Source organism: Saccharibacillus sacchari, from assembly GCF_037722395.1.
GTDB classification, from domain to species: domain Bacteria; phylum Bacillota; class Bacilli; order Paenibacillales; family Paenibacillaceae; genus Saccharibacillus; species Saccharibacillus sacchari_A.
Map to the genome: position 1 here is coordinate 1 of NZ_JBBKAR010000008.1, position 57,671 is coordinate 57,671.

Annotated in this window: 53 protein-coding genes, 1 rRNA gene and 1 riboswitch (1 of these 55 running past the window's edge); of the genes, 49 read left to right on the forward strand and 5 right to left on the reverse strand. The window is 53.2% G+C overall.

Translation table 11 applies throughout. From position 1 onward, the window contains the following. Positions 1-152 precede the first annotated feature (152 nt). Together rrf and WKI47_RS03460 are read left to right on the forward strand one after the other, a co-directional pair. Positions 153-269, forward strand: a 5S ribosomal RNA gene (gene rrf / locus WKI47_RS03455). A gap of 876 nt (positions 270-1,145) precedes the next feature. Then, positions 1,146-1,544 carry a hypothetical protein gene (locus tag WKI47_RS03460; RefSeq protein ID WP_340225801.1) on the forward strand — a complete coding sequence of 133 codons (399 nt, stop codon included), beginning with the start codon at positions 1,146-1,148 and terminating at the stop codon, positions 1,542-1,544. A 107-nt stretch (positions 1,545-1,651) separates the two neighbouring features. Here the strand turns inward: WKI47_RS03460 and WKI47_RS03465 are convergent, their stop codons facing one another. Then, positions 1,652-2,182, reverse strand: coding sequence for a hypothetical protein (locus tag WKI47_RS03465; RefSeq protein ID WP_340225802.1), 531 nt, complete (start codon positions 2,180-2,182; stop codon positions 1,652-1,654). Positions 2,183-2,376: 194 nt separating this feature from the next. Between WKI47_RS03465 and WKI47_RS03470 the strand changes: the two genes are divergently transcribed. The 9 genes from WKI47_RS03470 to rsmI all read left to right on the forward strand — a co-directional run bounded on the left by WKI47_RS03470 (position 2,377) and on the right by rsmI (position 10,340). Then, positions 2,377-3,957 (forward strand): aminotransferase class I/II-fold pyridoxal phosphate-dependent enzyme, encoded by a 1,581-nt coding sequence (locus WKI47_RS03470; RefSeq protein WP_340225803.1) that lies wholly within the window; start codon positions 2,377-2,379, stop codon positions 3,955-3,957. Between the two features lie 58 nt (positions 3,958-4,015). Further along, complete coding sequence (gene tmk / locus WKI47_RS03475; protein ID WP_340225804.1) at positions 4,016-4,657, forward strand: dTMP kinase; 642 nt, start codon at positions 4,016-4,018, stop codon at positions 4,655-4,657. A gap of 105 nt (positions 4,658-4,762) precedes the next feature. After that, complete coding sequence (locus tag WKI47_RS03480; protein WP_037286068.1) at positions 4,763-5,092, forward strand: cyclic-di-AMP receptor; 330 nt, start codon at positions 4,763-4,765, stop codon at positions 5,090-5,092. Positions 5,093-5,267: 175 nt separating this feature from the next. After that, a complete protein-coding gene (locus WKI47_RS03485; RefSeq protein ID WP_340225805.1) occupies positions 5,268-5,711 on the forward strand; it encodes a YaaR family protein in 444 nt (147 codons plus the stop codon). Between the two features lie 580 nt (positions 5,712-6,291). After that, the gene (holB, locus tag WKI47_RS03490) at positions 6,292-7,272 is read left to right on the forward strand and encodes a DNA polymerase III subunit delta' (protein ID WP_340225806.1); all 981 of its coding nucleotides are present in this window, start codon (positions 6,292-6,294) and stop codon (positions 7,270-7,272) included. A 123-nt stretch (positions 7,273-7,395) separates the two neighbouring features. Beyond that, positions 7,396-8,196 (forward strand): stage 0 sporulation family protein, encoded by an 801-nt coding sequence (locus WKI47_RS03495; RefSeq protein WP_340225807.1) that lies wholly within the window; start codon positions 7,396-7,398, stop codon positions 8,194-8,196. Positions 8,197-8,228: 32 nt separating this feature from the next. After that, positions 8,229-8,609 (forward strand): DNA replication initiation control protein YabA, encoded by a 381-nt coding sequence (locus WKI47_RS03500; protein WP_340225808.1) that lies wholly within the window; start codon positions 8,229-8,231, stop codon positions 8,607-8,609. A gap of 77 nt (positions 8,610-8,686) precedes the next feature. Further along, positions 8,687-9,457, forward strand: coding sequence for a tRNA1(Val) (adenine(37)-N6)-methyltransferase (locus WKI47_RS03505; RefSeq protein WP_340225809.1), 771 nt, complete (start codon positions 8,687-8,689; stop codon positions 9,455-9,457). 1 nt (position 9,458) lies between these two features. After that, complete coding sequence (gene rsmI / locus WKI47_RS03510; protein WP_340225810.1) at positions 9,459-10,340, forward strand: 16S rRNA (cytidine(1402)-2'-O)-methyltransferase; 882 nt, start codon at positions 9,459-9,461, stop codon at positions 10,338-10,340. Between the two features lie 418 nt (positions 10,341-10,758). Here rsmI and WKI47_RS03515 read toward each other — a convergent pair whose 3' ends face one another. Next, positions 10,759-11,013, reverse strand: coding sequence for an AbrB/MazE/SpoVT family DNA-binding domain-containing protein (locus WKI47_RS03515; protein WP_037286055.1), 255 nt, complete (start codon positions 11,011-11,013; stop codon positions 10,759-10,761). A gap of 464 nt (positions 11,014-11,477) precedes the next feature. Between WKI47_RS03515 and WKI47_RS03520 the strand changes: the two genes are divergently transcribed. The 13 genes from WKI47_RS03520 to WKI47_RS03580 all read left to right on the forward strand — a co-directional run bounded on the left by WKI47_RS03520 (position 11,478) and on the right by WKI47_RS03580 (position 27,320). Continuing rightward, positions 11,478-12,779 carry an HD domain-containing protein gene (locus tag WKI47_RS03520; protein WP_340225812.1) on the forward strand — a complete coding sequence of 434 codons (1,302 nt, stop codon included), beginning with the start codon at positions 11,478-11,480 and terminating at the stop codon, positions 12,777-12,779. 98 nt (positions 12,780-12,877) lie between these two features. Continuing rightward, the gene (locus WKI47_RS03525; RefSeq protein WP_340225813.1) at positions 12,878-13,645 is read left to right on the forward strand and encodes a TatD family hydrolase; all 768 of its coding nucleotides are present in this window, start codon (positions 12,878-12,880) and stop codon (positions 13,643-13,645) included. A 201-nt stretch (positions 13,646-13,846) separates the two neighbouring features. Next, positions 13,847-14,083: riboswitch (cyclic di-AMP (ydaO/yuaA leader) on the forward strand. 341 nt (positions 14,084-14,424) lie between these two features. Beyond that, the gene (locus WKI47_RS03530) at positions 14,425-15,882 is read left to right on the forward strand and encodes a ubiquitin-like domain-containing protein (protein ID WP_340225814.1); all 1,458 of its coding nucleotides are present in this window, start codon (positions 14,425-14,427) and stop codon (positions 15,880-15,882) included. Positions 15,883-16,067: 185 nt separating this feature from the next. Further along, complete coding sequence (gene rnmV, locus WKI47_RS03535; RefSeq protein WP_340225815.1) at positions 16,068-16,613, forward strand: ribonuclease M5; 546 nt, start codon at positions 16,068-16,070, stop codon at positions 16,611-16,613. 4 nt (positions 16,614-16,617) lie between these two features. Next, entirely contained in the window at positions 16,618-17,502 is an 885-nt protein-coding gene (gene rsmA, locus WKI47_RS03540; RefSeq protein ID WP_340225816.1) for a 16S rRNA (adenine(1518)-N(6)/adenine(1519)-N(6))-dimethyltransferase RsmA, read from the forward strand. A 242-nt stretch (positions 17,503-17,744) separates the two neighbouring features. Beyond that, positions 17,745-18,023 carry a Veg family protein gene (locus WKI47_RS03545; protein ID WP_340225817.1) on the forward strand — a complete coding sequence of 93 codons (279 nt, stop codon included), beginning with the start codon at positions 17,745-17,747 and terminating at the stop codon, positions 18,021-18,023. Positions 18,024-18,190: 167 nt separating this feature from the next. Then, entirely contained in the window at positions 18,191-19,045 is an 855-nt protein-coding gene (gene ispE / locus WKI47_RS03550; protein WP_340225818.1) for a 4-(cytidine 5'-diphospho)-2-C-methyl-D-erythritol kinase, read from the forward strand. 173 nt (positions 19,046-19,218) lie between these two features. After that, on the forward strand, positions 19,219-19,908 hold the full coding sequence (locus tag WKI47_RS03555) for a TetR/AcrR family transcriptional regulator (RefSeq protein ID WP_340225819.1): 690 nt from the start codon (positions 19,219-19,221) through the stop codon (positions 19,906-19,908). Continuing rightward, positions 19,905-22,499 carry a PEP/pyruvate-binding domain-containing protein gene (locus WKI47_RS03560; RefSeq protein WP_340225820.1) on the forward strand — a complete coding sequence of 865 codons (2,595 nt, stop codon included), beginning with the start codon at positions 19,905-19,907 and terminating at the stop codon, positions 22,497-22,499. Before WKI47_RS03555 ends, WKI47_RS03560 begins: the two co-directional genes overlap by 4 nt. A 562-nt stretch (positions 22,500-23,061) precedes the next feature. Then, on the forward strand, positions 23,062-23,889 hold the full coding sequence (purR, locus tag WKI47_RS03565) for a pur operon repressor (protein ID WP_340225821.1): 828 nt from the start codon (positions 23,062-23,064) through the stop codon (positions 23,887-23,889). 311 nt (positions 23,890-24,200) lie between these two features. Beyond that, positions 24,201-24,497 (forward strand): septation regulator SpoVG, encoded by a 297-nt coding sequence (gene spoVG / locus WKI47_RS03570; protein WP_037286039.1) that lies wholly within the window; start codon positions 24,201-24,203, stop codon positions 24,495-24,497. 306 nt (positions 24,498-24,803) lie between these two features. Continuing rightward, a complete protein-coding gene (glmU, locus tag WKI47_RS03575; RefSeq protein WP_425355427.1) occupies positions 24,804-26,195 on the forward strand; it encodes a bifunctional UDP-N-acetylglucosamine diphosphorylase/glucosamine-1-phosphate N-acetyltransferase GlmU in 1,392 nt (463 codons plus the stop codon). 174 nt (positions 26,196-26,369) lie between these two features. Next, positions 26,370-27,320: a ribose-phosphate diphosphokinase gene (locus WKI47_RS03580; RefSeq protein ID WP_037286036.1), complete on the forward strand. Its 951-nt coding sequence runs from the start codon at positions 26,370-26,372 to the stop codon at positions 27,318-27,320. A gap of 112 nt (positions 27,321-27,432) precedes the next feature. Here WKI47_RS03580 and WKI47_RS03585 read toward each other — a convergent pair whose 3' ends face one another. After that, the gene (locus WKI47_RS03585) at positions 27,433-27,633 is read right to left on the reverse strand and encodes a hypothetical protein (protein WP_340225823.1); all 201 of its coding nucleotides are present in this window, start codon (positions 27,631-27,633) and stop codon (positions 27,433-27,435) included. Positions 27,634-27,770: 137 nt separating this feature from the next. Between WKI47_RS03585 and pth the strand changes: the two genes are divergently transcribed. From pth to hslO, 15 genes are all read left to right on the forward strand, one after another. Next, the gene (gene pth, locus WKI47_RS03590; protein ID WP_340225824.1) at positions 27,771-28,331 is read left to right on the forward strand and encodes an aminoacyl-tRNA hydrolase; all 561 of its coding nucleotides are present in this window, start codon (positions 27,771-27,773) and stop codon (positions 28,329-28,331) included. A gap of 30 nt (positions 28,332-28,361) precedes the next feature. Then, positions 28,362-31,895, forward strand: coding sequence for a transcription-repair coupling factor (gene mfd, locus WKI47_RS03595; RefSeq protein WP_340225825.1), 3,534 nt, complete (start codon positions 28,362-28,364; stop codon positions 31,893-31,895). Then, positions 31,876-33,027, forward strand: a complete 1,152-nt coding sequence (locus WKI47_RS03600; RefSeq protein WP_340225826.1) for a peptidylprolyl isomerase — start codon at positions 31,876-31,878, stop codon at positions 33,025-33,027. The genes mfd and WKI47_RS03600 overlap by 20 nt, the downstream gene beginning before the upstream one ends. 135 nt (positions 33,028-33,162) lie before the next feature. Continuing rightward, entirely contained in the window at positions 33,163-34,926 is a 1,764-nt protein-coding gene (locus WKI47_RS03605; protein ID WP_340225827.1) for a putative polysaccharide biosynthesis protein, read from the forward strand. Positions 34,927-35,031: 105 nt separating this feature from the next. Beyond that, complete coding sequence (gene mazG / locus WKI47_RS03610) at positions 35,032-36,510, forward strand: nucleoside triphosphate pyrophosphohydrolase (RefSeq protein WP_340225828.1); 1,479 nt, start codon at positions 35,032-35,034, stop codon at positions 36,508-36,510. Positions 36,511-36,774: 264 nt separating this feature from the next. Next, a complete protein-coding gene (locus WKI47_RS03615) occupies positions 36,775-37,047 on the forward strand; it encodes an HU family DNA-binding protein (protein WP_037286019.1) in 273 nt (90 codons plus the stop codon). 2 nt (positions 37,048-37,049) lie between these two features. Continuing rightward, the gene (locus WKI47_RS03620; protein ID WP_037286016.1) at positions 37,050-37,328 is read left to right on the forward strand and encodes an RNA-binding S4 domain-containing protein; all 279 of its coding nucleotides are present in this window, start codon (positions 37,050-37,052) and stop codon (positions 37,326-37,328) included. A 342-nt stretch (positions 37,329-37,670) separates the two neighbouring features. Beyond that, complete coding sequence (locus tag WKI47_RS03625; protein ID WP_340225829.1) at positions 37,671-38,063, forward strand: FtsB family cell division protein; 393 nt, start codon at positions 37,671-37,673, stop codon at positions 38,061-38,063. A gap of 126 nt (positions 38,064-38,189) precedes the next feature. Then, complete coding sequence (locus WKI47_RS03630) at positions 38,190-38,744, forward strand: S1 domain-containing RNA-binding protein (protein ID WP_340225830.1); 555 nt, start codon at positions 38,190-38,192, stop codon at positions 38,742-38,744. Between the two features lie 311 nt (positions 38,745-39,055). Further along, positions 39,056-39,979: a protein kinase domain-containing protein gene (locus WKI47_RS03635; RefSeq protein WP_340225831.1), complete on the forward strand. Its 924-nt coding sequence runs from the start codon at positions 39,056-39,058 to the stop codon at positions 39,977-39,979. 37 nt (positions 39,980-40,016) lie between these two features. Further along, positions 40,017-41,447, forward strand: coding sequence for a tRNA lysidine(34) synthetase TilS (tilS, locus tag WKI47_RS03640; RefSeq protein WP_340225832.1), 1,431 nt, complete (start codon positions 40,017-40,019; stop codon positions 41,445-41,447). A gap of 73 nt (positions 41,448-41,520) precedes the next feature. Next, a complete protein-coding gene (hpt, locus tag WKI47_RS03645; RefSeq protein WP_340225833.1) occupies positions 41,521-42,060 on the forward strand; it encodes a hypoxanthine phosphoribosyltransferase in 540 nt (179 codons plus the stop codon). 169 nt (positions 42,061-42,229) lie between these two features. Continuing rightward, positions 42,230-44,260, forward strand: a complete 2,031-nt coding sequence (gene ftsH / locus WKI47_RS03650; RefSeq protein WP_340225834.1) for an ATP-dependent zinc metalloprotease FtsH — start codon at positions 42,230-42,232, stop codon at positions 44,258-44,260. Between the two features lie 206 nt (positions 44,261-44,466). Then, positions 44,467-45,246, forward strand: coding sequence for a type III pantothenate kinase (locus tag WKI47_RS03655; RefSeq protein WP_340225849.1), 780 nt, complete (start codon positions 44,467-44,469; stop codon positions 45,244-45,246). A 136-nt stretch (positions 45,247-45,382) separates the two neighbouring features. After that, the gene (gene hslO / locus WKI47_RS03660) at positions 45,383-46,306 is read left to right on the forward strand and encodes an Hsp33 family molecular chaperone HslO (protein WP_340225835.1); all 924 of its coding nucleotides are present in this window, start codon (positions 45,383-45,385) and stop codon (positions 46,304-46,306) included. A 341-nt stretch (positions 46,307-46,647) separates the two neighbouring features. On the opposite strand, the gene WKI47_RS03665 is transcribed toward hslO, so the two are convergent. Continuing rightward, positions 46,648-46,800 carry a hypothetical protein gene (locus tag WKI47_RS03665; protein ID WP_340225836.1) on the reverse strand — a complete coding sequence of 51 codons (153 nt, stop codon included), beginning with the start codon at positions 46,798-46,800 and terminating at the stop codon, positions 46,648-46,650. Between the two features lie 281 nt (positions 46,801-47,081). Here WKI47_RS03665 and cysK point away from each other — a divergent pair, with 281 nt between their 5' ends. The 10 genes from cysK (at position 47,082) to lysS (ending at position 57,137) form a co-directional block, all read left to right on the forward strand. Further along, a complete protein-coding gene (gene cysK / locus WKI47_RS03670) occupies positions 47,082-48,020 on the forward strand; it encodes a cysteine synthase A (RefSeq protein WP_340225837.1) in 939 nt (312 codons plus the stop codon). A gap of 383 nt (positions 48,021-48,403) precedes the next feature. After that, on the forward strand, positions 48,404-50,047 hold the full coding sequence (locus WKI47_RS03675; protein WP_340225838.1) for an anthranilate synthase component I family protein: 1,644 nt from the start codon (positions 48,404-48,406) through the stop codon (positions 50,045-50,047). Continuing rightward, positions 50,044-50,631 carry an aminodeoxychorismate/anthranilate synthase component II gene (gene pabA / locus WKI47_RS03680; protein ID WP_340225839.1) on the forward strand — a complete coding sequence of 196 codons (588 nt, stop codon included), beginning with the start codon at positions 50,044-50,046 and terminating at the stop codon, positions 50,629-50,631. The genes WKI47_RS03675 and pabA overlap by 4 nt, the downstream gene beginning before the upstream one ends. Then, positions 50,628-51,533: an aminotransferase class IV gene (locus WKI47_RS03685; RefSeq protein WP_340225840.1), complete on the forward strand. Its 906-nt coding sequence runs from the start codon at positions 50,628-50,630 to the stop codon at positions 51,531-51,533. The genes pabA and WKI47_RS03685 overlap by 4 nt, the downstream gene beginning before the upstream one ends. Before the next feature lie 2 nt (positions 51,534-51,535). Further along, the gene (folP, locus tag WKI47_RS03690; RefSeq protein WP_340225841.1) at positions 51,536-52,402 is read left to right on the forward strand and encodes a dihydropteroate synthase; all 867 of its coding nucleotides are present in this window, start codon (positions 51,536-51,538) and stop codon (positions 52,400-52,402) included. Positions 52,403-52,445: 43 nt separating this feature from the next. Next, a complete protein-coding gene (gene folB / locus WKI47_RS03695) occupies positions 52,446-52,817 on the forward strand; it encodes a dihydroneopterin aldolase (RefSeq protein ID WP_340225842.1) in 372 nt (123 codons plus the stop codon). 3 nt (positions 52,818-52,820) lie between these two features. Further along, positions 52,821-53,354, forward strand: a complete 534-nt coding sequence (folK, locus tag WKI47_RS03700; RefSeq protein ID WP_340225843.1) for a 2-amino-4-hydroxy-6-hydroxymethyldihydropteridine diphosphokinase — start codon at positions 52,821-52,823, stop codon at positions 53,352-53,354. 81 nt (positions 53,355-53,435) lie between these two features. Beyond that, a complete protein-coding gene (gene dusB, locus WKI47_RS03705; protein ID WP_340225844.1) occupies positions 53,436-54,428 on the forward strand; it encodes a tRNA dihydrouridine synthase DusB in 993 nt (330 codons plus the stop codon). Between the two features lie 466 nt (positions 54,429-54,894). After that, positions 54,895-55,371, forward strand: a complete 477-nt coding sequence (gene greA / locus WKI47_RS03710; RefSeq protein ID WP_340225845.1) for a transcription elongation factor GreA — start codon at positions 54,895-54,897, stop codon at positions 55,369-55,371. A gap of 254 nt (positions 55,372-55,625) precedes the next feature. Beyond that, complete coding sequence (gene lysS / locus WKI47_RS03715) at positions 55,626-57,137, forward strand: lysine--tRNA ligase (RefSeq protein ID WP_340225846.1); 1,512 nt, start codon at positions 55,626-55,628, stop codon at positions 57,135-57,137. Positions 57,138-57,258: 121 nt separating this feature from the next. On the opposite strand, the gene WKI47_RS03720 is transcribed toward lysS, so the two are convergent. After that, positions 57,259-57,671, reverse strand: partial view of a TetR/AcrR family transcriptional regulator gene (locus tag WKI47_RS03720; RefSeq protein WP_340225847.1) — the 3' portion only. 187 nt of this gene lie beyond the right edge of the window; only the last 413 of its 600 coding nucleotides appear in the window; its start codon lies off the right edge, out of view; it ends in the stop codon at positions 57,259-57,261.

The following is a 57,671-nucleotide window of genomic DNA, read 5'->3' on the forward strand; positions in this document are numbered from 1 at the left end:
AACGTGTGGAGCTGACCAGTACTAATCGGTCGAGGGCTTATCCAACGTTCTCATCAAGAGAACAACTTCGAACAGACGCGAAGGTATCGTTTCGGATCCGGTTTTCAAGGTGCAAACCTTGTTTCGTGGTTGATTCTTTCAACTACAAATGGTTTGGTGGTGATGGCAGAGGGGTTCCACACGTTCCCATCTCGAACACGACCGTTAAGCCCTCTAACGCCGATGGTACTTGGACCGCAGGGTCCTGGGAGAGTAGGAAGCTGCCAAGCCGATCAAGAAGTCTTCTCTTAACGGAGAAGGCTTTTTTTGTTTGAGGAGAAAGACAGGGATGCACGGGGAGGTCGCTTCGGGAGAAGCCTTGTCGCTGCCCTGGTTTGCCTAACGGCAAGCCCAAAGTCGCGCCAAGGCTTCTTCCTACGCTCGGCGTGCTACCCGTCGTTGTGATGTAAGAAAAGAGCGTTTGGTTTGTTTACCAAACGCTATCCAAAAAGAGAAAAAGCCTATTTTTATAGTATGCCATCCTCATGCAAAACCCTTCATCACCAAAATTTTCAATCTATATAGAAAAATAAAATAATAAAAAACCAGGAACTAAGAATCATATAAAATATCCTTCCATTCTTGTTAAATCAGAACAAGTACATCCAGTTCCATCCTCTTTCTTCGCCCATCAATTCCTGTAGCCGGCAAAGCCGCTACCTCTTTCCAGCGGCTAAAATAGAGCCGTATCTTCAAAGAAACTTCGCCCCAATATCTCAAGCATGGAGGGCTTAAGATGCTTTCCACTACCCCCTTGCCTGAAGCGGGAGTCGGTTTCGAACCGGAGCGCCTTTGTGTTTTCCCCTTACCGCTGTAGCATTTATCTAATAAAAGGGCCAAACACAACGAAGCGCAGATCGAAACCGACTCCCGCTCCCTCGGTAACATTTTTGTAACCGTTCTCCAAACCATCCTCGGTATAATGATGAAATGGATTAATCAGCCTTGGTGGCTGCTTGAACCAGGGAAAAAGTCAAAGTCTGCACAACAATCAACTGGTTTTTCTAGGGGACTTTCGGTTTTAAGCAGGGAATTTAGAACCGGGAGAGAAGAACTATATGGGGATTTTATAGAATTGCGCAGAACGATGTAAGGGGGAATTGAATATGAAGCGGAAGGTGATGTCTTTTGCCTTTTGCCTATTCTGCACTTCACTTCTTCTTCTAACGGGATGCTCATCGGAGGAGCCTTCGTCCTGGGCGGTCTACGATGGTGCAACGATTGAAGAAAGTTTTCCCGTGCCTAAAGAAGCAAGTAAAACAGATGTGACAGCCAATAATACGAAAATGAGCTATATACGCTATTCGGTTCCGGGACTCGATAGCCTGGACCAAATTCCGACAGCTTACTTGGATGCGATCAAAGCATGGGGCTGGACCGAGCAAACGGATCAGGAAAACCTCGAAGAACCGAATCCGATCCTCATTTTTTCAAAGGGCGGAACGACGGTGCATTTATCACTGGAAGGTAATTATTTGACGGTGCTGGTCCCGAAAGAAAACTAAGGACGGCAGAGACGGAAAACTTATAGAATGCGAAGTTTAATAAAAAGACCGGTACACCGACGATGAAGTCGGGTCCGGTCTTTCTTTGGTTGTATGAAAAAAAACGATTACTGTACGTAATAGGAGACGTCTTGCGGATTGAGCTTGATCATGACCTCTTTATTTTGGCCTCTCATGCTGAGCAGGATCGAGATCCGCGGAGCCATAAACCAAAAATGCCAGAACAATAGTGCTAAAGTAAACGGCAGCGGCAACCAAGCGACAAGAACTCCGATAAAGACGAATCCGATCCAAAGGCTTTGCAGCAGGACTTGTTGAAGAACGGAGTACCCCATATGCTGATCAGGAAGGAAGCCGAACCAGATGCCGGAGAAGCGCAAACGCCACTTTTTCCGATACATAGGGCCGCGAATAAGCAAGACGGAGTGAGAGACAACAAAATGAATCCAAAGAACAATAAGAAAAGCAGCGGGCATATAGAGAAGTGCGTGCCAGGAGAACAAAAAGGTTCCGACAAGCAGTACAGGAATGGGGACTAGTAAATAAATCAAAAGCAGAAGCTGCGGGATATGAAACTTGCGAATAAGCTGATATTGATAGATCGTGGCGTTGCCGTTCTCGCGCTGTTGCTCCAGCATGTCCGACCTTCCTTCCTGTTCCAGATCAAGCGTTCCCGAAATTGGGAATCAAGCTACTATTATCATAACGCAAACGGGCAGTAATCGGAAGGTTGAAAAGTCATGCTTGCGCTCCGGATATAAAATGTAGTTCAGCGACGGCACTAAATCAGGTACAATAGATAAGTAAAAATGCACGGTACGGGAGGCGCGGCATGAAGGAATCGAATCATAACGACGCTCCGCTTTATACAGAGCTATTGCGTTACGCCGCACGTAAAGAAGCTTCTTTTCATGTGCCTGGTCACAAAGACGGGAACTTTTATCGGGATACAGAAGGAACAGTGCCGTATGGATTTTCAGAGGTGCTGTCTATGGATGCGACAGAGATCGAAGGAACAGACGATCTCCACGATCCGGAAGGCGTTATTCGAGCCGCACAGGAGAAGGCAGCGACTTTTTTCGGGGCAGAGGAGACGTTCTTTTTGGTCGGAGGAAGCACGGTTGGGAATCTGGCGTTGATTCTGACGGTTTGCTCGGAGCCGGGAGATATTCTGATCGTACAGCGCAACGTGCATAAGTCCGTGTTAAACGGGTTGATGTTGGCGGGAGCGCGTGCAGTATTTGTTTCCTCGGAGCATGAAGCATTAAGCGGACTATCGGTGCTTCCGGGAGAAGCTTCGCTGGAGCAGGCATTGGAACGTTATCCGGAGGCCAGAGGAGTGCTGTTGACCCGGCCTAACTATTACGGGATGGGACGCAGCATTCACGAGACATCTGAGCTGTGCCATCGGTATGGGGTTCCTTTGCTGGTGGATGAAGCGCATGGGGCGCATTACGGGTTGCATTCGGCTTTTCCGGCATCGGCGCTTGCAGAAGGAGCGGACGGCGTGGTGCAGTCTACGCATAAAATGCTGGGCGCAATGACGATGGGGGCGATGCTGCATGTACAGGGAGAGCGATTGGATCGCGACCTGTTGCGCAAGCGTCTAGCCATGGTGCAAAGCTCCAGTCCGTCTTATCCGATCATGGCTTCGCTGGATCTGGCGCGTAGCGTGGCCGAGCAGCGAGGAGAAGAAGGCTGGAAAGATGCGCTGGAGGCAGCGGCTTATATTCGTAATGAGCTGGAGCAACTGTCTCGATTCAGCTATATGCGGCCGAGGCAGTTGGATGAGGGCAACGGCGGAACCATCAGCAGCAATGTTGGTCGTCGTTATACGGAGCAGGACCCGCTTAAGATTTCGATCGAGGATGTTACGGGGCTGTTGAGTGGTTACCGGCTTCAGCAGCGTATTGCGGATGCAGGCTGCGTGGCGGAGATGAGCGATGAGCGGCGAACGGTTTTGGCGCTGGGGCCCGGAACGAGCAGGCACGACGCAGTAAGGTTGATTGCAGCGCTTCGGGAATTACAGAAAGAGACTGAGGAAAAAAAGACAGGTATCGCGCTGGAACAGCAGATCCGAGAGCAGTCGCTTTTTGAACAAAACGAAGCTTTTTCTTCGGCATTGTCGATTGCTCGGAATATGAAGCCTACAATCTCGGAGCCTGTGCTGTTCGATTTGCGTCGATCGGCAACGCATGAGAAGGTGTATACGGAGAGTGCGGCGGGACGGATCGCGGCGGAGATGATCGTTCCTTATCCGCCGGGTATCCCTTTGGTGTATGCGGGAGAACGAATCACCGAAGCTACCGTTAACCAGCTGATTACGTTGCGAGAGGCCGGCGCCCGTTTCCAGGGAGCATCGGATGCTTCATTAAAGACGCTGCGGGTACGAAGCATTCATCCGTCAGAATAAAATAAAGAACGATACGATTGAATCTCGGCAGAAAAAAGATAGAAGGCGGTAAACAAACATGGAGCATTCGGGTAAATTTATAGTACTGGAAGGTCCGGACGGTAGCGGGAAAACGACGCAGATCGGCCGGATCGAAACCTATCTTCGCGAGCGTGGAGCGGATTTCATTTCTACGCGCGAGCCAGGTGGCGTACAAGTGGCGGAAAAAATCCGTAGCGTCATCCTGGACGTCGATAACGCGATGAGCGGTCTGACCGAATGTTTGCTCTATGCGGCAGCACGCCGGGAGCATCTGATACAAAAGGTCATTCCAGCGCTGGAGCAGGGAAAAACCGTGATCTGCGATCGGTACGTGATGTCCTCCCTCAGCTATCAGGGCTATGGCCGCGAATTGGGCGAAGCGGTGCTGGATATCAATAAGCGCGCGATTAATGTGAACGGTATCGAGTATTGGCCAAAAATGAACATTTACCTGGATGTAACGCCGGAGGTTGGCCTTCAGCGCATTCATGCGAAACATGCGGGGCGCGAGATCAACCGTTTGGACCTGGAGGCTGAAGATTTTCACCGCCGGGTGCGCGAAGGTTATTTGCAATTGATGGACGAATACGAAGGACAATTTACAATGATCGACGCTTCGCGCAACGAAGACGCTGTTTTTGCCGATATAAAAGGAGTACTGGAAAAGCTTATTTTCTAAGACCGGTTATGCAAGCAGGAATTTGGCTCATTCGCGTCGAATAAAGGACACACGGCTTTTTTTGTCCGTATGGACAATCAGCCAATCGAAAGGGAGGGACCACGGATGAAACTGATTATCGCGATCGTGCAGGATAAAGACAGCAACCGACTGTCGGGCGAACTGGTAAAATCGAATTTCCGGGCAACGAAGCTGGCAAGTACAGGCGGCTTCCTGCGAGCGGGAAATACGACTTTTCTGATTGGTGTGGATGACAGCCAGGTCGAAGCCGTAATGAGCGTGATTCGCAACAGCTGTAAAGTACGCGAGCAACTCGTGACGCCGGTTACGCCAATGAGCGGGACGACAGATTCCTATCTGCCGCTTCCGGTCGAAGTACAAGTTGGCGGCGCGACGGTATTCGTGCTTCCGGTCGACCGTTTCGAGCATTTCTAAGACGCATGCTTCCTGGTCAGGAAGCGTCCAATATGCGCGCTGCCTTGCCGTCCGTCGAAAAATAAGCGAAGTGCACAGCACGACCCATTTTACCGGCGGACAGCCGGCCTGAAGAAGGGTTCGGTCTCCTTAGGGAGACCTCTCGTCTTCACGGATAAAAAGGCAGGGATCAGTGATGAAAATCAATCCGGGCTTTCGCCCTTTAAACAATACGCCGATTACGCCGGAAGCGGGGGTTCGTCCGGTCGAGCAGCGCAGCTTCGCGGATACGATCCGCAATCAGGAAGCGCAAGCGACCCAGGACGAACTCGGACGCCGCATGCAGGAGATCAACAAACAAGGCGACCGCTTGGCACGCTCCATGACGATCCGCGAGCTAAAAGCTTACCGCACGATGGTCAAGCGTTTCCTTGAAGATACCGTGCGCCGCGGTGTCGGCATGAAAGATACCAAAGGCTGGGACCGCCTCGGCCGTACCAAACGCTACAAGCTGATCGACGAGATCGACGGCAAACTGTTGGCGATGGCCGACGAACTGCTCGCCAGCGAAGAAGGCCGAATCGACCTGCTGGAACAATTGGGCGAAGTTCGCGGCCTGCTGATGAACCTGCTGTTCTGATTTTTGCGGCTTTTGATGGAGTGCCGAAAATTGAAAATGATCATTTTCGCACATAACGCCGCTTTGCGGCGTTATTCTGTTCTGTATAGAGCGATATACGTCGTTGATTTTTCCGATAGAAGGTAGAAGGTAGCTTTACGATACTGTTCGGATTTGCTGTGCAGCTCGGATTTTCTATTGAGTTCGGCTTTGCTAGCCGATTGTTGATCTTTTGCACACATTTCCCGTATTTTGGCTGTCATTCTCAAAAAATGCTGACGAAACATCAACAAATTTTAGGATTCGCGCTTATTTCGGCACAAATCGAATCGAAATATTGACCTATCGTCATGATTTTCCGCAAAAGCAGCAAATCAGTCTTCAAATGTTGACTTTTTGATTAGATTTTCAGTCCCTTTCCCCACATACCCAGCGAGCCGTGTTCGAAAGAGCGACTTTCGGCTTTCCGAAGGAAAACGAGTACTCTGTACCCGATGAAGGTAAGATTACACTCGGGCGAGCGTAAACCTACTATTTGAGGGGGTAGAGAGTACGGGCCCAAGCGATTTCGAACACGGCGAGCGCCTTAAGGAGCACATTCATGTCTTTACAAACGATCAGCGGCCAGGAAACAGCCAAGCGATTGCTCGGCAGTAGCCTGCGCAGCGAACGGATCTCGCACGCCTACCTATTTAGTGGCCCTGGCGGCGGCGCACGTCGCAAAGCGGCAGACGCGTTCGCCAAAGCGCTATTGTGCGAACGTGGCACGGAGCTGGGCGACGCCTGCGGCGAATGCTTGAGCTGCCGCAAGGTCGAACACGGGAACCATCCCGATTTGCAGGCCATCGGACCGGACGGCGCATCGATCAAGATCGAACAGATCCGCGAACTGCAAAAGATGTTCTCTTATCGCTCGGGTTCCAGCGGCCGCAAAGTGTATATCATCGACGAAGCCGATAAAATGACGGTGCAGGCTTCGAATAGTCTGCTCAAATTTTTGGAAGAACCGCCGGCTCCGGCCGTCGCGATCCTTTTGTCGGAGAATGCCCAGACGCTGCTGCCGACTATCCGCTCGCGCGTACAGCTCGTTCCTTTTACCGCAATGGGAGCCGAATACATTCTAAGCGAGTTAGCCGTGGAAGGTCTGGCGACTCCGGCCGCGCGCTGCGCCGCCCAGTTCACGCCCGGACCGGAAGAATGCAAAGCGCTTGCGGCAGAGAATTGGTTTGCAGAAATAAGAAATGTAGTGATACAATTAGGGAAGGAGTCGATCGGCCGAAGCGGGGCAAGCCTCGTCACCGCCCAACAGCAAGTTTTCAAGGCGGGACTCGGCGAGCACCTCGACAGCTTGTTCGATCTTTTCCATTTGTGGTTTAGAGATATGATTTACGTTCTTTCCGAACGGCGCGAGCACATCGTTTTCATAGATCAGTTGGAGTTTATCTCCCAAGTGGCAGGTTCCCGCAGTGCGGAATATTGGATATCGTGCATGTCCATTGCCGCAGAGAGCAAAAAGAAGCTCAAATCCAACATGAACACACAGCTTTGTCTTGAGCAGTTTTTGGTAAGGCTCGGCCCTTGACCGGGCGCGTTCCGGGAAAAGGAACCGTCAACGCGTTCATTTGGCCGGGGCAGCCGGGACGTTAAGCATGAGGTCGGGTGGCAAGGACCTAACGTTTTGAATGCGCGCAAGGGAGGTTTAGCTTTGTACAGTGTAGTCGGAGTCCGTTTCAAAAAAGCGGGCAAAGTATATTATTTCGATCCCTTGGAGTTTCCGATCGAGCAGGAACAGTGCGTGATTGTGGAAACGGCTCGGGGGGTCGAGTACGGCAAGGTCGTTGTAGGCAAAAAGCAAGTGCAGGAGAGCGACGTCGTGCTTCCGCTCAAGCGGGTTATTCGGATCGCTGGCGACACGGATGCGCGCGTGGTCGAGGAGAACAAGGATGCAGCCCGTAAGGCGTTTGCAACCTGTTTGAATAAAATCAAGGATCACGGGTTGAAAATGAAGCTGGTGGACGTGGAATACACGTTTGACCGTAACAAGATCATTTTCTACTTCACGGCTGAAGGCCGGGTCGATTTCCGTGAACTGGTCAAAGATCTGGCCAGCATCTTCCGGACGCGTATCGAGCTTCGGCAGATTGGCGTTCGGGACGAAGCGAAGATGCTGGGAGGAATCGGACCATGCGGACGGGTGCTGTGCTGCTCGTCGTGGCTGGGCGATTTTGAACCGGTATCGATCAAGATGGCAAAGGATCAGAATCTATCGCTCAATCCGACGAAGATTTCCGGACTTTGCGGCAGATTGATGTGTTGCCTGAAGTTCGAGCATGACAATTACGAGAGCTCGAAGGAAGAACTTCCGGCTGTCGGCAAGATGGTCGTTACGTCGCTCGGTGAAGGCAAAGTTGTCGGACTCAGTGCCGGCAAGCGAATGGTGCATGTTCAGTTGTTCGAGATCGGCAAGGTCAAGGAATTAGCCATGGACGACATCGTCGTCAAGTAAGTCAATCGGAACCGCTCTGGGGTGGAGTTTACTTGGAGAAGAAAAATGTTTTCGCGCAAATACACGAGATGGAAACGCAAGTGGAAAGCTTCAAAGATGAACTCGGCACAATCAAGCAGGCGGTCAAAGAGCTGATGGAGGATAACCACCGGCTTATTACGGAAAACGAACGTCTGCGAGAGATTTTGAAAAGGGAAGTCCAGGTAGAATCGGTCTCAGGCGCTCGCAGTGAACCGTTCAACGTCCTCAGCGAACCGAAAAGGAAAGATGAGGAATCGAGCGACACGGTCGGCGAAGGATACGATAATTTGGCCCGTTTGTATCACGAAGGATTCCATATCTGCAACGTGTACTACGGCCATTTGCGCACGGAAGGCGACTGCTTGTTCTGCCTGTCTTTTTTGAATAAATAATTCGGTCAACGAACCAGTCTGAGAGCCGCGGCGTTTTTTGCCTGCGGCTTTTTTTTGAAAGAGGAGCGTTTAGAATAATGGTAGAAAAATCGTTAAACGAAGTCCCGCTGTATGAGGGGGAACGTGTGGACGACCTGCTCACGCAAAATCTGCATATCATCCAAAGCCCGGAAGTATTCAGCTTTTCGATGGATGCCGTTCTGTTGGGACGTTTTGCTTCCGTACCCGCGCGTGGACGCGTACTCGATCTATGTACGGGGAACGGCGTGATTCCGCTACTCTTATCCACCCGGACGAAGGCTACGATCGAAGGCGTGGAAATTCAGGAGCGTCTTGCCGGGATGGCAGAGCGCAGTATTGCGATGAACAATCTGCAAGACCGGATCATGATCCACCATGCCGACTTAAAAGGATTTCACGAAACGGCGGGACACGGCATGTATGATGCGGTCACCGTGAATCCTCCATATGCCGCGCTGACCGGAAGCGATATCAAAGCCAATATGCACGAAGCGATTGCCCGCCACGAGATCCATTGTACGCTGGAAGACGTGGTGCAGGCCTGTGGCAAGCTGGTCAAACAAGGCGGCAAAGTGTCGATGGTGCATCGCCCGCATCGGTTAGCCGATATTTTGACGCTCATGCGCAAATACCGGATCGAACCGAAGCGTGTCCGCTTCGTCCATCCGCGAGCGGGCATGGAAGCGAATATGGTACTGGTCGAAGGGCTGAGAGACGGCAAGCCGGAGATGAGAATCATGCCGCCGCTGATCGTGTACAACGAGCAGGGCGAATATTGTGAAGAAATCATGACGATTTATTACGGGAAACCGGGAGGAGAAGCCTAAGATGCAGGTGCAAAAAAGCTTCGAACCGAACGCGAACGGCGCTGGCACGCTGTATCTGGTAGCGACGCCGATCGGCAATCTGGAAGATATGACGTATCGGGCGATCCGTACGTTGCGGGAATGCGAGCTGATTGCGGCTGAGGATACCCGGCAGACGCGCAAGCTGTTGACGCATTTTGAGATCGTGCCGCAAAAACTGTTCAGTTACCATGAGCATAATAAGGCTGCCAGCGGCCCTGAACTGATACGCTATATAATAGAAGGAAAAAATCTGGCGATCGTCAGCGATGCCGGTTTGCCGGCTGTTTCCGACCCTGGATCGGACCTTGTCAAACTCGCTATAGAAGCCGGAATCGCGGTCGTTCCGGTGCCGGGCGCCAACGCTGCATTGTCTGCTTTGATCGTCTCGGGATTGTCGACGGAACGATTTACGTTTGCCGGATTTCTGCCCCGCGAAAATAAGGACCGTCGGATCGCTTTGGAGTCGCTCGGGCAGCTCGAAGGCACTTTGCTGTTCTACGAATCGCCGCATCGGGTCGCGAAAACGGTCGAAGCGATGCTGGAAGCCTGGGGGCCAAGAAATGCGGTGCTGGCACGGGAACTGACAAAGCGGCATGAAGAGGTGGCACGGGGGACGCTGGAAGAGCTGTTGGCGCTGCTGAACGAACATCCGCCGCTCGGCGAATATTGTATCGCCGTAGAAGGGGAAAGCCGGGAGCAGGCACAAGAACGCAAAGATTCCTGGTGGCAGGAGTTGGAGTTGGCGGAGCATGTGAATCATTATGAAGAGCAGGAAAGCCTGTCGCGTAAGGATGCGATGAAAAAGGTAGCTGCAGATCGCGGACTGTCGAAGCGTGATGTGTACAATGCGCTGTTGGATTAGGAACAAGGCATAAAAAGATAAAGGCATGCAAACATAAAAAGAACCTCCAGACGCCGATGCCGGACGTTTGGAGGTGCAAGGAGATATAAAAAAGGTTAGAATTAACATCGTTAAGACTTCTTCGATCCCCGATTGGACCGATTTTTCTGTCAGTCTTTTCATTATAACGGAAACGACTGATTTTGTGTAACAGAATTGGAACTATTGTGGAAGATGGCGAATAGACGGATTGGGTGAAGGGGTTAAGAGCTTAAGAGCATTAAAGCTTAAGAGTATTAAAGATTGATGGTACAGATCCAAAATAAAATGATTGGAGCGTTCATTTTGTTTTGGATCTGGTGTTGCGAAGTGATCGGAGTAAAATAAACTCCGCTTACTTCGCAACTGGATTGCAAAAGAATACGATATATTTATCGTCTTATTTTGCAATTGGAGCAGGGATTTCCGAGACGCAGTCGTAGCAAACGATCTTGCCTTTGAAATAAGTCACGTTATCTGCATTGCCGCAGAAGATACAAGCAGGCTCGTATTTTTTCAACATAATACGCTCGCCATCGACATAAATTTCCAACGCATCCTTCTCGCCGATACCCAGCGTACGGCGAAGTTCGATCGGGATTACAACGCGGCCCAGTTCATCTACTTTTCTTACAATACCCGTTGATTTCATCATCATATATTGCCTCCCAAAGTATGAATTTAAAAAGGTTAGCAGTTGTACATGTTAATGGCGAAACTGACCATTTATACAACCAGTGTCATTATTCGACATTGTTCTAGCTTTTATGCTCCTCATAATAACAATGTTTCCCAGAACAGTCAACCCAAGAAGGCTGAAGATTTCCTTAAATTTTGATAAAAAATGAAATGTGACCGAAATTTGTCTATAAAATCAACGGGATATATTTCATATCTTCGATGAAAAGAGATAAAAACGTTTGGAAATGGCATGAATACCTGGTGCGACAAAATTCGATATTCTAGTAGCTTGTCTTGCTTTAATCCGGGGTTTGCGCTTGCCTGAAACGTGCAAGGTATCGGTACGTTTCAGGCAAGCGTAACCCTGCATTTATTCAAGACAAGTATTCAAGACAAGCTACAAATAATCTTAATAGTCCAAATCAAAGGAGTGAAAATATGCCGAACTATATCAAGCCATTGCGCGAGGAGAAAGTATTTAAAGACCCCGTACATAATTATGTGCACGTACAGGATCGAACGATCTGGTCTTTGATCAATACGGCCGAATTCCAGCGTTTGCGCCGTATTCGGCAGTTGGGCACGACGTACCTCACTTTCCACGGGGCGGAGCACAGCCGCTTTTCCCATTCACTCGGCGTATATGAGATCACCCGGCGTATCATTTCCCAATTCGAGCGCAACAATTATCCGGACTGGCCGGTCGAAGAAAATATGGTTGCGATGTGCGCAGCGCTGCTGCATGACTTGGGACATGGTCCTTTTTCCCACTCGATCGAAGAAGCTTTCCATATGGACCATGAAGACTGGACCTGCAAAATCATTTTGGGCGATACCGACGTGAACCGCGTACTGCGGGAAGTGTCGGAAGACCTGCCGGAAAAAGTCGCAGCGGTCATCCGCAAGGACTACGAACAGGAAATTGTCGTGAATCTGATTACCAGCCCGCTCGATGCGGACCGTATGGATTATCTGCTTAGAGATGCTTACTTTACCGGCGTCAATTACGGCACGATCGACATCGATCGGATTCTTCGCATGCTGCGCCCGTATAATGGAAGAATCGTGGTGAAAGAGTCCGGGATGCACGCTGTCGAAGATTATCTGATGTCCCGTTACCAGATGTACTGGCAGGTCTATTTCCATCCGGTTACGCGAAGCTCGGAAATCATTTTGAGACAAATTTTCAGGCGGGCAGGCGAGCTGTATAAAGAAGGCTACGATTTTGCTTTTTTGCCACAGCCGCTTCCGGGATTATTCACCAACGAACTTACGGTAAAAGAGTATCTGAAGCTCGATGAATCGCTGATCCAAACGACGTTTATGCAGTGGAGCGACGAGCAGGATTCCATTCTTAGCGAGCTTTGTTGCCGATTCCTGCATCGTAGGCTGTATAAATATGTAGAGGTCGATTCGATCCATCCGGAGACGGTGGACAAGATTCGAAGCAGCTTCGAAAAGGTCGGCCTGAACCCGGAATATGATTTTGAGATCGACTTTCCGACGGACCTTCCGTACGATGTTTTTTTGCCGAATAGCACGAAACGCGGGAATCAAATTTTGCTGCTAACCAAACAGGATAAATTGAGAGAAATTTCCGAAGTTTCCGATATCGTAAGATCCATCACCGGCTTGCATCGAGGAAAATACCATCTCTATTATCCGCATCATAAATTGGCCGAGGTTTTTTCGCGTCTGCCGCAGGAAATTGCTTCGATTTTCCCGATTTCGGCCGATTAAACGGATTTAAAGGCTGTTTTTTGCAAAATGAAAAAGATTGAAAACAAGCTGGCAGCCATCGCTTGGTTGCCGGTTTTTTTTGAAAAGGAGCTGAACGCATGTTATTTGATACTCATACTCATATGGATGCACCGGAATTCGAAGAGGATCGGGACGCAGCGATGGCTCGTGCCGTTGAAGCGGGAGTTAGTCGACTGGTGAATATCGGGTTTAATCGCGAAACGATTCCGACGACGTTGGCATTGGCGGAAAAGTACGATTTCGTCTATGCGGCGATCGGATGGCACCCTGTGGATGCGATCGATATGCAAGAAGGCGACCTGGAATGGATCGAATCGCTGTGCAGTCACGAGAAAGTGGTCGCCATCGGCGAGATCGGACTTGACTACCACTGGGATAAATCGCCGAAAGACGTACAGCATCGCGTTCTTCGCGAACAAATCGCGTTAGCGAAACGGGTCAAGCTGCCGATCGTGATCCATAACCGCGAAGCGCATGAAGACACGATCCGGATTTTGAAAGAGGAAAACGCTTCTGAGGTCGGTGGGATCATGCACGCGTTCTCCGGAAGTTGGGAAACGGCGAAAATCTGTCTCGATCTGGGCTTCCATCTCTCCTTCGGCGGACCGGTCACTTTTAAAAACGCGAAGCAGCCAAAAGAGGTCCTGGAAAAGACGCCGATGGACCGCCTGCTGATCGAAACGGATGCTCCTTATTTGACTCCGCATCCGTATCGGGGAAAACGAAATGAAACGGCTTATGTGCGTCTCGTCGCCGAGATGGCCGCTCAGCTAAAAGGGATTTCTCTGGAAGAAATTGCCGAACAGACGATGAAAAACGCAAACAAGCTTTTTGGTATCAGCTAAGAAAGAGAGCAAATCGGCCGAAAAAGGGAGTATTTACGAGAAATTAATCTCTTTGCCCGAAAAAAGGAGAGAATGTTACAAAGTTTTAACCTTTTAATCGGGTAAACGTGAAATTGCGCCGCTTTACAAACCTGTCCGAAAAAAGCTATTATCTTGTCAGTGATTAATCCGGCCGTATGTTCGGTTAATCCGACAAATTCATGTACCGTCTCGCTGAATCTTCGTCATACATAACGGAGAACGGGGGAACCCGAAGCGGTCTGCTTGCCTCAAACCCGAAACTTAAGTTGCGGAAAAAGCAGCCGTGGTCGATTCCTTTTCCACTGGGTCTACGGGGTGAATTGGAGATCTTCTCGCCATGAGCGGAAGAATCGCCATAGGACGACTCTCTTCGTCCGAACCCGACAGCTAACCTCGTAAGCGCAATAATAAGAGAGAGGCAGCCACGCGCCTTATGTTTTCCTCAGATCGTCAACTTGTCGATTTTTTAAGAGGGAAGCCCGCGGAAGAGACCTCTTAAGATTCCTTAAGTCCTCTTTCCACAGGCTTCTTTTGTTTTACGGCAGGTTTGCTTCGAGGAATGGCGTACATAAGCGCAAGGTCGGTTCGACCCGATCGGGCTGGGCTTTTAGAACGGGATGAACGTAGAGACGGCGCAACCGGCATGTCCGGGAAAACACGATTCTTGTGCTGCGCGTTTTTACGAAAAAATAGCAAGTAGTCACGTCAATCTTTTCATGTACGTACTTGACGGCGGGGCTATGGAGGAGGACGGAAGAGTGGGCATTTTCACCAAAGAAGACACCCATGGTTCACGATCATCCAGCATGACTTACGCTTTGCGTTGGAAGCGCCAGAACGGGCTCCAAATTTTGGGTGTCGCATTATTCGTCGTCGCGGTCGTGACGATGGTGCTCCTCGGGTTGTATGCGCAGGCCGAGAAGCAGATCGTGCTGATCGTAGACGGGAAAGAACAAACGCTGACCACGCACAAGGGCAGCTTCCAGGAACTTCTGGACGAGCATTCGCTCAGCTTCAAACCGCAGGACGATGTGTCTAAGTCGCTTGGCGCTTCGATTCAGGATGGCGACCGCATTGCGATCACAACGGCATTGCCGGTCACTCTGACAGTCGACGGCAAAAGCGAACAGCGGTACACAACCGCGAAAACGATCGCAGCTGCGCTTGAAGGCTGGAACGTGGAGCTTGGACAGTTCGACAAAATTTCGGTACCCGTTAGCTCCGCCGTGCAAAATGGCGGTAAGGTCGAAATCACTTCGGCTGTTCCTGTAACCTTGTCGGTCGACGGCAAAAGCAAAAAAGCCTACACGGCGGAATCGACCGTAGCTGCTGCACTTGCGGGTTGGGACATCGAGTTCGGCGCGCATGACAAAATTTCGGTGCCTCTGAGTTCGGCAGTCGAAGCAGACAGCAACATCGAAATCGCGACCGCGATTCCGGTTAACCTGAAAGTAGGCGGCGAAAGCACTGCAACCTACACGACGGCCAGAACGGTAGAGGCTATTTTGGCAGACAAAGGCATCACCGTCGGAGATAGCGACAAAGTGTATCCGGGCGTATCGACGCCTCTGACCGAGAACATGGATATTTCCGTATACCGGATTAACAAGTTCACGGCCGACGTCGAAGTGAAAGTGCCTTATAGCACGACGGAAAAAGAAGATTCGACTCTGCTCAAAGGGAAAACCAAAACGATCCAAGCCGGCGTCGAAGGCGTTGTGGTTCAAACGGTCGAAAAGGTCTACCAAGACGGAGAGTTCGTAACGAAGTATGTCGTGGACAAAAAAGTGAAAACCGAAAAGCAGGATGAGATTATCGCGATCGGAACGAAAGAACCGGTTGTCGAGAAGACGTTCGCCACGGCTGCGGCCGCGAACGATTCGTCTTCGTCGAAATCCGCCAAAGGTTTCGAATATAAGACTGTACTGACTGGAGTGGCCGCAACCGCTTATTCTTCGGAACAACCGGGAATCGGCACCCGTACCGCAACAGGCACAACCGTAGCAGAAGGGCGTACGATCGCTGTCGATCCGAACGTGATTCCGCTCGGATGGTGGGTCTACATCGAAGGTTACGGTTACCGCAAAGCGGAAGATACAGGCAGTGCGATCAAAGGCAAAAAGATCGACATGTATTACGACAGCCTGAACGCGGCGCTGAACTTTGGCCGTAAATCCGGTCTGACGATTTACGTGATTGGACCCAATAAGCCGTAATACGGCGGGTGAGTGAAGAATCCGGCAGTCCTTACGAGGGCTGCCGGATTCTTTTCGTCAAAGCGGTCGTTTACGCTAGAGGCTCGGAAGTGGTATAATCAACGATATTGAAGCAGGATCGAAATCAAAGAAGGGGAAACTACGTTGACCCTTCTTTTTGTTATGAGGGGCAAAGGAGATAACCCATGATTAAAGAAGTGATTGTCGTGGAGGGCCGCGACGATACCGTGGCAGTTAAGCGTGCGGTCGAGGCAGACACGATCGAGACAGGCGGGTCCGCAATAGGAGCTGCGGTGATTCGCCGTGTTCAACTGGCGATGGAACGACGAGGCGTGATCATTTTGACGGACCCCGACTTTGCAGGCGAGCGAATTCGGAAGATCGTGGCGCAGAAGGTTCCCGGCTGCAAGCATGCGTTTATCCCCGAAGCGGACGCGACGCGCAAAGGCGATATCGGTGTGGAAAACGCATCCCCCGAAGCGATCCGTTTCGCTTTGGAACGCGTGCATACGGAAATGCCGGGTAAGGACAGCATGATCGACTGGCAGGACCTGATCGAAGCCGGACTGATCGTGCATCAAAGCGCCGCTGCGCGCCGTATGGCGATGGGGAATTTGCTGGGAATCGGTTATTGCAACGGCAAGCAGTTCTATAACCGGCTACGGATGTTCCAAATCACGCCGCAAGAGTTCGCTGACGCGCTGGCCCAAATCGAAAACGAAGGATCGTGAGTTCATGAACGAAAAAGAAAGTATTGCTTCGCCGAAGCGAACCAAAGAAATTATCGAAAAACACCGTTTTTCATTCAAAAAAAGTCTCGGTCAGAACTTTCTGATCGATCAAAATATTCTGGGCAAAATCGTAGCCGCCGCCGATCTCGATCCAACCAAGGGAGCGCTTGAGATCGGACCCGGTATCGGCGCATTGACGGAAAAGCTTGCGCTCGGCGCGGGAGAGGTAGCCGCAGTCGAGATCGACCGCCGCCTGATTCCGATCCTGAAGGACGTGCTAAGCCCGTACGGCAACGTGACCGTACGCGAGGCTGACGTGCTTAAAGTTGATCTGAAGGCACTGTTCGACGAAGTGTTCGTTCGCAGCGGGAAGGTTAGCGTAGTCGCCAACCTTCCCTACTATGTGACGACGCCTATCCTTATGAAGCTGCTTGAAGAGAAACTGCCGCTGGAGAACATCGTGGTCATGATCCAAAAAGAAGTGGCGGAGCGCATGTCGGCTTCTCCCGGAGGCAAAGAATACGGAAGCCTTAGCATTGCCGTGCAGTATTACAGCGAGCCGGAATTGGTCTGCATTGTGCCGCGTACGGTATTCATTCCGCAGCCGAATGTCGAGTCGGCGGTGATTCGGTTGAAGGTACGGGATAAGCCTCCGGTCGAAGTGGCGGACGAGGAGCATTTCTTTACCCTTGTGCAGGCTTCGTTTACCCAACGTCGTAAAACGATCGCCAATAACCTCCGTGCGCGTTATTTCTCGCAAGAAGGACGGGAACGTATGGAAGGGCTGCTGCATGAAGCGGGAATCGAACCTTCGCGCCGGGCCGAAACAGTGTCGATGGAGGAGTACGCACGCCTAAGCAGCATTTTCCTTCGCGAAGGACTTCGTTAAGAACAGTATTCAGCCGTTGTAAGAGGGGCGTGACGCAATGACGGAGGAGCGTCCCAGGACACGATACAGAGCGCGAATTGCAGCCAAGATTCGCGTATCGAATGAGGGCGGGAGAGAAGGCTGTTTTTCCAAAAAAATCCCCGTTGACATCTTCAAAATATTACTGATATAATGAAATATTTGATTGACATTAACCTCTCAAAATGTTACAATAGAATGTATGAGAGAGGTGGTTGAGAAGAATGGCAAATCAAACGCTATCGGATATCAAACGCAGTCTCGAAGCTCATGTAGGACACCGAGTCATGCTTCGTGCCAATGGAGGACGACGCAAGACGGTTGAGCAAACAGGAGTCCTCGAAGGAACATACCCGGCGGTATTTACCGTCATGCTTGAAGAAGAGGCCGAACATGCTTCGGGTCGAGTATCTTATAGCTATGCCGATGTTTTGACAGAGACGGTTGAGCTTTCGCTAATGGAAGACGATTCGGAGATTCCGATCGCTTACGCCGGCGCCTGATTCACACGTTATTTTTGAAAGGCGGCCTTCGCATTTGTGAAGGCCGCCTTTGTTTGTGTGCAAGGTGTCGATTAATAGACTTCGTGTTCGATTTTGCATATAATAACCTAAGTTCTTTCGGAGAGAGATACCGGGATGCCGGTGACTATGCAGGGGCGGTGGAAAGTTTGTTCATTTACGAAAAGGCGCCAGCGAAGATTAACCTGATGCTGGATGTTTTACATAAACGCAACGATGGCTTTCACGAAGTAGAGATGGTGATGACGATGGTGGATCTGGCCGACCGGCTGACGCTCCACGATCCGGGTACAAGCCGAATCTCGTTGTCCAGCCAATCGGGGTATATTCCGCTTGACGATAAAAACCTGGCGGTGCGCGCGGCACGTCTGTTGCGTCAGCGCTTTGGGGTCAATCGCGGCGTGCATATGCATCTTGAGAAACGTATTCCTGTTGCTGCCGGATTGGCTGGAGGCAGTAGCGATGCGGCGGCAGCTTTGCGCGGACTGAATCGGTTGTGGGAGCTGGGGCTGTCTACGGCGGAATTGGAGGAGCTGGGCGCAGAGATCGGCTCCGACGTTCCGTTTTGCGTACGTGGAGGCACAGCGCTTGCGACAGGGCGCGGAGAGAAGCTCGAAGCGCTCGCGAGTCCGCCGCGCTGTTGGGTCGTACTGGCAAAGCCGCCGATCAACGTCTCGACAGCGGATGTGTACGGCAACCTCAGGGCAGCGGAGATTGCGGTTCATCCTTCGGCGTCGGGCATGAGAGCGGCACTGGAGGCAGGTTCGTTCGAAGCGGTCTGCGACGGCCTGGGAAATGTGCTGGAGGATGTGACGCTGAAGCTGTATCCGGGCGTAGCCCGGCTGAAGCAGGTCATGGAGAATCTGGGCGCCGACGGCGTGCTGATGTCCGGAAGCGGGCCGACGGTATTCGGGCTGGTGAGCAAGGAAGAGAAGGCGAAGCGGATTTGTAATGGGTTAAGAGGCTTTTGCGAGGAAGTTTATGCGGTACGGACGTTGGGCTAGAGGAAAGCGAGATTGTTCCGGTCGGACTGCCGAGTTGAGATTGGACCCCTGTTTGTACAAACAGGGGTCTTTGATGTTTTTAAAACTCGTACTGGGGATAGGCTAATTCGCATTCCCAAACGGAGCCGGCTTTTATTTTTGTTTGACAGGCGAAAGAAGGCATTTTATATTCAATGTATAAATTATTCATCGAATTGGGGTTGAGCTTGCTGAATACGTCTAAAAACAAACGGAACTACGAAAGTCCTGTTCGCAAGCAGCAGCAGGAGATGACCGGTCAAGCGATTATGGAAGCGGTCGAGCAGCTCGTGTTGGAAGGGCGGATTCATAATTTCACGATCCACGAAGTCGCGGACCGGGCCAATGTGTCGTACGGATCGGTGTATCGGCATTATGCTTCGCGGGAAGCTTTGCTGGAAGGATTGCGGCTGTGGTGGCTGGATCGCCACATGGGACAGATTCCGGCTTACAGCGGCACGCTGGACGGGCTGCCGGCATGGATCGGGAACATGATTCCGGAAGTGTATCCTTTGCTCCCCAAAATCCGTGCGCTGCTGTTGATCGTGTCGGCGCTTCGGCTTAACGTCAAACATTCCAGCACTGGCGACCGGGACGAATGGATTCGGGCGTTGGTGGATCAAGAAGCGCCGGGCGAGGAGAAAGCCGATCTGAGACAAGCTTCTTACGTGAACATTCGCCAATTGCTGAGCATGAACACATGGGTCGATATGCAGGAGCGTTACGGGCTGGACGAACAAGCTTTGATCCGTACGCTGCAAACAGGCTTGCGCGCTCAGATCGCCTTTTTGCAAACAGAAGCTTCAAGCTTGGCGCGTTCCGAAAAAGAGGAGGAGTCCCGATGAACGAGACGAACGACGGCTTGCTTGTTGAAAGTTTGAACGAAGAAGGCCCGCGTCTGCTGATCGGATTGTCGGAACAAGCTTGCGCCGATACCGATCTTGCGGGCGGCAAAGCGTCGAATCTGGCAAAACTGCTGCAAGCCGGGTTTCCGGTGCCGGAAGGCTTTGTCGTCACGACGCTTGCGCACGCGGCGTATATGCCGCATTTGCCGGATAAGGCAAGCATCGAGCGGGTGCGGGAACATCTGCGTTCAATTCCTCTCGACACCGTATCGCAATATCGCTTGAGCAAGGCCGTAGAAAGGCTGGAAAGCCCGTTGCTGGCCGTTCGTTCGTCGGGAACCGCCGAAGATTCCCGCAGCGCTTCGTTTGCCGGACAATACGATACCTTTTTGCAAGTGGAAGGATCGCAGCAGGTCGAGCTTGCCGTCCGAAAATGCTGGGCTTCCGCGCTCGGCGATCATTTGCTGCATTACCGCGAACAGCAGCAGGTACAAGCGGGCGCGATGGCCGTGCTGATTCAGCCTATGCTGGCGCCGGACGCGGCGGGCGTCGCGTTTACGGCGAATCCGGTCAACGGAGATCGTTCCGAAACCGTCGTCAGCGCGGTGCGCGGACTCGGAGAGCGGCTGGTGTCGGGAACGGCGACGCCGGACGAATGGAGCGTGCGCGGGAACGAAGCGACAAACATGAGCGCGCCGGAACAAGCGGTGGATCGCGAGCAGGTTCTGCGTATCGCGGAATTGGCGAGAAAAACGGAAGCCTTTTTCGGACAACCGCAGGATATCGAATGGGCAATCTGCGGCGAGAAGTTATATCTGTTGCAAGCCCGTCCGATCACGACGCTGGACAGGCTGGATTCGGCGACTTCGCAGCAAGAACCGCGTTTTTCGGAAGCGGTGTCCGAAGTGCCGATCTTGATTCCCGACGGATATTGGGAAAGGGAAGCTTCCCATTATCCCGATCCGTTGTCGCCCGCGACGCGCAGCACCTTTATACCGGCCATGAACCATGCGATGCGGCTGATGTGCAGTCAGATGTCGCTGATGATCGAGACGCTGGAGCAGCGCCCGATCGGCGGATGGATGTACCAGCGAACCGTACCGCTGGGAGGCAAAGACCGCGCGGCGCCGCCCGACTGGTTAATGCCGGTTCTGATCCGCGTCGTGCCTTCGATCCGGTCGAGAATCGCGGGAGCGGTACAGGCTGTCCGGCAGGATGTGGGCGGCCATACATTGGCGAGTTGGGAACGGGAATGGAAGCCGGATTTGATTCGTCGCACGGAAGCGTTGGCGTCGGTTGACTTGCAAGCGTTATCGAATCGGGAGTTGAAGACTCATCTCGGGGAAACGAAGGAATTCCTGAACGTTTGTCTCGATCGGCATATGTTGATGAACGGAGCGCTTCAGCTTGCGTTGGCCGAATTTGCTTTTATGTGCCGCGATCGGTTCGGTTGGGGAGATTCGGAGACGATGGAGTGCTTCGAAGGGTTGTCGGTCGCCTCAAGCGCGCCTGCCCGCGAGATGTCCGGACTGGCTCGCCGGGTACATGCCGTGCCGGATCTGTATCGTCGGTTGGAAGCCGGCGCGCCGCTGTCCGAGCTGCGGGAACTGGATCGGGAGTTCGCAAACGAGCTGGATGCTTATCTTCGCTTGTTCGGCAACCGCGCGCTGCGCTCCGAATTGGCATACCCGACCCTGTCGGAATCGCCGGAACTGTTGGTGCAACTCCTGCGAAGCCAGACGCGAGACGAGTACGATTCCGAACGGAAATCCGGCCTGCATGCACAACGGCGCGGAGAACGTCTGGCAATAGCGGCAAACGAGTTGGGAAAATGTTCCGAACCCGATCGGCGGCGCTTCAATCATTTGCTGGCCCGTGCGGAAACGGCATACGCCGTTCGCGAAGAGCACGGATTTTACGACCGCGACGCGCCGTTCGCTTTGCTTCGTTACGCGTTGCTCGAAGCCGGACGGCGTTTTGCGGAACAGAGACGGTTGGATCGGCAAAGCGACGTATTTTTGCTGGAGTTCGACGAAACGCAAACCGCTTTGGAAAACGAAGTTGCCGTTATCCGCGATACAGCCGAACGTCGGCAAAGCGAGATGAATTGGACACGATTGCATCTCGGACCGGCCAGCTACGGCGACATCCCGCCGCCTCCGCCTTCTTTCGCGTCGTTTCCGGCCGAAGCGCGTTTGTCCGCCGAAGCGGCGATCTGGGCGATCGAACGCATTTTCGCGACCGACCAAAGCGGGCAAGCGCAAACCGACCCTTCCCGTATCCGCGGCATTTCCGCTTCGGCCGGACCGTATACCGGAACGGTACGGATCGTACGAGACGAATCGGAATTCGGCAAAATACGCAAAGGCGACGTGCTCGTCTGCCCGATCACCACGCCGGCATGGTCCGTGTTGTTTCCGAGCATCGGCGCGCTGGTAACCGACTCCGGCGGGATTTTGTCCCATTCGGCGATCATCGCGAGAGAGTACGGCATTCCTTCCGTCGTAGCGACCGGGAACGCGACGGAGTTGCTGCGGGACGGGCAAGTCGTGGTCGTGGACGGAGCGCGCGGGATTGTGGAAACGCGGTAAGGTTTACGAGAGAAGAAGCAAGGAAAACAGCGGAAATTAAGGGAATGGAACATGGCTTGATTTGAATTTTAAAAAAGTGTGCAAAACGTCAGCAATTTAGCGGATTTTGCTTCTTTTGTTTCGGAATGTTGACGTTTGGTTCAGATTTTCTACAGATCTCGTTGAAAATCGGGTTACTGCGTAAGATTTGTTGATGTTTTATCAGTATTTTCAAAAAAGGGCTACGAAATGCTAAGAAATCTGTGCAAAAGATCAACAGTTTGCTGGGAGCACACGTTGTGTTCGCAGGATGTTCATCCAGAGCCAGGAGCCAAGCAGATCCCGCGAACTTGCAAAAAACTTAAGGGATAAGGTTTGCTGAAAAGCGTACCCATGTTTTATTAAATTCGATTAAAGCCGCTCGGGATTTTTGGTGTAAGAAAATTAGCCAGTTGGATCGTTCTGGCTAATTTTCTTTAATTGTACTCGCTTTTTGGATATTTTATAAATCATTCACTTGTACAATCACGTACAAAGATGTTATATTTTTTATAAAATATTCGGATTTAGCGAGGAAACCTTAGTGAAAAAATTAAAACGTAGTGCACGTTTGGTAGAGTTAACCCAGTTTTTATTGGCTAGACCGCATTCTTTGATTCCGTTGACCACGTTTGCGGAGCGGTACGGGGCGGCGAAGTCGTCGATCAGCGAGGATCTGGCGATTATCAAGGAAGTGTTCGAGGAAGAAGGCATGGGGGAATTACAGACATTGGCGGGAGCCGCGGGCGGTGTAAAGTATATTCCGCGCGTCTCGGAAGAGAAAGCGCTCGGCATTATCGAGAAGGTCTGCACCAAGCTGGAAGAGCCGGGGCGGATTTTGCCGGGCGGGTATCTGTACATGTCGGATCTGCTCGGACAGCCTCATCTGGTCAATGAGATCGGGGATATTTTTGCGACGATCTTTGGCGGCAAGAATATCGATGTGGTCATGACCGTGGAAACAAAAGGAATTCCAATCGCCTATGCAACGGGTGCCAAGCTGAATCTGCCTGTCGTATTGGTGCGTCGGGATCATCAGGTGACGGAAGGTTCGGCGGTTAGCATCAATTATGTATCGGGTTCGCACAAAAGCATCCATACGATGACATTGTCGCGCCGGGCGTTGAAAGAAAAGTCGCGTGTTCTGATCGTAGACGACTTTATGAAGGCAGGCGGAACGGTGCGGGGGATGATTGATCTGCTGGCTGAGTTCGATGCGGAGGTTGCAGGTGTCGGCGTATTGCTGGATTCCGGGTCCGTAGACTCGGAAGAGCGGCAAGTGGAAGAGTATGTGTCTTTGGTGACGCTGGAGACGGTGGATTCGAAGAATCGGGTGGTCGGCGTTAAGCCCGGCAATTATTTTGATCAATAAGCAATCGAAGCAGCGTTTTCCTATCGGGGAGGCGCTTTTTTATATAATTAGTGATTTGAATGCGTAGAAAAGTTTTTTCCTTCAAAATGAAGGTGAAAGGACGAAAACGTCTTCTAAAAATATGAAACCATTTCTTGATCAAAACGTATTGATAACGAGTTTCAGCGGAAAACGGCGTTATCTGTCGATTTCGTGAATAAAACCAAAAAAAATTCCGAAATTCCTGAATTTGTGGCCGCAAAAAGAAGGATTTTGGAAGCCGGTGTGGAATAATACACCAAGTCTTCTAATGATAAAGGTGGTGAACCTAAATGGAAATTACGGCTGTGAGACTCCGCCGCGTCAACTCCGAAGGTAGAATGAAGGCAATCGCTTCGATTACCATCGACGACGAGTTTGTTGTTCACGACATTCGGGTGATCGACGGAAATAACGGAATGTTTGTCGCAATGCCGAGCAAGCGTACACCGGACGGAGAGTTCCGGGATATCGCCCATCCGATTTCTTCCGGCACGCGGGAAAAAATCCAGGCTGCCGTTCTCGAAGAATACGAACGTGCTGGCGTGGAAGGCGCAGAAGTCGAAGAAGCGATCGAGGAAGGCGCGTAAGTTACACATAATCAGACGGAAGCAGGGAGCCGGGGGATTCGGTTCCCTTTTCTTTTTGCCGGGAATGCGATATATTCAGTATAGGTCATACTTATCAAGAAACCAGAAACGAAGCGTAAAGGTTGATTCGAAGGATGAAATTCGCATTTGTGAAGGTCGCGAACGAGTGTCGTGATCGGATGAATGACATAGACGTAGCAACAGACGCAGAAATAGCGGCCGAAGGGCCGAACCCATTATAACCGTCGCCTCTACAGGCAACGGTTATTTCCGGGTAAACAAAGAGGAGGCGGAGCATTGAAAAGGATGGCGATTGTTCTTGCCGCCGGCAAGGGCAAGCGAATGAAGTCGAAGCTGTACAAGGTGTTGCATCCGGTATGCGGCAAGCCGATGGTCGGGCATGTCGTGAATACCGTGCGCCTGACGAACAGTGAACGTACAGTAGTCATCGTGGGCCATGGTGCCGAAGACGTGCAAGCTTACCTGGGCGACCAGGCCGAGTATGCACTTCAGGCCGAGCAGCTGGGTACGGGTCATGCCGTGCAGCAGGCGGAAGAACTTCTGGGTAAAGAAGAAGGGACGACGATTTTGATCTGCGGCGATACGCCGCTTGTTCGCGCCGAGACGATTGAAGCCATGATCGCTCTGCACGAAGGCGAAGGCGCGGCAGCAACGATTCTGACTGCGGTTCCTGAAGACCCGACAGGACTTGGCCGCATCATTCGCGGCGAAGACGGAGGCGTGCTTCGAATTGTTGAGCAGAAAGACTGCACGCCTGAAGAAGCGGCCGTGAACGAGATCAATACCGGCACGTACTGCTTTGACAACCGCAAATTGTTCGACGCGCTGTCCCGGGTTACGAATAACAATGCTCAGGGCGAATACTACATCACCGACGTGATCGGTATCCTTCGCGGTGACGGCGAGAAGATCGCGGCCTATGCGACTCGGGATCTTGATGAGTCGATCGGCGTCAATGACCGCGTTGTGCTGTCTCAGGCTGAAGCGGCGATGCGCGAGCGTATCGTACGCGAGCATATGCTGGGCGGCGTTACCGTGATCGACCCTTCTTCCACCTACATCGGTGCTGACGTGACGATCGGTTCCGATACCGTGCTGTATCCGGGAACCGTCATTACGGGCCAAACGACGATTGGCGAAGACTGCAAGATCGGACCGAACAGCGAGATCGAGAACGCGGTGATCGGCAACGGCACGGCGGTATCGCATTCCGTCGTTCGCGATTCGAAAGTCGGCGATCATGTATCGGTCGGACCGTTCGCCCATCTGCGTCCGGGCGCAAGCTTGGCTGAAGGCGTAAAAGTAGGCAACTTCGTCGAAGTGAAAAATGCCGAAATCGGGCAGGATTCGAAAGTCTCCCACCTGAGCTATGTCGGCGACGCTAAGGTCGGCAGCCGTGTCAATATCGGCTGCGGTGCCATCACTGTCAATTACGACGGATTCAACAAATCGCTGACAGAGATCGAAGACGATGCCTTTGTCGGCAGCAATGTGAACCTGATTGCGCCGGTTCATGTCGGTCAAGGTGCTTATGTCGTAGCAGGTTCGACCATTACGAAGCAGGTCCCGGCAGGCGACCTGGCAATCGGCAGAGCCCGCCAGGAAAACAAGCCTGGCTATGCGGACAAGATCAAGGCTCGTGCCAAAGCGAAGAAGGAAGCAAGCAAAAAGCAATAACAATAAGCGGGCAGCCCGGGACCTTATCCAAGGCTAACCGCCGAATCAAGATACCAAGAACAAGCAGGCAAGGCTCCGCAACCTTGTATTGTAGGAGCCGTATCGTTATTCCCAGAGCCAGGGCGCTTGCAGCGCGCCCTACCACTAATGACCAGCACGGAGGGTTTACAAAACATGACTTATTGCGATTCAAAGCTGAAAATATTCACGTGCAATTCGAATCCCAAACTGGCGAATCAAATCGCCGACTACATCGGTATTCCGATGGGAGAATCGCACACGACGAGCTTTAGCGACGGTGAAATTCAGGTCAAATTGTCCGAGAGTGTCCGTGGCAGCCACGTGTACATCATTCAATCTACCTGTGCGCCCGTCAACGACAATCTGATGGAACTGCTGGTTATGGTTGATGCACTCAAGCGTGCTTCCGCAAAAAGTATCAATGTCGTGATTCCGTATTACGGATATGCGCGTCAAGACCGTAAAGCGCGTTCGCGCGATCCGATCACGGCGAAACTGGTCGCGAACCTGATCGAAAAAGCCGGTACGCATCGCGTTATCGCGATGGACTTGCACGCGATGCAGATCCAGGGCTTCTTCGATATTCCGGTCGACCATTTGCTCGGCGTGCCGATCCTGGCGCAATATTTCCGTTCGAAGCAGATTGAAAATCCGATTGTCGTTTCGCCGGACCATGGCGGCGTCGTACGGGCACGCAAATTGGCGGACCTGTTGAACGCTCCGCTCGCGATCATCGACAAACGCCGTCCGGAGCCGAACGTCAGCGAAGTCATGAATATTATCGGGAATATCGAAGGCAAGACCGCGATTCTGATCGACGACATCATCGACACGGCCGGCACGATCGTGCTGGGCGCTAACGCATTGGTCGAAGGCGGAGCGAAAGAAGTCTATGCCTGCTGCACGCACCCGGTTCTGTCCGGACCGGCTATGGACCGTTTGGAAAATTCGCCGCTGAAGGAAGTCATCGTGACCGATACCATTCCGATCACGCACCCGAATCCGACGAACAAATTGAAAGTGCTGTCCGTCGCTCCACTGCTGGGCGAAGCGATTATTCGCGTCCACGAGGAACTGTCGATCAGCAAGCTGTTTGAAATTTAAGTTTTTACATCGCGATAAAGCCCGCGGGTTACGCCTCCTTCCCGGAAGGAAGGAGGCGTAACCCTTCTCGGCGTGAACGTTTCCGTCATACCGATGCAGGCAGAGACAATATTCAGTATCCCGGACGGGAAAGAAAGACGTATCTGCCGCGATGATAGAGGGCTGGACCGATTTCGATAAAGCTTTCGTGAATGCCGGTGACCAGTCCGATATCGACCGGAACGTCTTGGTGATAGACCTCGACGGGAACGCCGGCGTTCATATGATCGTGGAAGTGGCGGTTGTCTTTGAGCAAGGCTCCGAATTCGTACATGTCGCTTTACAGCTCCTTTGCTGAACGTACTGGAAAAGCGCGCCGCGGCGTTACCGCGGTACATTGTGCTTTATCCCTATATTGTAACAAAAATACGCATCAGAACCATAACGATTGCAGGCGAGGAGTCATATCGGATGAAATGGATCGTTGGGCTGGGGAATCCCGGTAAAAATTACGAAAAAACGCGCCACAACGTCGGATTCATGGCGTTGGATCGCTTGGCGCAAAAGCATGGCATTTCGATTACGCAAAGCAAGTGCAAGGCGCTGGTCGGCGAAGGCTTCATCGGCCGCGAAAAAGTAGCGCTCATTAAGCCGATGACATTCATGAACTTGTCCGGCGAATCGGTGCGGGCTTATATGGACTATTACAAAGTCGAACTGAAAAATCTGATCGTGGTGTACGATGATCTGGATACGGAGGTGGGCCGGATTCGTTTGCGCTATCAAGGCAGTGCGGGAGGCCATAACGGCATCAAGTCGATTATTGCGCATACCGGCACCCAGACGTTTGACCGGGTACGTATGGGAATCTCCCGTCCGCAAAACGGCATGGCCGTCGTAGACTACGTACTGGCGCCGTTCACCAAGGCCGAGCAGCCGCTTTTGGATGAAATGATCGAAAAAACATGCGATTCCATCGAATATAGCCTGGATCATACGTTTGAACAAACGATGGCCCGGTTTAACGGATAGAAACAACACAAGCATAAGAGAGGTGCCCCTTTGTTAAACGCGCTTATCAAAGAAGTTGCCCGGGATCAGGACTTCACCCAGATCAAGGACGCCGTATCGGCGGGGATGAAAGAGCAGCTGGTCGCGGGCTTGTCGGGCTCGGCGCGCCAGTTGATGATGGCGGGCCTGCATCAGGAGCTGGAACGGCCGCTGCTGATTGTGACGCATAACATTTTTTCGGCGCAAAAAATCGCAGATGATCTTCAGGAAGCGCTTCCCGAAGGCAGTGTGATGTTCTACCCGGCCAACGAATTGGTCGCGGCAGAATCCGCCATCTCCAGCCCGGAAACGATCGCCCAGCGCATTGAAGTGCTGACTCGCTGTGCGGACGGATTCAAAGGCATATTGGTCGTACCGTTTTCCGGCTTGCGCCGTTTCGTACCGGACCCGTCCGCGATTCGCGAAGCCCGGTTTACGCTGGAAGAAGGCGGAACGCTGGATTTGGAGACGTTCCTGTCGCGCATGGTCGAGCTTGGTTACTCGCGTGTCGAACGTGTCGAGACCCGAGGAGAAATGAGCGTCCGCGGCGGAATCGTCGACTTTTTCCCGACCACGTCTCAGCTTGCTTACCGGGTTGAACTGTTCGATGACGAGATCGATTCGATCCGTACGTTCGATCCGGAAGACCAGCGTTCGATCGACAAGGTGAAAAAAGTGGACATCATGCCGAGCCGCGAGCTGATCGCAAGCGGCGAACGGATGCGCAAAGCGGCGGATGCGGCGGCATTGTTGCTGGAGAAGCAGCTTGAAAAAATGACCGACCGCAAAGCCAAAGCTTCGATGCAGCAGGAAATCGGCCGCGAGATCGAATGGCTGCGCCAGCAGATTCATTTTCCGGAAATGTACAAGTATGTCTCGCTGATCTACCCGGAGCGCCGCACGCTGTACGATTACATGCCGGAAAACACGCTGCTGCTGATGGACGAACCGTCGCGCCTGCTCGATACGGCTGCGCAGCTCGAACGCGACGAAGCCGAGTGGAATCTGCATTTGCTGCAAAGCGGAAAAAGTCTGCCGGAACTGCCGCTTGCGCTTGAAGGCGACAGCGCCGTGTACCACCGTCCGTTCCAAACGTTGTTCCTGTCGCTGTTCGTCCGTCAGATTCCGCGCACGCATCCGGGTCAGGTGGTCAACGTGGTCAGCCGGACGATGCAGGACTTCCACGGGCAAATGAACGTGCTGAAGGCCGAGATGGAGCGTTGGAAAAAGTCCAATATGCGCATCATCATGCTGGCGGGCGACGAGGAGCGGGCCGAACGGATTCGCGCCGTGCTGGAAGACTACGATATCGAAATGCCGGAAATCATGCGAGGCCATCTTCAAGGCGGCTTCGAGCTTCCGTCCGCGCATCTCGTCGTGATTACGGAAGGCGAACTGTTCGCGCAGAAGCAGCGCAAAGCCCGTAAAAGCAACACCACCAAACAGATCGACAACGCCGAACGGATCAAAAGCTATACCGAGCTGAAAGTCGGCGACTACGTCGTCCATCAGAATCACGGTATCGGCAAATATCTGGGCATCGGCACGCTCGAAGTCGCAGGCATCCACAAAGACTACATGCATATCATGTACGCGGGCGGGGATAAGCTGTCCGTACCGATCGAGCAGATCGACCTGATCCAGAAATACGTCGGCGCCGAAGACAAAGAACCGAAAGTGTACAAACTGGGCGGCAACGAATGGACACGGGTGAAAACCAAAGTCCGTTCGTCCGTGCAGGATATCGCCGACGATCTGATCAAGCTGTACGCGGAGCGTCAGGCGTCTGCCGGCTACAGCTTCGATAAAGACACGCCGGATCAGAACGAGTTCGAAAACACGTTCCCTTACGAAGAAACGCGCGACCAACTGCGGGCGATCGAAGAGATCAAAGGCGATATGGAAATGACGCGTCCGATGGACCGTCTGCTGTGCGGCGACGTCGGCTACGGCAAAACGGAAGTCGCGATCCGCGCGGCTTTCAAAGCGGCTATCGAAGGCAAGCAGGTGGCGATTCTCGTGCCGACGACCATTTTGGCCCAGCAACATTACGAGACGTTCAAAGAACGCTTCGAAGGCTATCCGTTCAACATTGGCGTCCTGAGCCGTTTCCGTTCGCGCAAAGAGCAGAACGAAACGATCAAAGGGGTCAAGCAGGGCACGATCGACGTCATTATCGGTACGCACCGCATTTTGTCCCAGGACCTCGTATTTAAGGATCTGGGCTTGCTCATCGTCGACGAAGAACAGCGGTTCGGCGTGACGCACAAAGAAAAGCTCAAGCGCCTCAAAACGAACGTGGACGTGCTGACGCTGACGGCGACGCCGATTCCGCGCACGCTGCATATGTCGATGCTCGGCGTACGCGACCTGTCCGTTATCGAGACGCCGCCGGAGAACCGTTTCCCCGTGCAGACTTATGTCGTCGAATACAGCCCGACCCTGGTCAGGGAAGCGATCGAACGGGAACTCGCGCGCGGCGGCCAGGTCTACTATCTCTACAACCGCGTGCAGGGTATCCATGAAAAAGCGGCCGAAATTTCCGAACTTGTGCCGGACGCGCGCGTCAGCGTGGGTCACGGTCAGATGAGCGAGCAGGAGCTGGAGCGTACCATTCTCGACTTCCTGGAAGGCGAATCGGACGTGCTCGTCAGCACCAGCATCATCGAGACGGGCGTCGATATTCCGAACGTCAACACGCTGATCGTGCACGACGCGGATAAAATGGGCCTGTCGCAGCTGTACCAGATGAGAGGACGGGTGGGACGTTCCAACCGGATCGCCTACGCCTATTTCTCTTATCAAAAAGACAAAGTGCTGACCGAAGTCGCCGAAAAGCGCCTTCAGTCGATCAAAGAATTCACGGAACTCGGTTCCGGCTTCAAGATCGCGATGCGCGACCTGTCGATCCGCGGCGCGGGCAATCTGCTCGGCGCGGAACAATCCGGCTTTATCGCGTCGGTTGGCTTCGATCTGTATTCGCAAATGCTGGCCGAAGAAATCCAGAAACGCAAAATCTCGATGCTGGGCGAAGCGCCGTCGGAAGACAAAAACTGGAGCACGATGATCGACCTGTCGATCGACGCTTATCTGCCTTCGGACTATATCTACGACAGCATACAGAAGATCGAAATCTACAAAAAAGTGGCTTCCGCCACGACGTTCGACGACGTGCTGGAGCTGGAAGACGAGCTGCTTGACCGTTTTGGCGAACTTCCCGAGGCCGTGGTGCGCCTGATGCAGGTCGCGCGCTTCAAGATTTACGGACGCTTGTACGGGATCGAAAGCATTGCCAGAAAAGGCGACGATCTGCTCGTTACCTTCTATGACGGTCAGGAAAAAGTCGCGGATGCCAAGAAACTCGCGCAAGTTGGAAATCAATACGAAAGCAGTGTACAATTTAAGCAGGGTGTGCCTTTTGCGATTCTGATCAAAGGCAAGAATCTGCCGGAGGCCGGACGTCTTGAGACGCTGGAGCAGGTTCTGGGCGCCCTCCAAGAAGCGTTCAAATCGAAGGGAGAACTTCATGATGCAGTCAAGTCATAAAAAATGGGGCAAATTGGCGTCGCTGGGCGCAGTCGCGGTACTTTCTTTTTCCGTGCTGGCCGCTTGCGGCGGCGAAAAAGCCGATGATACAACAAAAACCGACGACAGCAAAGTATTGGCTACGTACGACGGGGGAACGGTAACGGAAGATCAGTTCGACAAAGAACTCAACGTGATGAAATTCCTTCAGCCGACCTATGCTTCGTTGATGGATTCGGCCGAAATCAAGAACTACATGCTGGATCAACAGATCGCTTACAACTATCTGGAAGGCAAAGCGACGGACGAAGAAAAGACCGAAGGCGCAAAAATGGCGACCGAGCAGATCGATCAGTTGAAAGCGCAGGTTGACCAGGAACAGCTCGAAACGATGCTCACCGCACAAAACATTACGGAAGCGGACCTGACGACCTACATGACTCAGGTTATGACAGCCGTTCAATACATGTCCGACCAAGTGACGGACGAAGAAGTACAAAAAGAGTACGATGCCAACAAAGAATCGTACGTGACGGCTAACGTTCGCCATATCCTGATCGGTCTGACCGACGCGGAAGGCAATGAGCGTACAGACGCGGCTGCCAAGAAACTGGCCGAAGAAGTCAAAGCCAAGATCGACGCGGGCGGCGATTTCGCCGAACTGGCCAAAGAATACTCGGACGATCCGGGTTCCGCTTCGAACGGCGGCCTGTACGAAGACCAAGCGGTCAGCAACTGGGTCGACGAGTTCAAAAAAGCGGTTATGGAACAAGAAGTCGGCGTCGTCGGAGATCCAGTCAAAACCGATTACGGCTACCATGTCATCAAGGTAGAGAAACGCAACGATACCCTGACGGACGAAGTGAAGGATACGGTTCGCCGCAGCCTTGCTTCGACGAAGCTGAACGATTTCATGGAAAACGACCTGAAAGGCATTACGAAGAGCAAGGAAGAGTTCGTGGACGAGGAAACTCCGGCAGCGGAAGGCACGGAAACTGCGCCTGCCGAAGGGACGGACGGAACATCGACCGAAGGAACTGACGGCGCGGTAACCGAAGGTGCGGACCAAGGGACAACGACCGATCAGGGAACGACGACGGATGAGTCCGGCGATGCGGGTACTTCCACGGATACGACGACTGACGGCAAGTAAGATCCATGCTACGACAAAAGGGCGGATTGGGGTCCGCCCTTTTGTTTAATAGGAGAGTACCTGAATAGCGCGGCTTGACGCGCTATTTTTTTAGGCCCAAAACAGAGGATTCCAACAAAGAAAGGAGGTCGCGGCATGAAAACATCCCAATCGCCGGGATCGGGCTTGCTAAGAGGGGCATTTATTCTTGGAGCCGCGGCAATCCTATCCAAATTAATCGGCACGCTGCAAAAAATTCCGCTGCAAAATATCGGCGGAGACGGCGTGTTCGGCATTTATACGACCGTCTATTCGTTTTATGCGTTTCTGGCGGTATTTGTGACGGCGGCGCTTCCGGCAGCCATTTCCAAGTATGTCGCCGAACGTACGGCCAGCGCGGACGAACAGGGCGTACGCCGTGTACTGCGGGCAGGCCTGCTGACGGCCTGCTCAGCAGGATTGCTTATGGCGCTGGCCATGTGGACGCTTGCGCCGCAGGTATCGGCCTGGATCGGCAGCGAGCACACGCTGCTGCCGCTGAGAGCGGTCTCGCTTGCGCTGCTCGTCGTGCCGCCTATGGCGGCGCTGCGCGGCTTTTTCCAGGGATTGCAGCAGGCGCTGCCGACAGCCGTGTCCCAAGTCGCCGAGCAGATCGTCCGCGTTGCCGTGATGGTGGCGCTGCTTCTGACGCTGAACGCGTTTGAAGCAGCGGATGAACGGATTGCGGCCGGGGCGGCATTGGGCACGTTTGCCGGGGGGGTGGCAGGTCTGGGAACGATGCTGCTGTTCTGGCGGCGTTATCAACGACTGCGTCGCTTTGACTCTTTTGCACCCGCTAAACAGGTAGGGGAAGCTGAGACAAAAGGAGTCGCCGATTCGGATTTCGAGGCATCCTCAGTCTTGGAGCAGGGGCATCCGAAAGCTTTGAATGCGGTCGCTGCCGAAAAGTCCCGCACAGAGCTTCGCGCGGAAGACCCGCGAAGCTCCTCGTTGCGAACCTGGATCAAACGACTTTTGATCTACGCCGTTCCCGTGTTCGTCGGGTCTTTGTCGCAACCGCTGCTCGGGCTGGTCGATACGCTGACCGTGCCTCGGCTCCTGCAGGGAGCCGGATGGAACGATCTGGCCTCGATGGAACAGTTCGGCATCTACAATCGCGGGATTCCGATCGTCCAGCTCGTCTTCATGCTGGCGACCTCGCTGTCCACGTTGCTGCTGCCCGCCATTGCGGAAGCCAAAGCACGGGGGCAGGAAGAACGCATCGCCGCTTCGGCCGGCGTGGCGCTGCGCTGGCTGTGGCTGCTCGGGCTGACCGCTGCCGCAGGTCTTGCCGTACTGGCCGGTCCGGTCAATATTATGCTGTACGCGGACGCACAGGGCACTGACGCGCTGCGCTGGACGGCATTGTCCGCTGCCGGAGGCACGCTCGGCATCGTTTCTGCCGCGCTGCTACAGGGCATGGGAGCCGTGCGCGCCCCGGCCTTGTTCCTGCTGGTCTCGGCTACGCTCAAACTGACGCTGAACCTGGTGCTGGTTCCGCTGATGGGCATCTCGGGCGCCGCCCTGGCAGGCGCCGTCTCCTACCTTGTCGCCGCGCTGCTCGGCGTCCTGCTGCTCGCCCGTCTGACCGGGCTGCGCGGCGGAGTCCGCCGTACGCTGCTTCAGCCGCTGCTGCTCGCCGGGCTGACGGCGCTGGCCGCCTACGGCGTTCGCTTGCTGACAAGCGAACTGCTTGCCGCCGCGGGACTCGGCGGCCGCACGGGTGCGCTGCTCACCAGCGCCTTCGGCGTCGCCGCGGGCGTGCTCGCCTTCGTCGCTGCGCTGGTGTACACCCGTGCCGTCTCGGATGCGGAGCTGTCCGCGCTGCCCGGCGGCGCGAAGCTCGCCGCCCTGGCAAGACGGCTGCGGCGCGAAAGCTAGCATGCCACTTCGGGGAACGCTTGTGCGCATTTTAGATTCGCAATTCGGCGAAACCCGTGATATAGTGGTAAAATGCGAGGTGCAGCGGAAGGAGAGGAATGGGCAATGAGTAAGGCAATTACGGTCGTGGGACTGGGTTCGGGCGACCCGGATCAGCTCACGCTGGGTATATGGAAAATTCTTCAGGGAGCAAGCCGGGTTTACGTGCGGACGAAAGAGCATCCGGTTATGAACCGGATTGCCGCCGAAGGGATTGCTTTCGAGTCGTTCGACTCCGTTTACGAGGCCAGCGAGTCCTTCGGCGACGTCTACGAAAGCATCGCTCGCCGCATCGTCGAACTGGCCGATCAGGGGGACCTGGTCTACGCGGTTCCCGGACACCCCATGGTGGCCGAGAAGACCGTCCTGCTGCTGCGCGAATACGCGGAGGCGGCAGGCGTATCGCTGACGGTACTCGGCGGGGAGAGTTTTCTGGACCAAGCGTTCGTTGCGCTCGGCTTCGATCCGATCGAAGGATTTCAGTTGCTGGACTCTTCCGATGTCACATCGGAGCACATCCGGCCTTCGCTGCATACGCTGATTGGCCAGGTCTACGATTCGCTGACCGCTTCTGAGGTTAAACTCGGATTGATGGAAGTGTATCCGGACGACCATCCGGTCGTGGTGGGTCATGCCCTCGGCGTAGCAGGGGAAGAGCGCATTTTGCGTGTTCCGCTGTACGAATTGGATCGCCTGGAGGGCTACGGCAATTTGTCGCTGGTGTACATACCGCGTAGCGAAGACGATGCTTTGAGAGCCGGCAGCTTTGCCCGCTTGCACGAGATCGTCAATATCCTGCGTAGTCCGGGCGGTTGCCCTTGGGATATGGAGCAGACCCATGCTTCGATCCGCAAGAACCTGATCGAAGAGACCTATGAGGTGTTGGAAACCATCGACGAGGACGACCCGGATCATATGCGGGAAGAACTGGGCGACTTGCTGTTGCAAGTCATGCTCCATTCCCAAATGGAAGAAGAGGTCGGGACGTTTAACGTCTACGATGTCATCCGCGGTCTGAATGAGAAATTGATTTTCCGTCATCCCCATGTATTTGGCGACAGTGCCGCTGGCGATGCCAAGGAAGCGCTCAAGAATTGGGATGCTATGAAGGCAGAGGAGAAGAAGCGAAAAGGCTTATCCGAGTCTGAAGCTTCGCTGTTGGACGGCGTTCCAAAAGATCTCCCTGCGCTAATGAAGGCTTACAAGATCCAAAAGAAAGCGGCGAAGGCCGGTTTCGATTGGGACGAGGTTTCCAGTGCATTTGCCAAGATCGAAGAAGAGTTGGGCGAGTTAAAAGAAGGGTTGGCCAAGGGGGCCGATTCCGAAGCGCTCAAGCTTGAGCTCGGCGATCTGTTATTCTCCGCAGTCAATGCGGCACGCTTCCTGAAGATCGATCCCGAAGAAGCGCTGTCGCTCGTTAACGACAAATTCCGTCGGCGTTTCCGTTATATCGAAGATCGCTTGCGCGAGCGGGGAAGCTCCCCGCAAACCAGCACGCTCGAAGAGATGGATAACCTTTGGAATGAAGCGAAGGCGGCAGAATAACTGGATTTTCGCACAAAATTTTCAAAGCCGCCGCTTACGCGAAAGGAATATGCGCCCTTATCCAGAATATGAGGAAGAGGACGTGCGGAAGCGACGGCCGGAACCTGTTTGAAGCTATACAGACGCTTACGGACAGATCCCCAAAAACAGATAACCGCGGCAGTAAGGAACACAATCCGGACTCCGCTTATCATTATTGAGCGTTAGGTTTCCCATTCGGGGGCCAACAGACGCAACCTTAAAATCCCGGGAGGAATGAAACGAATGAATAAAACAGAACTGATCAACAGCATCGCGGAAAAAAGCGGCGTAGGCAAAAAAGAAGTCGAAGCTGTACTCAACGGCTTCATGGACGGTGTAACTGAAGCACTGGCAGGTGGCGACAAAGTCCAACTGATCGGTTTCGGTACATTCGAAACTCGCAAACGTGCAGGTCGCACGGGCCGCAACCCGCAAACGGGCGAGCCGATCACAATTGCCGAGTCCAGCGTTCCTGCATTCAAGGCGGGCAACAAACTTAAAGAAGCGGTTAAGTAATTATGCGTGTCGATAAATTCCTGAAGGTGTCCAGGCTCATCAAGCGTCGTACCGTAGCGAAAGACGTGTCTGAGCAAGGTCGCGTGCTGATCAATGGCCGCGAGGCCAAGCCCAGCGCTTCGGTGAAAGTCGGCGACGAAATTACCGTACAATTCGGTCAGAAGCTCGTCACGGTTCGCGTCGAACGTATCGCCGACACGACTCGCAAAGATGAAGCGGCAGGCATGTATACCGTCGTGAAGGAAGAACCTATTCCACGTGAAGAAGGTTTGAACTTTTGATTGCTGTTTGAAAATAGGAAAAAGGCGTTTTCGCTCATCATGCGAAAACGCCTTTTTCGGCTAAATTTGCTGATTTCCGCGTCATTTCTCGTTTTTTTGTGTTAATGTTTAAGGGAGTATCGAAGTTAGGCAGTAAAGACTATTGACCGATCCTAATTCTGACAATAATAGTTCTGTCGCTCTATCGAGCTTGGCGACTGATATTCCGATAAAAACTAAAGCCATCATGTTCAGCGACCTTTTTCGTAAAATGACATCGGTCTGCTGTAGCAATTTTACATACTAGCCGACACACTGCGTCACCTTTTGCGCCAGTGGATCCGTTCGGCGAAGGAGGGTTCCATGAGAGCGACTTCCGCAGCAACCAAATCCAATAGACATCAGCCTGAGCAAGCGCCCAAGACAACCCGGACATCAGTCCGGCGCACATCGTCCAATCGGCAGCAGAGCGGTAAGAAACGCCTTCGACTATGGGCCGTCCTGATGATTGTATTATTCGCTTGGGCTGGATATACATTCTTCGGGCAAAGTTCCGTGATCGCGGACAAAGCTTCGAAACTCGAAGCCAGTCAGACGGTCAAGACCGAAAGCGAGACGCAACTCGGTGAAGTGAAAGCCGAGATCCAGCGTCTGCAAGATCCGGAATATATCTCGCAAATCGCCCGTAAAGAATACAATATGTACAAACCGGAAGAGATCCCGATCCGCGTCACCGGAGAAGGCGGCGGAGAGTAGATTTTCCGCGGTTTCACGCGGTTTTGTTTGTTGACCGACGTTTGCGCTTCCGTTATAATCAAATCACCGCAGACCGAAATTCGACTTTTTCGGCTGTATATTTTTAAGGGAGGATCATTTTATTCTATGGCAATTGAAGTAGGCACCAAATTAGAGGGCAAAGTGACAGGCATTACGCATTTCGGAGCATTTGTGGATTTGTCCGGAGGTGTCACGGGTCTCGTTCATATCTCGGAAATCGCCGACAACTACGTAAAAGATGTGAACGATCACCTGAAGATCGGCGACACGGTGACCGTGAAAGTCATCAACGTCGACAAAGACGGCAAGATCGGATTGTCTATCAAGCAAACCGTGGACAGACCTGCCGGTTCTGCCCCTGCGCCATCTTCACGTCCGCCTAGACAAGACCGCGGTCCTAGCAGCGGTGGTGGCGGCGAACGCTATAACAGCGGCGGCGGTAGCAGCAGTGGTGGTGGATTTAACCGAGGCGGCAGCGGCGGTGGAAGACCTTCCAGGCCTCCAGGCGGCGGTAAACCTGCATTCGGCAAGCCCGCATTCGGTAAGCCTTCGTTCGATGATAAATTGACCCGTTTCCTTAAGGACAGTGAAGAACGAATTTCTTCGATCAAGAAAAACACGGAATCCAAGCGCGGAGGCCGTGGCGCAAAAAGATCGTAATCATAGCTTTGAATACCGCGAATGGCTTAGCTCAGCCGCTCGCGGTTTTTTGCTTTGGTCGGCCAAGGCTTCAGCGAAACAACCCTGTCTTCCGATAACAAACTAATACTCTGTACCAACTCTGTACCAAATGAAGGTAAGGTTACGCTCGTCCGAAACGCACTAGACCCGTGCGCGTTTTGGCCAAACGTAAACCCACTATTTGAACGGGTACAGAGTACTAATGACTTGTTTTGATCTTATGATACACTGGATGCGAATACCGGATATGGAATTCGGAAGGAATCGCGCCGGAAAGGACGGGATGCCAAGTGGCTGCACCAGATCTGCCGGGATTTAGGCCGGGAACGGTCGTAACCGGCGCGTCCCAGGGCGGGCAATATACGATTCAATCCCTGATTGGCCGGGGGGCGAACGGCAACGTTTATCTGGTTCGGACAGCAAGCGGACAGCAGGCAGCGTTGAAGGCAGGGCCGGAGAAGCCGGAATTGAAGGCAGAGGTCGACGTGCTGGCGGAACTGAAAAAGCATGAGCTTGAAAACGGCGACCGCCGTTCTTTTCTGCTTGACGCAGATCGGTATCAAACGAATGGTCGTTCCGTTCCCTTTTACGTGATGAAGTTTGTTCGAGGCGTGCCTATAGATGCGTATATCCGCAAGTACGGCTATCGTCAGATCGGAACGGCGGGACTCGGATTATTGGATAGACTGTCGGGACTGCATCAGGCAGGGTTTATATTTGGGGATTTGAAGCCTTGTCACGTGTTAGTGGAAGAAAGCGGCGGCGTAGAGCTGGTCGATTACGGCGGCGCAAGCCCGATCGGAGCCAACGTAAAGCAGTATAGCGGCTGGTATGACCGAAAATACTGGAATGCCGGAACCCGAAAAGCCGATCCCGGCTATGACCTGTTCGCGTTTGCGGTGCTTTGTCTGCATGTGTTCGACGAGCGGTCGTTGCGCCGGGTAGACGCGGCACTGCTTCCGCAGACGCGCAGCGCAGAGGATCTTGTGCAGTTGGCCGGACGCATTCCGGCGCTGCAACCGTTTGAACCCTGGCTTGTCCGAGCGCTTCGAGGTGGCTTTGCGAACTCGCGTGAAGCTTATGCGCAGTGGAAAGCGCTTTGTCGGTTATATCCGCCGCAAGGGAAAAAAGGCGCTTCGAAGCTGCTCGCCGTCGCTTTTTGCGGATCGTTGCTGCTGCTTGGCGTCGTGGTGTATGCGGCCTTGTCGCTGTAACGCCGCGGAGGCGAAGAGGAATGGAGGCTTGGCCTTTTTGAAAGATGAACATACATGGTTACGCGGGATCGAGGAAGAAGCAGAAGAGTACGGGATGTGGGCCGCCGGTGAGACGGTTGTCGCAGCCGTATCCGGCGGTCCGGACTCCATGGCCTTGCTGTATCTTTTGCACAGCCTGGCCGGTCGGCAAGGCTTCAGATTGGTCTGTGCGCATGTGAACCACGGATTAAGACCCGATGAGTCGGGAACTGAAGCTGACGGGGTTCGCGCCGCGGCTGCCCGACTCGGTATTCCGTTTGAACTGGGGGAACCGGATGTACGCGGCTACAAAAAGCAGGCCAAGCTCGGCACGCAGGCAGCGGCTCGCGAACTCCGATATCGCTTTCTGCGGGACGTTGCCCAACGTTATCAAGCGGTAGCGGTGGCGTTGGCCCATCATGCGGACGATCAGGCGGAGACGGTCGTGCTGCATATGTTGCGCGGTAGCGGAGCAAGCGGCCTGAGCGGCATGCGCCGTGTCCGATTGTGGGAGGGCGTTCGGTTTGTGCGGCCACTGCTGCGTCTGAACAAGAAGGATTTGATTTCTTTTTGCGAAAGCCATCATATCGCTTACTCGATCGATAGCAGCAATGCGCATACCGACTATGCCCGGAACCGATTGCGATTGGAGACGTTCCCGCATCTGGAAAGCTATAACGGAAAGCTGGCGGAAGCATTGAACCGGCTGGCGGATACGCTAGGGCCCGAGGACGATTACTTGCAGGAATTGACCCTACAGGCGTACGAACAGACCTGTAAGAGGGATTCCGAAGGTATCGAGCTTGATGTAATAGGCTTTTCGGCACAGCCCTTCGCTTTACAACGCAGGCTCATTAAATTAATATTAAATTACCTGTCGGAACCGGGAGCGGAGACCGATTTTGCGAAGGTAGACCGGGTCCGCCGACATCTTTTTTCCCCAAGCGATTCGACCTGGACGCTGGATCTTGGATATGGACGAACGTGTACGCGCGAATACGCTCGTGCGTTTTTCCGTCTCGGTAGACCGCAGGCCGGCGTTCCGGAAGCAAAGAAGATCGACAGGGAGCCGGGTACCCGTACGCTGGATTTCGGAAGTCTTGAACTGATGTTCAGGGAAGACGGAGAGATTCCGGCTGCTTCGGCGCTTATGCGTTTGAATCGGGAAGAAGCCGTTTTCGATGCGGATCGTCTACAGTACCCGCTGACCGTGCGTTCGCGCCTTCCGGGGGACCGGATCGAGCTTCCGCGCGGAGCCGGCACGAAGAAAGTCAAGGATCTGCTGATCGATGAAAAAGTCGCTCCGTCCGAACGAAGTCTGATTCCGGTTGTGTGCGATGCGCAAGGTCGCATCATTTGGCTGGCGGGATTGAAGCGTTCGAATCATGCCTGGGTCGACGGGCAGAGCGAGAAGATTCTATATATTCGGATAGATCGGGCTCTTTGTTGACGGTTTTGGTTTATAAGTATAGAAAGAAGCTAAAGCTTTAACTCAGATCATAATTACAGGAGGGTCAAGCACGTTGCAAAATGACATTCAAGAAGTACTGATCAGTGAAGAGGAACTCCAAGCCAAGATTAAGGAATTGGGTGAGCTGCTGAGCAGCGAATACGCAGGTCGCGACCCGCTCGTGATTTGCGTGCTCAAAGGCGCATTCATTTTCATGGCCGATCTGGTCAAGCGTATCACGGTACCGATCGAACTCGACTTTATGGCCGTTTCCAGCTATGGCGCAGCAACCAAGTCCTCCGGCATTGTCAAGATCATCAAAGATCTGGACACCACGGTGGAAGGACGCGACGTATTGATCGTGGAAGACATCATCGACAGCGGACTTACGCTAAGCCACCTGATCGAACTGCTGAAAAACCGTAACGCGAACAGCGTGAAGGTGGTTACGTTGTTCGATAAGCCATCAGGCCGTTCCGTCAACATGGAAGCGGATTACACGGGCTTTGTTCTGCCGGATGCATTCGTCGTAGGCTACGGTCTCGACTATGCCGAGCACTACCGGAACCTGCCGTACATCGGGGTTCTCAAGCCGGAAATTTACACGAAATAAAAGAGCCATCGGCATTCGAATTCAGGCGTGCGACGGATGGCGAAAAGCAAAGGTAAGCAGCGTGTCGGGATCAGATGTTTTTTTCTTTGAAGTCCGCTCCGCATCTGAATTTGTGATGTGTGAACCGACTATGTTAAAATAACTTCAGTGTCTTGAGAGGAGGTTGGGGATGAATCGGTTCATCCGGAATTCTGGCTTTTATTTAATCCTTTTTCTTGTTGTGGTAGGCATCATTCAATTTTTGAACGGCGGTCGGGATACGGCCCAAGCTCCAAGATACGACGAACTGGTGCAGCAGGTTGAAGCGAATAACGTGGAAAATGCCACGTTCCAATTCGAAAACTATGCTTATTTGGTAACCGGTACGTATAAGGAACCGTTGAAGGCAGACGGTCCGACGACGTTCTCGACGTATATTCCATCCACCGAAGCGGTGGTTGACAGTCTGACGACTCAGATGCAAGCGAACGACGTAGAGGTATCGTGGAAGCCGATGAAGGGTCAGAGCATTTGGGTAACCTTGTTCACTTCGTTTATTCCGCTCATTCTGATGTTCGTGTTGTTCTTCTTCCTCTTTAATCAATCTCAGGGTGGCGGCGGCAAAGTCATGAACTTTGGCAAGAGCAAAGCCAAACTGTACAATGAAGAAAAGAAAAAAGTCACCTTCAATGACGTTGCGGGTGCGGACGAAGAGAAGCAGGAACTGGTCGAAGTGGTCGAGTTCCTCAAAGACCCTCGTAAGTTCGCGGCGCTGGGTGCGCGGATTCCTAAGGGCGTATTGCTCGTAGGTCCTCCAGGTACAGGTAAAACATTGCTTGCCCGCGCAGTAGCAGGCGAAGCAGGCGTGGCATTCTTCAGCATCTCGGGTTCCGACTTCGTCGAAATGTTTGTCGGCGTCGGCGCATCGCGCGTGCGCGACCTGTTCGAGAATGCCAAGAAGAATTCGCCTTGTATCATCTTCATCGACGAAATCGACGCAGTCGGACGCCAACGGGGCGCAGGCCTTGGCGGCGGACACGACGAACGCGAGCAGACGCTTAACCAATTGCTCGTTGAAATGGACGGTTTCGGCGAAAATGAAGGCATTATCATCATCGCGGCGACCAACCGCGCGGATATCCTTGACCCGGCCTTGCTGCGTCCGGGACGTTTCGACCGTCAAATTACGGTTGACCGCCCAGACGTGAAAGGACGCGAAGCGGTACTGCACGTTCACGCACGCAACAAGCCACTGACGAAAGACGTTCAGCTGGATAAGATCGCGAAGCGTACAACCGGATTCTCCGGTGCGGATCTTCAGAACCTTCTGAACGAAGCCGCATTGATCGCGGCTCGTCGCGACCGCAAAGATATTTCGATGAACGAAATCGATGAAGCGATCGATCGCGTTATCGTCGGTACCGAGAAGAAAAGCCGTGTGATCAGCGATCGCGAGAAACGCATCGTGGCTTACCACGAAGCGGGTCATACCATCGTAGGCTACTTCCTGGAACATGCCGATACCGTGCATAAAGTTACCATCATTCCACGTGGACGCGCAGGCGGATACGTGATCATGATGCCTAAGGAAGATCGGATGCTCGTGACCAAGCAGGAACTGCTTGACCGCGTAACCGGCTTGCTGGGCGGACGCGTATCGGAAGAAATCTTTATCGGCGAAATCGGTACAGGCGCTTATAGCGACTTCCAACAAGCTACCGGTATCGTACGCAGCATGATCATGGAATACGGTATGAGCGAGAAGCTCGGCCCGATGCAGTTCGGAACCGGTCAAGGTCAGGTCTTCTTGGGCCGCGATCTTGGACACGAGCCGAATTACAGCGACGCTGTAGCTCATGAGATCGATCAGGAAATGCAACGCTTTATCAACGAATCGTATGAGAGAGCGCGCCAAATCCTGACCGAACGTGCGAAAGAAGTTCATTTGATCGCCAACACGCTGCTTGAAGTCGAAACGCTGGAACTGGATCAGATCCGTAATCTGATCGAGTATGGTTCGATCGAAGCGCCGGAAGGCGTAACGAACAAACCGGAAGGCGAAGGCTCCGAGCCGGCAGCTGAACCGACATTCGACAGTATCGGGGAATCCAAAGTTCGTTTGGACGAATCCGATACGGTAGATCTCGGCAAAGACGGCGATATCCCGAATAATACGCTGGACAAACGCGGCGACTCAGGCGGCGGAACGACACAGTCCTAATGAAATAGGCTATTCGGCCAATATTTCGGATACTGATCCTTTTCTCAAGCCAGGTGTAGCATGAAGATCAAGCAAGACCGGAAAACGGACCCTCGTTTTCCGGTCTTTTCGTATGCTGGAGAAGACAGGTAGTAGTGCCCGCTCCCCCGGATAATGGTACAATGCAGAAGGCGGTCAAAGTGACCGCAAAGGAGGACAACAACGGCGTGATTCTTGTAGTGGATATCGGCAACACCAATATTGTGCTCGGTATGTATGAAGGCAGTGAACTGCTGCATCATTTTCGAATCAGCACCAGTCGACAAGCGACGAGCGACGAATACGGGGTAATGATCTATAATCTATTTCGTATGTCGGGCGTAGATGCAGACAAGATTGAAGGGGTGATGATCTCTTCGGTCGTACCGCCGATCGTCGGCGTAATCGAGCAGATGTGTCGGACGTATTTGAAAAAGACACCTCTTATCGTGGGACCTGGTATTAAGACGGGATTGAACCTTCGTTACGAAAATCCGCGGGAAATAGGTGCAGACCGAATCGTCAACGCCGTTGCCGCCGTTGAATTGTATGGAGGTCCGCTGGTCGTTGTTGATTTTGGCACAGCAACGACATTCGATTGTATCGATGCGCAGGGGAATTATTTGGGCGGCGCGATCGTACCCGGCATAGGCATCTCTACGGAGGCGCTGTATCAGCGTGCATCCAAGTTGCCAAGAATCGAATTGGAAAAGCCAAAGAAGGTCATAGGGCGCAATACGGTTCATGCCATGCAGGCCGGAATTATTTATGGATATGCCGGGCAAGTGGATGGTATCGTTAAACGTATACGCAAGGAAATGGATGCTGAGGATCTTAAGGTTGTCGCAACAGGAGGACTGGCTCCTTTGATCTGCGCGGAGACTGAATCCGTGCACGAAGTGAATGCGCTGCTTACCCTTGAAGGACTGCGTTTGATCTATAAGCGTAATCGCATCGTTAAAGCATAAATAAAAAAAAACGAGTTGCCTGGACTTGCGACAAGTACCATGACCGCTTAAGAGGTTATGTTAGGCTCATCGAAAACCTTAAATTTGATGCGGCCAAGGTACTAGCTACCGGCAACCAGGATGGAGGGAAATACAGATGGAAAATCTGGAGCATACCCATAACGACGGTTCGGAGAACCGGGAAGAGCGCGATTATTTGGTAAGAGGTACAGCACTTGGAGGTAAGGTGCGTGCTTTTGCCGTACGCAGTACAAAATTGGTTGAGGAGCTGCGCCGCCGGCATGACACGTTCCCGACAGCTACGGCAGCCCTGGGACGTACATTGACAACCGCAACCATGATGGGGGCGATGTTGAAAGGCAACGAGAAATTGACCATTCAGGTCAAAGGCAACGGCCCGCTCGGTCAGATTGTGGTTGACGCCAATGCCAAAGGCGACGTGCGCGGTTATGTCGATCATCCGCATGTGCATCTGCCAAGCAACGCGATGGGCAAATTGGACGTTGCGGGCGCAGTCGGCACGGAAGGATTCCTGTATGTCATCAAAGACCTCGGCCTCAAAGAACCTTACCGCGGCAGCGTACCGATCGTATCGGGCGAGCTGGGCGAAGACTTCACGTATTATTTCGCGGCTTCCGAGCAGACGCCTTCCGCAGTCGGAATCGGCGTATTGGTCGCTCCCGACGGAGCGGTGATCAGTTCGGGCGGCTTGATCGTCCAACTGCTGCCAGGCTTGGCGGATGACGAGATCGATGCGATTGAGCACGCGATTTCGACGCTGCCTCCGGTATCGGCATTGATCGATCAAGGCTTGTCTCCGGAAGAAGTCATCAAATGGGTACTGCCGGACGTACAGATCCAGGAGTCGATGGATGTACGGTTCAAGTGTGAATGCTCGCGCGAACGCGTCGAGCGCACATTGGTCAGCCTGGGATCGGAAGAAATTCAGGCCATTATCGACGAGCAAGGCGTAGCCGAGGTGGTTTGCCACTTCTGCAACGAAGCGTACCAATTCGAACGCGAAGATCTGGAGCGTATTTTGGAGCAGACTCGCGCTTAAAAATATCCGACTAATCGCGCCATATTAAGTTTTTGCAAGGTATAGAAGAAAGTCTGAGCTGTCGTAAATCGAGGACATACCAAAAGACCGTTCCTTTTCAGGAACGGTCTTAACGTTTTGAGAAAACCCAACGTAGCCGGAGGCGAGAAGACGTAGAGAAAAATTCAGTTTAAGACGCCTTTGAACTTGGAAAACTACATCTCAAATTTAATTCAAGTTTGCCAAGCGAGACAGCGGATTGAAAGGATTTTTCTCGCAGTCTTCTCGCTTCCCGCGCATACGTAACTTTCGAAGGCAGCCTTGTAACGTTCCTGAAAAAGAGCGGTCTTTTGTTCCTGATTTTAAATCACCGTACTATCGCTGACCTTGTCCGATTTGCTGCGGCCCATCGATTGAATCTGGTTCATCAGTTTGCCTCGGGAATCCTTGTTACGAAGCAGGTAAGCGGCCCCCAGACCGACAGCGACTCCAAGCAGTGTGTTTTTCCGTTTCATGTTGTCGTCCTCCTTTTGTATACGGATATTTGGGTTTGTGCGAATTTCTTATTGGAAAATTACCCGTTGCTCCTAATCCTAAACGTCGATAAATAAATTCAAAACGGAATAAAGTTTGAAATACGTCGCCTATACAGGCTTGGATTCGTTGACAGCTTGCGTCGGGATTTGCTAATATAAAGAAAGTTGAAAGCCTACTTTTTCACTCGGATTAAGTTGGCAAAGGTACCGAATGCAAACAAAAATCATATAAGCTCACCCATTCCGAAGGAGGATTTACCATGGCCAAAGTCGTTAACAGCATTACCGATCTGATCGGAGATACACCGCTTGTCCGACTAAACCGGATCGTACCGGAAGACAGCGCGGAAATCTATGTCAAACTGGAATACCAAAACCCGGGCGCAAGCGTTAAAGACCGGATCGCGATCAGCATGGTGGAAGCTGCGGAGGCGGACGGACGTCTGAAGCCGGGCGGCACGATCATCGAAGCGACCAGCGGCAACACGGGGATCGGCCTGGCCATGGTAGCAGCGGCGAAGGGATACAAATCCGTAATCGTCATGCCGGAAACGATGAGCTTGGAGCGTCGCAACTTGCTGCGTGCCTACGGAGCGGAACTCGTACTGACACCGGGCGCGGAAGGCATGAACGGAGCAGTACGCAAAGCCGAAGAGCTGCTCAAGGAGAATCCGGACTATTTCATGGCGGAGCAGTTCAAGAACGAAGCGAACGTTAAGATCCACCGCGAGACGACAGGACCTGAGATCGTGGAAGCGATTCAGTCTATCGGGGGTACGCTAGACGCGTTTATCGCAGGTATCGGTACAGGCGGTACGATCTCCGGTGCTGGCGAAGTGCTGAGAGCAAGCTTCCCCGAAGTGAAAATTTATGCGGTCGAGCCTGCGGCTTCTCCGATTTTGGCCGGCGGCAAACCGGGTCCGCACAAAATTCAGGGTATCGGCGCGAACTTCGTGCCCGATATTTTGAATCAGAAGATCTACGACGAAATTCTGCATGTAGAAAATGACGAAGCATTTGAGACTGCACGTACCGTAGCCAAGGAAGAAGGCATTCTGTCCGGTATCTCGTCCGGCGCAGCCGTATTCGCAGCACTCAAAGTAGCCAAAGAACTGGGCAAAGGCAAGCGCATCGTCGTGATCGTACCAAGTAACGGCGAACGCTACCTGAGCACACCGCTGTACAACTTCGAAGCTTAATTCGTTTTTCCGACGAACGGCGTTGCACGGAATCGAATAGCAAACCCCTGGCTCGTGCGACTGCATGGGTTGGGGGTTTTTTTATTCATTGAATAGGATTCGCAAAATGCTAGGGCGTGTCTTCAAACCTGCCAATGTGCATCTTTTGCCGCCTTTTCGCCCTCTCCTACGTCACTTTGCCTTGACGTGCCCCGGCACGCCTTCGTAAAAGTTCCTTGTTGAGAACGAAAATTCGGCAAAATCTGCTTCCATCGAGGTTTGAAGACACGCCCTAGTACTTTGACTTTTCGTTTACGGCTACCGTATCCGGCACCTTCATCGTATAATGAACAAAAATCAAATGAGATCTATTCAAGCTGATATTTCGAAGGAGTGCGGACAGATTGAGCGAGAACCTGACAACTCTTGCCCAGTGGGCAGAGTGGAAGGAACAGGGGTATACCCGTTTTCCTTATCTATTGCGTGGTCAATTACAAAGGCGGCCGGAGTCTTGGTTGGAGGCATGGAGCGAAGCGTCTCCTCATGCCTTCGTGCTGGAAAGCGGCAAAGAAGGACGTTATACGTTTCTTGGGCTGGAAGCCGAGTCTGTTCTTCGCGGCCGGGGAGAGGAAGCGGAAGTTACTGATTATGAACGCCATTTATACCGGGCAAAAAATCGGACAACCGAATCCGAATTTGAACCGTCGCAAAAAGAAGGTTCTCCTCTCAACGCGATTCGTCGCTGGATGGAGCCGCATCGTGCGCCGCGTGTGCCCGGCGCACCGAAGTTTTTCGGCGGCGCAGTCGGATACCTGGCGTATGACGTAGCGCGTTCGCTCGAAAAGCTGCCGCTGTTGGCCGATGACGATCTGGCTCAAGCCGGGCTGCCGGACTATGCCTTTATGCGGCTGCGGCAGTTGTGGGTGATCGATCACGAAGAGCGGCATGTATATGCTTGCGTTTCCGTGCCGATCGGCGAGCTTGAGCAAACCGGGCAAGCCTCGCAATCGGATTCGGCTGTTCGTGAAAAAGAACTCGCTACGGCTTATGAACGCGCAGCCGAAGAAGCGCAGCATATGCTGGAACGCTGGCAGAGCTTCGAACGCGCAGAATTACCGTGGAACGAGGCGCGTCGGGACGAGGTGATTGCCGAAGCGGAACAGCATATGTCGGGTCGCAGCGATGTCGATGGCTTCGAGACGACTTTCGGACAAAAGGCATTTCAAGACGCGGTGCTTCGCATTCAGGAATATATTCGCAGCGGCGACGTTTTCCAAGTCAACCTGTCGCTTCGCAAGCAGCGTAAACTGCAAGCTTCGCCCGAGCAAGTCTACGAATGGATGCGCATCGTAAATCCTTCGCCGTACATGGGTTTTCTTCGTTTCCCGGATTTCCAGCTGGTATCGGGATCTCCGGAGCTGCTTGTTCGATTGGAAGAAGGGCGTTTGGCGGCTCGGCCGATCGCAGGCACGAGACGAAGAGGGGCTAACGGCGAAGAAGACCGGCGTATGGCCGAAGAGCTGACGGGTAGCGAAAAGGAACGGGCCGAGCATATCATGCTTGTCGATTTGCAACGCAATGATCTGGGGCGTGTAGCCGCTTACGGTTCGGTCCGCGTACCGGAGCTGATGACGATTGAGCGGTACGCGCATGTGATGCACCTCGTGTCTCAGGTCGAAGCCGATCTTGCGCCGGGAAAAACACCGTACGACGTGATCGCCGGAGTTTTCCCTGGTGGAACGATCACGGGAGCCCCCAAAGTCCGCACCATGCAGATCGTCGAAGAACTGGAGCCTGTATGTCGCGGGCCTTATACAGGCTCGATGGGCTGGATTGACTACGCGGGCAATATGGAATTAAATATTATTATTCGTACCCTCGTCGTTCAAGGCGGCGTGGGTCATATGCAGGCCGGAGCAGGAATCGTGATCGACTCCGAGCCGTATCGGGAATATCGGGAGTGTCATAATAAGGCAAGATCCGTAGGTCGCGCCGTCTGGTGTGCGGAACGCGCGGCTGCCGCAAGCGAGAGAGGGGGAGTAGATTGATTCTGGTCATCGACAACTACGATTCGTTTACCTACAACCTGGTGCAGTATCTGGGCGAGCTTGGCGAAGAGGTTATCGTGCGGCGTAACGATGAGATCGATATTGACAGTATTCGGGAGCTTGCTCCGGATCATCTGTTGCTGTCGCCTGGTCCCTGCACGCCGAATGAGGCCGGCATCACGCTTGAGGTCATCGACGTTTTCAAAGGGGAAATTCCGATTTTGGGCGTATGCCTCGGCCATCAGGCGATCGGGCAGGCTTTTGGAGGCAAAGTCGTTCGGGCCGAGCGATTGATGCACGGAAAGACCTCTCCTGTGCTGCATGACGGCACATCGGTTTTCGAAAAGCTTCCTTCGCCGCTGACCGCGGCAAGATACCATTCGTTGATCGTGGAGCAGGCCAGCCTGCCGGATTGTCTGGAGATCACGGCTTGGACGACGGAAGGCGAGATCATGGGGCTGCGTCATCGGGAGTATCCGATCGAAGGCGTTCAGTTCCACCCCGAATCGATCGTCACCGAGCATGGACACCGGATGCTTGCCCGCTTTTTAGGACGCGAACACTTGGCAGGGTCACCGCTATGAATACAGGCGTGAACGTTATTGGCCTGAACGGTCAGATCGTTTCAGCTGCGGCTGCGTCCGTCTCGGTGATGGATCATGGATTGATGTACGGGATGGGCTTGTTCGAGACTTTTCGCACCTACAACGGCGAACCCTTCCTGCTCGAACGCCATTTGCAGCGGATGGAGCAGGGCGCGACGGAGCTGGGAATCGCCTGGGATATTGAAGCCGACGGACTGCGTGCCGAGATTGCATCCTTGTTAAAAGCCAATCGGCTCAACGAAGCTTATATCCGTCTGACCTTAACCGCGGGCGAAGACGAGATGGGCTTGCCTTCGGGTCCGCTTTACGAATCGCCGACCCGCATCGTGTACATCAAAGAACTGCCAAAGTCGCCGGAATCCTGGTACACCGAAGGGCGGACGCTTCAGGTGCTGCGTACGCCCCGCAATACGCCGGAGGGGGCGCAGCGGTTAAAATCGCTCCATTATATGAACGGCATTCTGGGGCGTCGCGAACTGGGCGGCATTTCCGGTTCGCAGGGGGCAGAAGGGTTGATGCTGACGCGGGAAGGCTATATCGCGGAAGGCATCGTCAGCAATCTGTTTTTTGTCAAAAACGGAAGACTGCACACGCCGACCCTCGATACGGGGATCCTGCCCGGTATCACCCGAGCCTTCGTGTTGGAGCTTGCCGCCAAGAACGGGATCAAGGCCGAAGAAGGAACCTATACGCTGGGCGACCTCCAACAAGCCGATGAGATCTTTCTGACCGGCTCGGTGCAGGAGATCGTCCCGGTGCGTCTGCTTCGGGGATTGGACGCTGACGTACCGGAATCGATCATCGGCGAAGGACGTCCAGGCGAACTGACCCTCAAGCTGACCGAGCATTACCGCCATTATACGAAAGAAACGGGGAATTAAACATGAAGCCTACTCTTCATATCCGTCATTACGCTTGGGAAGATGTTCGTCTGGATCTGGGACGTGCCACTCGTATCATGGGGATTTTAAATACAACGCCGGACTCCTTCTCCGACGGAGGACGTTATGTGAATGTGGAGTCAGCCGTGCGGCATGCGCGCGAAATGGTGCTGGCCGGAGCCGACTTGATCGATATCGGAGGCGAATCTACCCGTCCGGGCGCCGATCCGGTATCGTTGGACGAGGAATTGTCGCGTATCCTGCCTGTTGTCGAAGCGCTGCGTCGCGAGCTACCCGGCATCCCGCTGTCCGTCGATACATACAAAGCCGAGGTTGCGCGCCAATCCCTGGTTGCGGGCGCGCATATCATCAACGATGTCTGGGGCTGCAAAGCGGACACCCGTATGGCGCAGGTCGCTGCGGATGCGGGTTGCCCGGTTATTCTCACGCACAATCGACCGGAAGCGAACTACGCCGATCTGTACGCGGATGTCGCTGCCGACTTGATGGAGAGTGTCCAAATCACCCGTGCCGCCGGCGTTCGGGATGCAAATATCATTCTCGATCCGGGGATCGGATTTGCCAAAAACGGCTCGGAGAACTTACGTTTGATGACGCAGCTGGACGGACTGGTCGAGCTGGGCTTCCCGGTGCTGCTCGGAACCTCGCGCAAACGATTCATCCGAGAAGTGCTGGATCTTCCGGTTAACGACGTCGTGGAAGGCACGGCGGCTACGGTTGCTTTCGGTATTGCCCAGGGGTGTCAGATTGTGCGCGTGCACGATGTAGCCTCTATCAAGCGTACCGTTGCGATGTGCGACGCCATGCTATATGCAGAATCAGGCAGATCCTACACGGTACTGACTTAACGCAATCGACTATGACTTTTTATAAAAGGGCGGAGTTTATACGATGGATAAAATGATCATTTCACGCATGGAATATTACGGACGCCACGGGGTGTTTGAGGAAGAACGCCGATTGGGGCAACGTTTTTATATCGGATTGGAGCTTGAGATGGATCTTTCTGCTGCCGGGTTGACGGATGATCTGACTCGGGCAGTCAACTATGCGGAAGTGCATGAGACGGTAAAAAGTGTCGTTGAGGGCGAGTCCGTTCAATTGATCGAGGCGCTGGCTGAACGTATTGCATCCGCTGTACTCGGCACGTATACTAGGGTGGACGCTGCAACGGTACGTGTAACCAAGCCGCATCCGCCGTTCGATATCCATTTCGAAGGCGTGACGGTAGAGATCCGACGCAGCCGAAAGAGAGACGAGTAGACGATGACAGAACAAACGCCGAATTTCACCTCTGATCGATCAGAGGCTTATATTGCTTTGGGGGCCAATCTTGGCCGCCGCGAAGAGACGTTGCGCGAAGCGCTCCGGATGTTGAACGAACATGCGGAGATCGACGTCGTCCGCGCTTCGGATGTATACGAGACCGATCCTGTCGGATATGCCGACCAGCCTGCTTTTTTGAACATGGCTGTGGCACTTCGGACGGCGCTGGCGCCCCATCGATTGCTCACCGTGATGCAGGACGTGGAAAACCGCTTGGGCCGCGTGCGGGATATCCGTTACGGACCGCGCACGGCGGATCTGGATTTGCTATGGATGGACGGGCTTGCGATCGAGAGCACGGACCTGACGCTCCCGCATCCGCGAATGCACGAACGCTTTTTCGTACTCGTGCCGCTTGAAGATATAGTGCCGCAGGATGAGCCGTCCGGCTTGCGCAAGCTGGTGGACGATTCGCTGATCGAGCTTGGCGAAGCTTCGGGCATTGTCCGTTTCGGCAGTCCCCTGTTTCCGTAACGTGAAGGCCGTTTTTCGATCAAAGTAGCTGTTATATTTCAAATTTGATTTACTTTTTCTATACAACGAGGTGATTTCACAATGCTGAAGATTGGCGATATCCAAATGAAAAACCGTGTCGTGCTGGCTCCGATGGCCGGCGTGTGCAATCCCGCTTTCCGTCTGATCGCCAAAGAATTCGGAACGGGGCTTGTCTGCGCGGAGATGGTCAGCGACAAAGCGATCCTCCACGGCAACAAGCGTACGCGCGAAATGCTGTTCGTCGACGACCGCGAAAAGCCGCTCAGCCTGCAAATTTTCGGCGGGGACCGCGCTTCGCTTGTCGAAGCGGCCAAAGTCGTCGATCAGGAGACCAATGCCGATATCATTGATATCAATATGGGCTGCCCGGTACCGAAAGTGACCAAATGCGATGCGGGCGCGCGCTGGTTGCTCAACCCGGACAAAATTTACGAGATGGTGACCGCCGTGACCGCCGCTGTGCAAAAGCCCGTTACCGTGAAAATGCGGATCGGCTGGGATAGCGAACATATTTTTATCGAGCAAAATGCCAAAGCCGCCGAAGCGGCCGGAGCCAGCGCGATCAGCGTGCACGGGCGTACGCGCGAACAGCTCTATACCGGCACCGCCGATTGGAGCTGGATCAAGCTGGCCAAGGATTCGGTGAATATTCCGGTGATCGGCAACGGTGACGTGAATACGCCGGAAGACGCCAAGCGCATGCTGGACACGACCGGGTGCGACGGCGTGATGATCGGGCGCGGCGCACTGGGCAATCCGTGGATGCTGTACAGCACTATTCATTATTTGGAAACGGGCGAGCTGGTCGAAGATCCGGCACCGGAAGAAAAGATTCGTATCGCCGTTCTGCATATGGATCGTTTGATCGCGCTTCGGGGAGAGAATGTGGCCATTCGCGAGATGCGCAAGCATCTGTCCTGGTATCTCAAAGGCTTGAAAGGTTCTGCGAGTATCAAAGATTCCATTATGGAAGGAACGACTCGCAGCGAGATGATCGGAATCCTGGATCAGTATATCGCCAACCTTCCACAATTGGTGGCCGCGGAAGCGTAAGTGCTCCCCGTGGAACATCTTTAGGCAAAATTCTCGAACTTTCGACGAAAAGGGCCAGCGTATTTGGTCCTTTTTTGTTGAAATAAAACGTTTACAATTGAGCAAGGAAACGCATTGACTTTTCGTATTCCTTCCCATATAATTTGTCAGTATAAAATTCGCCTCAGCAACATAAATTCCAAAATGCGGAATATGCACGCTTTGTCTGGATGCGGCAATTGATAGACGCGAACGGTGTCTTACATTGACCAATCGGTCAATAGGTCCACCGACGTTCTTGGAGATATAACGGCTTTGGCCCTGGCTGCCCGTCACTATATTTCTTAAGTCGAGAAACGGAACACGTCTATGTCTTTAAGGCGTGGTCGTTTCTATTTTGCCGTTGCCGTCTTCAAAGGGATTTCGTAATTAACCGGATGTGAGAGTGCGAAAATCTACTATTCACATGACAGGAGAATCGGTACAGATGAGCGATAAAGAGGTCATTCTCACCCAGGACGGGCTGAAGAAACTGGAAGACGAGTTGGAAAACCTGAAATCCGTTAAGCGCCGCGAAGTTGCGGAGCGTATTAAAGTCGCAATCGGCTATGGAGATATCAGCGAAAACTCCGAGTACGAAGACGCCAAGAACGAACAAGCCTTCATTGAAGGAAGAGTTATTACATTGGAAAAAATGCTGCGCAACGCGCGGATCATCAATGCTGACGAAATCGGCACGGATATCGTGAGCGTCGGATCGACTGTATTGGTCAAAGACCTGGAGTTCGGCGACGAGATGGAATACACCATCGTAGGTTCGGCAGAGTCGAATCCGCTGGAGAACCGTATTTCCAATGAAAGTCCGGTCGGCAGCGCACTTCTCGGCAAGTCCAAAGGGGCAAAAGTCGAAGTCACCGTTCCGGCAGGCGTCCTTCAATACGAAATTATCGAGATCAAAAAATAATGACGTTTCCGATCGGACGCCGTTTGGCGTCTTCGGCTTCCCGGCTTCCCGTGACCGTTTTGGCTTGTGCCTGAACGATAGCGGGAAGTTTTTTGCTGTAAAAAGCTCGACGGACGCGCATTTACCCGCCAACCAAGCGGCTTTCGCGGTTGACGAATAAGGCGATTTGGAACGATAATATAGGTTGACGATAAGCGAGGTCGGCGAACGATCAATCATGCGGGCAATCGCTAAGGACAGGAGCTGAAAGACAAGTGTCTGAAGAAAACACAAACCACGAGAACCAGGAAGTCGAACTGAGCGAACTGCTCAAGGTACGTCGCGAAAAACTGGGCGAATTGAAAGAACTCGGGATCGACCCGTTCGGCGCTAAGTTTGAACGCAATGAGACGGCAGCAGGCATCATTGCCAAGTACGACGCGATCGAAAAAGACGAGCTGGAAGAAAAAGCGGTCGAAGTGACGTTGGCGGGTCGCATCATGGCCAAACGTGCTATGGGTAAAGCCAGCTTCGCGCATATTCAAGACCTGACCGGCCGTATTCAATTATATGTACGTAAAGACAGCGTGCCGGAAGAACAATACGACGCGTTCACGATTCTCGACCTCGGCGATATCGTCGGCGTGCGCGGAACCGTGTTTAAAACAAAGACTGGCGAGACGACGATCAAAGTGGCCGAACTCACTGTTCTGACCAAGTCGCTCCAACCGCTGCCGGACAAATACCACGGTCTCAAAGACGTCGAGCTGCGTTACCGTCAGCGCTACGTGGACATGATCGTGAATCCGGAAGTGCAACAGACGTTTATTCTGCGCTCGAAGATCATTCAGTCGATGCGCCGTTACCTGGACTCGCTCGGCTATCTTGAAGTGGAGACACCAACGTTGCACTCCATCGCGGGCGGCGCGGCGGCGCGTCCATTCGTGACGCATCACAACGCGCTCGATATGGAACTGTACATGCGGATCGCGATCGAGCTTCACCTGAAGCGTCTGATCGTTGGCGGTCTGGAAAAAGTATACGAAATCGGCCGCGTCTACCGTAACGAAGGCACATCGACGCGCCACAACCCGGAGTTCACCATGATCGAGCTTTACGAAGCGTATGCCGACTACAAGGACATCATGGACCTGGTGGAAAACATGGTCGCTCATATCGCGCAAGAAGTGCTGGGCACGACTACGATCGAGTATCAAGGCCAACAAATCGACCTCAAGCCGCAGTGGCGCCGGGTATCGATGGTCGATGCGGTCAAAGAAGTGACAGGCGTAGACTTCGGCGCTCACCTGACCGACGAAGAAGCGCACGCGCTGGCCAAAGAACACAAAGTTCCGGTTGAAAAGCATATGACGTTCGGTCATATCCTGAACGCCTTCTTCGAACAGTTTGTTGAAGAAACGCTGATCCAACCTACCTTCGTAACGGGCCACCCGCTCGAAATCTCCCCGTTGGCGAAAAAGAACGATCAAGACCCGCGCTTCACCGATCGTTTCGAATTGTTCGTCGTGGCGCGCGAGCATGCCAACGCGTTCAGCGAGTTGAACGATCCGATCGATCAACGCGAGCGTTTCGAATCGCAGCTTCAGGAGAAAGAACAAGGCAACGACGAAGCACACGAGATGGACGAAGACTTCATTCGCGCGCTGGAATTCGGCATGCCGCCTACGGGCGGACTGGGTATCGGCATCGACCGTCTGGTTATGCTGCTGACCAACGCGCCGTCGATCCGCGACGTGCTGCTGTTCCCGCATATGCGCAATCTGTAAGGGTTAATGAAGTTAGGCCGTAACATAACGAAAGAGAAGGCGCGAAATGCGCCTTCTCTTTTTTGTTGTCCTCCTTTTTTATCGTTCATGGGGCATTGTCTTACAGCTTTTGTAGTCGAAGTCAGCTTTGCTTTTGGCATAACGAATCCAGATACTCGTCCAGCAGCTTCTCCATCCGGTCAGGCGGCATGCGGTCGGGATAAGTCAGGCCGTGCAAAGCGATCCCGTCCACGAAGACGTGCATCCGTTCCGCTTCCTGTTCCAGATTCAGCTTTTTCGAAGCGGAGCCGTACTGGATCAGTCCTCGCACCACGAGCAGCATCGCCGATCTCAATTGGTCGTAGACCTTTTGCGCGTGACCGTGCAGCGAAGGTTCGGACAGCGACTTGGACACGAAAGCGAGCCACACTTCCATCTCCGCCCGGCCTTCTTCGCTCAAAGGAACCAATTCATGCAGCACGTCTCGCGCGACTTCCGGCATCGGACGATCGTAGTCCAGCGCAGCGATCCGCGTCGCTACCCGTTCCGACACCA

Coding starts and splice junctions, on each gene's coding strand:
- WKI47_RS03555 (WP_340225819.1), top strand. CDS start 19,219: ATGTATAAATTATTCATCGAATTGGGGTTGAGCTTGCTGAATACGTCT.
- WKI47_RS03630 (WP_340225830.1), top strand. CDS start 38,190: ATGGCAATTGAAGTAGGCACCAAATTAGAGGGCAAAGTGACAGGCATT.
- cysK (WP_340225837.1), top strand. CDS start 47,082: ATGGCCAAAGTCGTTAACAGCATTACCGATCTGATCGGAGATACACCG.
- glmU (WP_425355427.1), top strand. CDS start 24,804: ATGGCGATTGTTCTTGCCGCCGGCAAGGGCAAGCGAATGAAGTCGAAG.
- folP (WP_340225841.1), top strand. CDS start 51,536: ATGAAGCCTACTCTTCATATCCGTCATTACGCTTGGGAAGATGTTCGT.
- WKI47_RS03685 (WP_340225840.1), top strand. CDS start 50,628: ATGAATACAGGCGTGAACGTTATTGGCCTGAACGGTCAGATCGTTTCA.
- mazG (WP_340225828.1), top strand. CDS start 35,032: ATGAGTAAGGCAATTACGGTCGTGGGACTGGGTTCGGGCGACCCGGAT.
- WKI47_RS03560 (WP_340225820.1), top strand. CDS start 19,905: ATGAACGAGACGAACGACGGCTTGCTTGTTGAAAGTTTGAACGAAGAA.
- WKI47_RS03615 (WP_037286019.1), top strand. CDS start 36,775: ATGAATAAAACAGAACTGATCAACAGCATCGCGGAAAAAAGCGGCGTA.
- hslO (WP_340225835.1), top strand. CDS start 45,383: ATGGAAAATCTGGAGCATACCCATAACGACGGTTCGGAGAACCGGGAA.
- greA (WP_340225845.1), top strand. CDS start 54,895: ATGAGCGATAAAGAGGTCATTCTCACCCAGGACGGGCTGAAGAAACTG.
- WKI47_RS03605 (WP_340225827.1), top strand. CDS start 33,163: ATGAAAACATCCCAATCGCCGGGATCGGGCTTGCTAAGAGGGGCATTT.
- WKI47_RS03545 (WP_340225817.1), top strand. CDS start 17,745: ATGGCAAATCAAACGCTATCGGATATCAAACGCAGTCTCGAAGCTCAT.
- WKI47_RS03620 (WP_037286016.1), top strand. CDS start 37,050: ATGCGTGTCGATAAATTCCTGAAGGTGTCCAGGCTCATCAAGCGTCGT.
- WKI47_RS03520 (WP_340225812.1), top strand. CDS start 11,478: ATGCCGAACTATATCAAGCCATTGCGCGAGGAGAAAGTATTTAAAGAC.
- folK (WP_340225843.1), top strand. CDS start 52,821: ATGACAGAACAAACGCCGAATTTCACCTCTGATCGATCAGAGGCTTAT.
- WKI47_RS03580 (WP_037286036.1), top strand. CDS start 26,370: ATGACTTATTGCGATTCAAAGCTGAAAATATTCACGTGCAATTCGAAT.
- rnmV (WP_340225815.1), top strand. CDS start 16,068: ATGATTAAAGAAGTGATTGTCGTGGAGGGCCGCGACGATACCGTGGCA.
- WKI47_RS03515 (WP_037286055.1), bottom strand. CDS start 11,013: ATGATGAAATCAACGGGTATTGTAAGAAAAGTAGATGAACTGGGCCGC.
- rsmA (WP_340225816.1), top strand. CDS start 16,618: ATGAACGAAAAAGAAAGTATTGCTTCGCCGAAGCGAACCAAAGAAATT.
- WKI47_RS03525 (WP_340225813.1), top strand. CDS start 12,878: ATGTTATTTGATACTCATACTCATATGGATGCACCGGAATTCGAAGAG.
- WKI47_RS03485 (WP_340225805.1), top strand. CDS start 5,268: ATGAAAATCAATCCGGGCTTTCGCCCTTTAAACAATACGCCGATTACG.
- WKI47_RS03480 (WP_037286068.1), top strand. CDS start 4,763: ATGAAACTGATTATCGCGATCGTGCAGGATAAAGACAGCAACCGACTG.
- pth (WP_340225824.1), top strand. CDS start 27,771: ATGAAATGGATCGTTGGGCTGGGGAATCCCGGTAAAAATTACGAAAAA.
- rsmI (WP_340225810.1), top strand. CDS start 9,459: ATGCAGGTGCAAAAAAGCTTCGAACCGAACGCGAACGGCGCTGGCACG.
- spoVG (WP_037286039.1), top strand. CDS start 24,201: ATGGAAATTACGGCTGTGAGACTCCGCCGCGTCAACTCCGAAGGTAGA.
- ftsH (WP_340225834.1), top strand. CDS start 42,230: ATGAATCGGTTCATCCGGAATTCTGGCTTTTATTTAATCCTTTTTCTT.
- WKI47_RS03465 (WP_340225802.1), bottom strand. CDS start 2,182: ATGCTGGAGCAACAGCGCGAGAACGGCAACGCCACGATCTATCAATAT.
- WKI47_RS03625 (WP_340225829.1), top strand. CDS start 37,671: ATGAGAGCGACTTCCGCAGCAACCAAATCCAATAGACATCAGCCTGAG.
- tmk (WP_340225804.1), top strand. CDS start 4,016: ATGGAGCATTCGGGTAAATTTATAGTACTGGAAGGTCCGGACGGTAGC.
- WKI47_RS03585 (WP_340225823.1), bottom strand. CDS start 27,633: ATGTACGAATTCGGAGCCTTGCTCAAAGACAACCGCCACTTCCACGAT.
- folB (WP_340225842.1), top strand. CDS start 52,446: ATGGATAAAATGATCATTTCACGCATGGAATATTACGGACGCCACGGG.
- WKI47_RS03600 (WP_340225826.1), top strand. CDS start 31,876: ATGATGCAGTCAAGTCATAAAAAATGGGGCAAATTGGCGTCGCTGGGC.
- WKI47_RS03460 (WP_340225801.1), top strand. CDS start 1,146: ATGAAGCGGAAGGTGATGTCTTTTGCCTTTTGCCTATTCTGCACTTCA.
- WKI47_RS03505 (WP_340225809.1), top strand. CDS start 8,687: ATGGTAGAAAAATCGTTAAACGAAGTCCCGCTGTATGAGGGGGAACGT.
- WKI47_RS03665 (WP_340225836.1), bottom strand. CDS start 46,800: ATGAAACGGAAAAACACACTGCTTGGAGTCGCTGTCGGTCTGGGGGCC.
- dusB (WP_340225844.1), top strand. CDS start 53,436: ATGCTGAAGATTGGCGATATCCAAATGAAAAACCGTGTCGTGCTGGCT.
- holB (WP_340225806.1), top strand. CDS start 6,292: ATGTCTTTACAAACGATCAGCGGCCAGGAAACAGCCAAGCGATTGCTC.
- WKI47_RS03470 (WP_340225803.1), top strand. CDS start 2,377: ATGAAGGAATCGAATCATAACGACGCTCCGCTTTATACAGAGCTATTG.